The sequence below is a fragment of the Legionella sp. PC1000 genome (assembly GCF_014109805.1).
Taxonomy (GTDB): Bacteria; Pseudomonadota; Gammaproteobacteria; order Legionellales; family Legionellaceae; genus Legionella; species Legionella resiliens.
Window position 1 is genome coordinate 57,672 of sequence record NZ_CP059400.1, and the last position, 56,815, is coordinate 114,486.

Consider the following 56,815-nt stretch of genomic DNA (forward strand, 5'->3'; position numbering starts at 1 on the left):
TTGTCTTGTTTGTAGAAATGACGATTGGAATTTATCACTAATCGATTAACCAAATCGATACCTAAGGCATAGTCAGTTTTTAGTAGTTGCGAACTTGCTTTAAGCCCAAGACCATTGCCACTACCTATCTCAAGCAATCGCTTATTAAAAAATTGAATTTTTATTAATGGTCTTATCAATGAATAAAGCAGTAATTGCGAATAAATATCCTGCACCTCAGAGACTGCAGAAAAATCAAAATTTAATTGTTTATATTCCTCATAGATTTGTTTATTCCATAATCCTGCATTCAAAAATATTTTATTATGATGCCATTGGCTTAAAGTATTATAACTATCTTGAATCAGTTTTTTAATTAATTTGATTTCTGAATGGTCTAGATGGCAACGTTTCATTACAAAATCAATTTGTTTGGCAGCATGACTGTAACTTTTGGGTTCTTCATCCATTTGGCGAACAAGCACTTATGCAATTTATATAATTAAGTATAAACAATTTTATTAAAGAGCGTGTTAAATATTTAACGCACAGAAATTATGGATCATTTAGAGTAATATCAATACAATCTTTCGTTTGCCTGACTTTTATGGTAGAACACTCATTTTGAAGACTTCATGAGGTTTTTATTGTGTCGATTAAATCAGATAGATGGATAGAAAAAATGGCGCTTGAACATGGAATGATATCTCCATTTCAACCCGGACAAGTGCGTGAAAATGACAATGGAAGGATTATTTCATACGGTGTATCCAGCTATGGGTATGATGTTCGGTGTGCTAATGAGTTTAAAATTTTCACTAATATTAATTCTGCTATTGTGGATCCTAAAGCTTTTGATGAAAACAGCTTTGTTGATGTGCAATCTGATGTGTGCATTATTCCTCCCAATTCTTTTGCATTAGCAAGAACAGTAGAATATTTTCGTATTCCACGGAATATCCTGACTATTTGTCTTGGCAAATCGACTTATGCGCGTTGTGGCATTATTGTTAATGTGACCCCTTTGGAACCCGAGTGGGAAGGTCATGTAACTTTGGAGTTTTCGAATACGACTACATTGCCCGCCAAAATTTATGCGCATGAAGGTGTTGCACAAATGCTATTTTTAGAAGCTACGGAAGTTTGTGCCGTTTCATATCGAGATCGCAATGGAAAATATCAGGGACAAACAGGCGTTACTTTACCTCGTACTTGATTGGATAATAAAAAATAAACCTAGCCCTGGGTGAGTGCAGCGAACCCAGGGCTGATAATAAAAACCAGCTTACGCCAAGAATAAAAAATAAACTTATCTTATTCTTCATCAGGTAATTTATATTTATCACGTGATGCATCGACACGTTCGCGTAATTCTTTTCCTGGTTTAAAATGCGGGCTGTATTTAGCCTTTGTCACAACTTTTTCGCCAGTTTTGGGATTATGCGCGTTGCGGGGAGGTCTATAATGAAGAGAAAAGCTGCCAAATCCCCGAATTTCTATCCTTTGATTTTTAATGAGTGCCTCACTCATTAATTCCAATATTCTATTTATGCCATCAGCCACTTGCTTTTCAGTAAGATGCGTCATTCGAGCAGCGATGTGTTCAATGAGTTCCGATTTGATCATACCCACCTCGTGTTGTCGCGTGTTTCAAAGTCTGCTACCAATACAGATTAGGCGCTGACAATTGTCCTTGTTTTATAAGTATAGACTGGGAAAAAAATTATTCAATCTTTTCAAGACAGTTAGTCAAAAGTTGTTTTTTCGCGTGTGGATGTAAGCGAACACGACACCCCAACTCATCTCAACTTTAGTGCGGGTTGTCACAGTAAAATGAGTACTGGATAATGCTTTGCTGGTTGTAATTACTGTATTGAGATGTGGTAAATGATTCAGCTTAGCACATAGCTTTTCCCATGTTGGGCCAAAAAAGGCAGTGGAATTGATAAAAACAAGCGTTGCGTCATCAAAATTCACCTTGAGGAAATCTCCTAAAATGAACTGAATTTTTTTTGCTTGTTCCGCGTAATTTTTCATCGCGGCCAATTGCTCAAGTCGTTTGCATGCATCGAGGTAGAGTTCGGGAAATAATTCAATGCCAATACTTTTGGCTATAGGGAACACCATGCTGCAGGCTAATACCGCTTTCCCTGTTCCTGAACCCAAGTCATAAAAAACGGTGTTTTCATTGGGATTCGTTAGAGATAAAAGTGCAATAAATGATAAAAAATCAATTTCTCCATAAGCATATTCCATTGCATCATGTTTGTGACGTGCATTTTGCGATAACATAAAGCCATTAGCTCCGCTGTAAATTTGGCGGAAAACTTGAGAGTGCTCTTGCAAATTTAATGATTTTTGCCACCGGGTCACGTTGATTTGTTTTCTTTTGTATTTTAAATGAAGAAATACAGTTAAGAGCACAAGGAATAAACAAATAAGATAATAGGTTAAGTGGCTCAAAGGGAAGTCCTCAATTTATGTAAAACCAGACACTAACTTTTGAAGTTGCTTTTAAACCATCATGTTACCTTCTTGGCATATTCAGAAGCTACTGATTTAACCCATTAAGAGCTGTTGGAAGTAACTTTTTAATGCGAACTCAATCATTTTATTGATAATGCTCCATAAACATTTCCCTAAGTTGAAAGTTCGCTATAAACTTCCGGTAATCATTAAGTATAAAAAGTATAAGCATTGTTTTATTAGAGCGTAATCGAGTAAAATTATTTCATGTAGTATAGAATTATAATGTTAAGTACTATTTTATTACTATAATTTGTTTGAAAAATGAGGTTAACTGTAAATTTATATCTCATAATGTTGCAAGTTAATATTTCCTTAATTTTGATTCATTAGAATGAAGTTATATTGAGGTTGGGAGAGCATCATGGCGGGTTTTTTTAGTAATAGAGCTTATGTACAGCATGAACCTAGACCACGTGCAGAATATAGTTTTATCAATGTCGGAAATGAACAATTTCATGCTGTTGCTGTGGCTTTGATTGATTCTTTGCAAAGTAGCCATCAACGAGGCAATGATGCAACTTTGAAAAAAATTTTGGAACGCTTTTATCAACACTTTCCCAAATATATAAGCAACCAACCGTATTTAACACTTCCTGAGCGTATGGGAATACTACTCAATAGTTCTCGTAAGTCAGAGTTAGTGGAGTGTATGGCTTATGTATTACGCCAGCTGGCGGTGGATGAGTTATATACCCATCCTTTAAAGTATATTGAGGTATTTGATGGGTTGAGTGTGGAAACACCCAAAAGTTATTTACGCGATCCTGATGTCAAGCTACCGCCAAGTGCTTTAAACGCCTTGGCTCAGACGCTAGGAATTACTGTTACTCTATCTTTTAAAGAACTTGGCAAGGAGCTGAGAAAAAGAGAAGTATATGATGGAGAAGAATAATGGCTAATAAACTTAATTTAATGATTCAGATTCAAGGTGACGAATATTTTCCTGCGGTAACTGAAAAAAATAAAACAAGTTTTGCTTATGTTGGTCAATTAGCCATTGCTGCACCTAAGCCTGTCGTAGATTCAAGTGAACAAGAACAAACCCTAAAGGGTATTATCAATATGATTGCGGAACATAAGAAACATCGTGCGCAATCTCATGACCAATGGTGTAAGACCATGCTTAAAATGGTCGATGCTGGTGAGTTAACTCGCGAGCAACTTACGGCGCTCTACATTAAATTTTTACCTGTTCAATTGAAGAATGCCATAACTGTATCTGACTTAACCCAAACACGACAAAAATCTGCTATTGTGGGAGAACCACAAGACCAAGAAAAATACACGATTGATCTTTTGGCAGACTCTATAGCGGCTTGGATTGTCACCGGGCAAGTTGAACCTGATGATTTGTTCGATCAGTTAGAAAATCAATCGACTTTGGCGTTGAGATAAAACGTGTAGCCTTCCAATGAAGCAGAATTAATCTGGGTGATGCAATTCTGCTCCGAATCGTTCGCTTACATAAACCCGTGTTTTTTCATCCATTCATCATTAGCAAATTTAGACATGTAATTGCGGATTGAGTCCGGTAAAATAACCAGACATTTTTGGTCCTTACCCAAGGATTTTGCGGCCTGCAGCGCAGCCCACATGGCAGCTCCTGAAGAGCCTCCTACTAACAAGCCTTCTTCACGAATCAAATCTCTTGCCGCTCGAAATGAATCCAGATCATTCGTTTTAATGTACTGATCAATTAAACTATTATCTAAAACTTCTGGAAAGAAATCATAGCCTATTCCCTCTACTGCATACGGCTTAATTTCGGTTCCACCACCAAGAATCGAGCCCTCAGGGTCAACGCCAATAATTTTAATTTGCGGATTATGTTCCTTAAGCCGTTTGGCAATCCCTGTAATTGTTCCTCCAGTTCCTACTCCGGCAACAACCATATGCAAGTCTTTGCCAAAGTCATCAATAATTTCTTGAGCAGTGCCGCGATAATGGGCATTTGGGTTATTGGGGTTGGCATATTGATCAAGAATATAGGAATTAGGAATTTCCGCATTCAGCCTTTTAGCCAAAGAAATGTGGCTTTCCGGATCATTATACGCTGCTTCTGTTGGGGTACGATAAATCTTTGCTCCCAATCGCTCAAGCACAGATTGTTTTTCTTGGCTCATTTTTTCGGGCATGGTAATGATTACTTTGTAGCCTAATACAGCACCTGCCAGCGCAATACCTATTCCTGTATTTCCAGAGGTAGGCTCAATCAATGTATAGCCAGGCCTGATATGACCCTCGCGTTCTGCATTTACCACCATTTCATACCCAATGCGATCTTTAACAGAGCCGCCTGGATTAAAAAACTCACATTTTGCATACAGCTCACAATCAAGATCATGACCGAGGCGATTAATTTTTACTACAGGAGTTTGTCCTATGGTGGCAAGGATATTGGGATAAATCATAATAAGTCCTTTATTTGACAAGAGTTGATTCGATTATATGGGTTTTTGGTAGAAAAAAAAATTCTTGTTGAATTTAGGTGGTGATTTTAAATTTTTTAATTTATATTTATCTTTCAAATTAACGAAGCAGGGAGCTAGATATGATAAAATTAAAGTCACTTAAGTTAGGTTTTGGTATTGCTTTATCTTTAGGATTGTGTGCATGCATGGACATGCAACGTTCAGAACAAACGAACACCCAGGGTTATGGGAAGATGAACACAGAGGCCCAACAGCAAACAGTAAATAAACCTAAAGCGCAAAAGAGTTATGCTTCAAAAGATCCTACTCAAAGATCAACTCCAGGTCCTAAACGCAATGCTGCGCCACAAATTCCTGTAATACAATAAGTATCTAAGTTGGCTTTTCTGTTTGCAAAGGCTGGAAGCGAAGGTATTGAGGCTGCAGAAGTTTATTAGTGCTTAGAGGTAGGGGTTGGGCAGTGCTCAACCCCTATATGTTAAAATTACCAGGGTGTAAAATTTTTTGTTTCATCTTCCTTGGCTTTGCGCGCTTCTTCCATTTCTATTTTTATGTGCATTGAATCCAGCCCGTCTTTAATCATTTCATCTTTCACAAATTGTCTGGAAGCACGATCCCCAAAAAAACTCATTTTTTTCTTACCTGTTTTTTCGATATTTTGATGGGATGTCCTTGCGTTTTTATGATCCATTGGCTCAGATTTTTGTGCCAAATGAATAATTCTTTTTTGCTTCATACTTGAACCCTATTTTTCTATAAACTTGTTAAAGAAGTTCGTCCTTGCATTACTTTATTAAAAGCAAAAATCCATTTTTGCTCCCGAATGAGTTAAATTGATTCAATTTGGTAAACTCTCCTTATAGAGAGAGCATACTTTCAAATTAACAGGCCAACTATGCAATAGAACAGCATAATTTTTCAAGAGATTTGCATCACTCTGGTCCAATCATCTTTTCTGGTCTTACCAATTCAGCAAAGCGTTCCGCTGTTAAAATACCAAGCTTGACTGCTGCCTCTTGTAAGGAAGAATTGTCTTGGTGAGCCGTTTTAGCAATTTTAGCTGCTTTGTCATAACCTATATGTTGATTAAGGGCGGTGACGAGCATTAAGGAGTGATGCAGGTAGTAGTCAATAACCTTATGATTGGCTTCGATTCCTTCTGCACAAAACTCTTGGAATGAACGGCAGGTGTCAGTTAATAAATTAAGCGAATGAAGTACGTTAAAGATGATGACGGGTTTAAATACATTCAGCTCAAAATTACCTTGACTGTCGGCTATTCCCACAGTTGCATCATTCCCCAGAACCTGAGCACAAACCATAGTCATGGCTTCACATTGGGTTGGATTGACTTTTCCAGGCATAATAGACGATCCGGGTTCATTTTCTGGAATGATTAATTCACCAATGCCGCAACGGGGGCCAGAAGCTAGCCATCGGATGTCATTCGCAATTTTCATTAAAGCACATGCCAGTGCTTTCATGGCACTGTGGGCATTAACTAAAGCCTCATGGGAGGCCAGGGCAGCAAATTTATTATTTGCAGTAACAAACGGCAATTGAGTTATATGAGCAATGTGCTCTGCTACTTTGGTTGCAAATTGGGGATGGGTATTTAACCCGGTTCCTACTGCAGTTCCTCCTGCTGCCAATTCGTATAATTCGGGTAATGCGTCCTCAAGTCGACGGATACAGGCATCAAGCTGGGCGACATAGCCAGAAAATTCCTGACCTAAGGTAAGTGGCACTGCATCTTGTAAATGAGTTCGACCTATTTTAACTATATCTTTGAATGCCGTCATTTTAACAGCCAAGGCAGCGCGCAAGTTTTTTACTGCCGGGATTAGTTTATTCTTGAAGGCGATAGCTGCTGCAATATGCATAGCGGTTGGAAATGTATCATTCGAAGACTGAGACATATTCACATGATCATTAGGGTGAACCGGCGATTTACTACCCATTGCTCCACCTGCTATCTCAATAGCACGATTTGAAATGACTTCATTGGCATTCATATTGGATTGAGTGCCGCTTCCGGTTTGCCATACATGTAAAGGAAAATGAGCGTCCAACATGCCTTTGCTGACCTCATCAGCGGCTTGGATAATTAAATCAGCCTTATCCTTCGGTAATTTACCTAAGTCCAGGTTGGTTAAGGCTGCAGCTTTTTTTAAGATACCAAAAGCGTGGGTGACTTCTCGTGGCATAATGTCTTTGCCTATATTAAAGTGATGTAGCGACCGCTCAGTCTGTGCACCCCAATACCTATCGGCAGGAACAGCAATTTCACCCATGCTGTCAGATTCAATACGTGTTTTGCTCATTATTTTTAATTTCCTTACAGGGTTTAGTGAAATAAAAAATTCTACCACATAGGGTAAAAATAAGTAATTTTTGTTATAGTATTGGGCAGTACAAAGAAGTAGTTGAATGCAGTTTCGCTGCCCTCAGTGAGGGTTATACCCCCATTAGTTAAAGAAATGCACTTTACGTCCCGCGGCTTGTCCGCGGGATCCAAGATAGGTATCATTTCTGGATTCTGCGGACAAGCCGCAGAACGTGGGGAGTGAGTCAAGAATTGTTCTTCATATAGCGAGACTAAGTTACAGAGTCAATAAACACATGAGAGCGGTACGCATTTATCAACCTGGAAACTACCATACAGGTCAACTTTTAGAATTATCTCCAGAAGCGAGTCAGCATGTCGGCGTCGTTTTACGCATGCAGGTTGGTGAGCATATTACTTTATTTTGTGGTGATGATCGTGAGTTTGATGCAACAATAGAAGCTGTGAAGAAAAAACAAGTTACTGTGGTCATAGGCTCAATAAACGACGTGAGCCGTGAGTCGCCATTAGCTATCCACTTGGCACAAGCTATTTCCAAGGGAGAGCGTATGGAGTTTGTAATGCAAAAAGCCGTTGAGCTCGGTGTAGCTAGCATTACTCCCATCATTACAGAGCGGTGTGTGGTCAAGTTAGATAAGGAACGAATGACCAAAAAACTTCTTCAATGGCAGGCAATTGTTATTGCTGCGTGTGAACAATCGGGTCGAAATACAGTTCCCATAGTATATCCTACTGTTACACTTGAGCATTACATCGGTGAGACTCAAGCTCAATTAAAATTGATTTTACATCCGGGCGAGGATAAAAACTGGAAAGATTACACGATCGGACCCTATGCTATTGCTTTGCTTATTGGTCCTGAAGGGGGACTTAGTGATAATGAAGTTCAATTAGCTCACAAGCATGGATTTCAGTCTTTATCCTTAGGTCCAAGAATTTTACGCACAGAAACCGCTGCGATTACTGCATTGAGTATGTTGCAAGCAGTGGGTGGTGATCTATAATAGAAGTTGCAGCCGGTTTCTCTTAATGTAAAAATTGAGGATATAGCCGATTTGTGTAGATTGAATAAACAGTCTTTTGACTCGAGCAAGATGGTGTGAGTTTTCAGAGGATTTTTTATTCAAGCTATGTCAAATATGCGTATTTCTTCATGCAAAGAGAGTGTTTGGCAATTAACGAATTTTAAACAACCGAGGTTGACACATGAGTGATCTTATTAAAACGATAACAGATGCAAGCTTTGAACAGGATGTAATCAATGCAAATAAGCCTGTATTAGTTGACTTTTGGGCTGAATGGTGTGGCCCATGTCGCGCATTGACGCCTATATTGGAAGAAGTAGCTGCTACTCATGGTGAGCAAGTAACTTTTGCCAAAATTAATATCGATGAGCATCCACAAACTCCTGCAAAGTTTGGTGTGATGAGTATTCCTACATTGATTTTATTTAAAAACGGCCAAGTTGAAGCAGTTAAAATGGGCTTGCTTTCAAAATCTCAATTAAGTGCTTTTGTTGAGAGTCACGTTTAATTTTTTATTTTATATATAAAAAATGTTGTACCTTTTACTAAAGCTGTGATAGCCTGTCTGCAATATGTGATATAATATAAATATGTCACATAGGCAGCAGAATCCTTAGCTGCATTCTTAAATAATATTTTCCCGGATACCCAATTCAATTAATCAACAAATCAAGTGAGAAGTATGAATCTTAGTGAACTTAAGCAATTGCCTATTGCCGATCTTTTTAACATCGCACAAGAGATTGGTGTCGAAAACCCTTCCCGTATGCGCAAACAAGAAATTATTTTTGCCATTCTTAAGGCGCACGCCTTAAAAGGCGAAGACATCCACGGTGACGGTGTTTTAGAAGTCCTGACTGATGGTTTTGGTTTCTTGCGTTCTGCCGATGGTTCTTATTTGGCAGGCCCCGATGACATTTATGTCTCACCCAGCCAAATCAGACGTTTCGGTTTGCGTTCTGGTGATACTATTTCAGGTAAAATTCGTCCTCCTAAAGACAGTGAACGTTATTTTGCTTTGTTGAAAGTTGATGAAATCAATTATGATTCACCTGATAGTGCCAAACGAAAAATTTTATTTGAAAACCTTACTCCTTTATTTGCTACAGAGCGCTTAGTAATGGAGCAAGGAAATGGCAGTACTGAAGATTTGACCGCGCGGGTAGTCGATTTATGTGCTCCTTTTGGTCGCGGACAACGTGGTTTGATTGTTTCCCCTCCCAAAGCGGGTAAAACATTAATGCTGCAAAACATCGCACGCTCTATAGAAAAAAATTATCCTGAATGTTATCTCATTGTATTATTAATTGACGAGCGTCCTGAAGAAGTAACTGAAATGCAACGTTCTGTAAAAGGTGAGGTGGTTGCCAGTACTTTTGATGAACCTGCAAACCGCCATGTTCAAGTTGCGGAAATGGTGATCGAAAAAGCCAAGCGTTTGGTTGAACACAAGCGTGATGTGGTGATTTTACTTGATTCGATTACTCGCCTGGCCCGAGCTTATAACACAGTAATTCCTTCATCGGGTAAAGTATTAACTGGTGGTGTTGATGCCAATGCGTTACAAAGACCTAAGCGTCTGTATGGTGCTGCACGAAATATCGAAGAAGGCGGCAGCCTGACGATCATTGCTACAGCTCTGGTAGACACCGGTTCTAAAATGGATGAAGTGATTTACGAAGAATTCAAGGGAACGGGTAATATGGAAATTCACTTGAGTCGTAATATTTCTGAACGTCGTGTCTTCCCTGCAATTAATATCAACCGTTCGGGTACACGTCGTGAAGATCTGTTATTATCTCCAGAAGATCTACAACGTACTTGGATATTGCGCAAAATCCTGCAATCTATGGATGAGTGTGATGCGATTGAGTTCTTGATTGAGCGCATGAAGAATCACAAAACCAATGCCGAATTCTTTGATGCGATGAAGCGTCAAGAATAATTTAAGTATCTAAGCGTCTTAAATGCAGCCCGGGTCCATCGATGAGATCCTGGGTTAGGCTGTGCTCACTGCCATTTAATTAAGAAATTTGTCATTCCCGCGTAAGCGGGAATATCCATTCCTGAGTTGGCTTGGGTTCGATTAGAGTTGGATCTCTGCCTACATAAGGATGACGATTTTACTCAACATGGGTTTAACTTAATGGCAGTGAAGTTTCTCTAGGGGATTATTAATGAAATACTCTGATCTAAGAGATTTTATTGCGCAATTGGAATCACGTGATTTATTAAAACGCATATCCTATCCCGTATCGCCTTATCTTGAAATGACCGCAGTCAGTGATCGGGTGTTGCGTTCAGGCGGCCCAGCCCTTCTCTTTACCAATACTCCAAACCATCAAATGCCCGTTCTGACCAATTTATTTGGTACCGTTGAGCGTGTGGCTATGGGAATGGGCGAAGAAAACATCAGTGCATTGAGAGAGGTAGGCAAATTATTGGCTGCTTTAAAAGAACCTGATCCACCCAAAGGATTTAAGGATGCTTTTAATAAGCTCCCTTTGTTAAAACAGGCATTCAATATGGCACCAAAATATGTAAGCGGTGCAGAATGCCAAACTCATGTTTGGGAAAAAGATGAGGTAGATCTTAATTCGTTACCGATTCAAACCTGCTGGCCTAAAGATGCGGCGCCATTAATAACCTGGGGGCTTGTAACCACTAAAGGGCCTCATCAAACACGTGAAAACATGGGAATTTACCGGCAGCAAGTATTAAACAAAAATCAATTAATCATGCGTTGGTTATCCCATCGTGGTGGTGCATTGGACTATCAGGCATGGCAAAAAGCTTATCCCGGGGAACGTTTTCCCGTTGCAGTGACCTTAGGCGCGGATCCTGCAACCATACTTGCTGCAGTGACCCCTGTACCTGATACTTTGTCTGAATATGCTTTCGCCGGATTATTACGAGGTCAACGCACGCGTCTCACACGATGTATTGGGAATGAGCTGCATGTTCCAGCGAGTGCGGAAATTATTTTAGAGGGCTATTTAGAGCCTGGAGTAGAGGCGCCAGAAGGGCCTTATGGAGATCATACGGGCTATTATAATGAAGTACAAACTTTCCCAGTGTTTACTGTAGAACGCATCACCCATCGAAATGAGCCGATTTATCATAGTACCTACACTGGCCGGCCGCCTGATGAGCCTGCTATTTTAGGTGTTGCGCTAAATGAGGTGTTTATCCCTTTATTGCAAAAACAATTCCCGGAAATTGTTGATTTCTATTTGCCCCCAGAAGGATGTTCTTATCGTTTGGCTGTAGTCACAATGAAGAAACAGTATCCTGGGCATGCGAAGCGAATCATGATGGCAGTATGGTCTTTTTTAAGACAGTTTATGTACACCAAATTTGTCATTGTTTGTGATGATGATATTGATGCGCGAAATTGGCAGGATGTGATTTGGGCAATGACTACACGTATGGATCCTGCACGAGATACAGTCATGATGGAAAATACACCGATTGATTATCTGGATTTTGCTTCACCTGTATCAGGTTTGGGTTCAAAAATAGGAATGGACGCAACCAACAAATGGCCAGGTGAGACACAAAGAGAATGGGGGGAGCCCATTGTTATGGATGAAGAAATATTAAAAAAAGTCAATGGTTATTGGTCTTCTCTGGGGTTAGATGAATGAAGGAAAAAACAATTAAAGCTCTGGTAGAGGATATTTCACCCTTGACAGACAGCATCATGCGCTTGATTTTAACTCCTGAAAAATACATTGATTATCAAGCGGGACAATATCTACAAATTCTTTTCGGTAAAGAAGCATTTAGCTATTCTATTGCTAATGCTCCATTAGGCTCCCATAAATATGAGCTTCACATACGCCATAGCTTGGAAAATCCCTACAATCAGCGATTATTTGCCCATATCAAGGAATATGGTTTTGTAAACATCCGCCTGCCTTTTGGTGAGTGCTCCATAAAACATTTGGATCCGCAACTCCCTATATTATTTATTGCAGGCGGTACTGGCTTTGCCCCTGTAAAAGCGATGATCGAGCAGTTATTATCTGCTTCAGATACTCGAGCTTTTGAATTGTTTTGGGGTGCACGGTTGCAAAATGATTTATACATGGATGAAAAGGTAACAAGTTGGCAGACTCATGTAAGCCATTTTAAATATTTTTCTTCGGTTTCTGAGGATAATACTGTACCTCTCGCTTCTATTGTACTGAGCAAGCATCCACAAGATCTTGGTGAATGGCAAATCGTTATCAGTGGACCTTTTGATATGGTATACAGTACTCGTGATGTATTGGTAAGTAATGGTGTTTCCTCAGCTCGTTTATTTTCGGATGCATTTAGTTTTGAAGCAAAATAAGGAAGAGTTTTATGGAGACTTTATATCAAATTCTGGGTCTTATGGGCGCCGGGCTGATCATGTTCATTTTGTACCGCGCAATCAAAGGCCGTCCTGAGCAATTTAGCAAGGAAAATTTAAACAAAAGTTTTTATACTATGGGTGTATTGGCTCTTGTTTTGATTGGCTTTGTTGCGCTTTTAGTCTTAATTTTAAGGAATACATAAAAAAATGACCTGGGTGCAGCGAAGCGGAGCCGGGATTTTGATCATAGAATAAAACTCTCAATCCCGGGTTCCCCTTCGCTGCACCCAGGTTACAAATCAGCGTTTAGTGTGTAGGACTTGCACTCCTGTAATGCCCTTCATTTTCTTTCAAATAAAAGTGGATATGTGGGTTGTTAATTGGCCTTTGGCTTGTGTCGGCAATGAGCATACATTCTTCAACATAGGTGATTTGACTGCTGTCATCAACCAATAAGCGATACCACGGATTTCGAGTAGCAAATTCACGCTTATGTGCTTGTGGATTATAACGTCCAGAAGCCTGAAATAAAGGATCAACATCCACTACGATTGCTCTGTAGCGGCTGCTTTTGTGAATCACTAAATCCCCAATATTAAATTGCGCGATTTTATTCATATAAGCCTCTTTGTTGAGCATCTTGATTGATATATCGGTAGAAGTGAATTTAGCTTGAAGTTTCGAGAACATGTAAAAGAGAAAAATAAGGGCGGGTAATTAATAAATATTAGTTTAATTGGATTGTGAAAAACTCCGTGATAGAATTTTCATTAGGTTAAATTTCAATTTATCTTTATGAATTTTATTAAATTTTCTTTAATAGTCTGTATGGTTGGGGTGGGCTCTTGTCCTACAGCAGCACCTGTTCCAGTTGCAGGTTGGACTGGGTTTTATGCTGGAATTAATGGGGGTTATGCAAATACACATAACGAGGCGCATGCTCGTCTTTCTACGGTTCGTACTTTACCCTCTGCTGCCAGCACTTCGGCATTGGCAGCAGCTACCTCAGTAACTGCCGGCACCTCTTCTTTCTCATCAAATAAAGACAGTTTTATCGGAGGAGGACAAATTGGCTATTTATACTCTTTCAATCAATTTGTTTTGGGGGTGGAGGCTGATATTCAAGGTATAACGCCTGGAACGGAGGCAGTTGCTGCGCAACAAGTCGTGGCAATTCCTACTTTTAGGACTTCAAGAATAGCGTCTAATCTATCCCTGACTCAGAGTATTGATTATTTAGGGACAGTACGAGCGCGTATAGGGGTTCTGGCTACTCCTTCACTACTCTTTGCCGCAACAGGTGGTTATGCTTATGGAGGAATTCGTTCAGATACGGATCTAACTCAGAGCTATCTTGGAACTGCAAACAATTTGGTGAGGACATTTACAAGCAATGGAAGCTCTTCCTCTATACAGAATGGGTGGACAGTAGGGGGCACTTTAGAATGGAGATTTCAAGGACAGTGGAGCACAAAATTGGAATATTTGTATTATGATTTAGACTCTCTTAAGTATCGGTCTACTCCCCTGACAAGTCTAATTAATGGTGGTCCTGATGCAGGAAACCCATTATTTGTTAACGCAGTAAGTACGACCTCACGTTTCAATGGTCAAATTGCTCGTTTAGGTATTAATTATTTATTTGCTTAAATTGTGAGGCTGGGTGCCCCTGTATGTTCACCCAGCTAGAAGAACTACATAGTTAAGGTGAGTTCATTATTAAGTAACCGGTGTTTTCTTTGATTGGGCCCATTCAGGATTTGATTGAAAATCAGCAAGTTCAATCGAATTTATTCCTTTTACAGCATAAGATTTTTGAACGGTTGACCATACGTCGTCATAAGAACTCAAGTTTGGGATAACCAGGTAATGCACGCAGGGATCAACTACACTTACCTTTTCTCCTGCTTCTGCCAGCCCTTCGGCTGCTTGTTGCACACAAATATTTCCGCAAATCCCGGTAATGAATAGTTCGTTATAAGATTTATTTCGGAAAAATTGGAGGAAAGGCAGAGCATCCTTGTCATAAATATGATCCATCTCTTTTAAAAAACCTGGATCACTTAAATCAATTCCTTCCTTAAGTTTCATTCCTGCTTCAGGTGCAGAGAAATTAATTTTAGCAAAACGGTAAAGCGAAATTTCTTTTTCCAGAATGTTTAGCCGCTCCTCAATTGGCTGTGAAATCGCGGCACCTATTGTTCCGCATAGGCAATGTAATCCATATTGTCCATTTTCCGGATTAAGCTGTTGTAATTCATGGCGTTCAATTTTTAGGATTCTATGAGTATGTATTTGCCCATAACCTTGAGCCATTATTTGTGCATCAACATGGTCTTGGGTTCGTCCAAAAACATGTGCATCCTGAGTGGTAATGATTTCGATTTGCTGACACAGCTCAGGGTAATGTGCAACAAGCTCAATAAGTGCATCAAGTAAGGCCATATTGCGTATTAATGTATTTTCGCCAGCGGGAACATATAAAGCGAACTCTTGCAGTACGAAGTCATTTTGTATGTCAATTAAAACGAGGGCTAATTTATGAATTCTGCATAATTTTTTGAGGATAATCTTTTTTAATTGTTCTATTAATATAGAACCCGATTCAGTATATTTTTTATTGATTTCATTAAAACGGTGAGTTGCACTTTGGCGTAGTTGTTCTTGAATTTGCAGATGTGCAGCCAGCCTTAATTCATTGGAAGTATTCATTGGTGTAATAAAAAACATTTTACAATGGATGATACAATATAACAGGCTTATTACCCATGAAAAATTGAATTGAAATAAAACATAATATGTAGCCTGAGTGCTGTATTCAGGCTACATAATTTGTTATCCACATTAAGCGCTTAAAAAATTACCTATATCTTTTAAGGCTTCATCAACAGGAAGTTCGGCTTCCTTTTGGTCTTCGATTTTATCGAACCAGAAAGATGCTCTTCCAGTTGTCACTTTCGAATAAATCAATTTACCTATGGTTGCAAGACTCAACAAAATATTGAATACAACTTCTGGCCAAGACGAATATTCACTCATAACATCATCTTGACTGTGCAATTTTGCTTTAAATTTCATTTCAAATTTTTGATAGGTCTCTTTTCCTGGAATCTTTTCCTGATTTTGATAGGTAAATAGATCCAAATCCTTTTTAAGATCCTCAGAAAGCTGATTCATGATTTCTTTTTCATGTTCGGATAAGTCTTTTGCATAAGTTTTTATGCCGTCAATTGTTCCATATAGACTTCGTATTTTCAGGGCATACTCCCGATGCCGGCCATCCTTGGTTTCGAACGCTAGAAGTACCTGTTCCGCTTTTTGAGAAAGATTTTCTACAACCTCAGGTTTTGCATCGGCTTCGATTAACGTAACTACAATTTTACTCAGAGTCGCTTGCATTTTGGCGCCAGGAAATTTATCCACTTCTGCAGTAATTTTTTTAAGCACTACCTCACTGTTTCCTGATTCCACATATGCTTTTAATAGGCCATTTTCTGCATTACCGATTTCTTTAATAAATTGGTCGCGAATATCTCTATCTTCAGAAATAAATAAATCCTTAGTATGATAATGTTTGTTACGATCATCGATGTATAATTCAAGCATTCCGGCAAGCTTCTCAGCAAGAATTGCACGTTGTTCTGCTTTTTCCCTTTCTTCACTTTCCCGTTGTTGTTTTGTTTCCTCTTCTTGCTTTTCTATAATTTTAATTTGTCGATCGAGCTCTTCTTCTTCGTCTGCAAGTTCTTTAATCGTAACGGTTTCTTTCTGGATTATCTGTTGAGTAAGTAGAACAACTGCTTCAGCAGAGCTGTTTCTTTCATCAAAGTTACGCACCAGTTTTAATTTAAGTTGTTCTAATTCTTCTAGAGCAGATGAAATTTCCCTTTGGGTCTGTTCATCTACACCAAGAATAAACTGGATGCTTTCCTCTTTGTGAGAGACAGCACTTAATAAGTTGCGTTTATCGGTTGAGTCTAAGGTCCAAGTATATTTGCTTTTCTCTTCTTCAAGGAGTTCCAATAATAAATCAAATCCGATGTTTTTAGGATTCTTAGTACTCGTAATACCTGAATGATTAACCAATTCAGCAAGTTTATTTCGGTCATAACCGACTGCCAGGTGTTCTCCAACATTTTGCAGCAATGCACTTAATTTTTTTGTTTTCTCAAAAAGCTCTTTATTATGCTCTTCTACTTTGCGCAAAGCAGTTTCTTGCTCTTGGAGGTAGCGCAAAACAGCTTGTTTATCTTCTTTATTTAAGTCGACTGATGGACTGGCATTTATTTGAGCCAGTTTTAAAGCTGCAGGGACTTCATTTTCGATGATGGCTTTATTCTTTTTATTAAGTAGTGCTATAGCACTTTCTTTTTCGCTTTTTTGTTGTTTTAAGTACAGCAACTGTTCTTTATGTGTCGTGATTTGTTGCTGTTTTTCCCGATATTGACGGATTAACTCTTCTTTACTTATCATTTTTGTACATCTCACATCTAAATGGTTAAAGCAGGGGGCATTATAAAACACATTAACTGATTATTAAATGATCATATTTTTTATTTAAAAATCAAAAAGTTAAATAAGATAAATCGCCAAAATAACCCCTATTTCATAAAGAAAACAAAGTGGAGTTGCGAGCATGACTTGTGAGAAAACGTCTGGTGGTGTAAGTAACATCCCTACAATAAAAGCTCCAACGATGACATAAGGCCTGATTTTTTTTAGCGTCATGACCTCAATGATTTTTAAACGCACCAGCACAAAGCAAATCAAGGGTACCTGAAAACAAAAGCCAAAAATCATAAGCATTCTGGTGATAAAATCCAAAGCATAAGCCATGTCAGGCATATAGCGCACCCCTTTAGGCAAGGCGTGTGCAAAAAAGTGAAACATAAACGGCAAAACCAAATAAAAGCAAAATAAAACTCCGGCGAGAAAAAGTACAAGGCTGAAGATTAGAGCAATACGCAGCGTAGTTTGTTCTCTTTGATAAAGGCCGGGGCTAATAAAGCGCCAAAATTGAAATAAAGCAAAAGGAGCGCTGAGTAACATAGCCGCATCAGCGGCGAGTTTTAAGGGAGTAAATACTGGGGATGTTACTTGAGTCGCAATTAAACCTTCTTGAGCTGAAAGCGTATGCAGCAGTGGGCTAACCAAAGCTCGATATAAATCGTTAGCCAAAAAAAAGAAAATAAGAAATAAGCTGCCAAACCATATTAAGGTTTGCAATCCACGGCGGCGTAATTCTAGAAGGTGATTTAACATGGTTCTTGACCTTCCCCTTACGTACTGCGCTTTATGCGCAGTACGTAGAGAAATTTTTAAGCTTCAGCAAGCACTTTGCTTTTAAATCCAACTTTTTCAGGCCGAATTTCCCTTAAGCGGTTGAATTGATCAACAAAGACTACAGTAGGAACTATAGTTGCACATTCTTCTTCCAATACTTGAGTAAAGGAAGCGATAATGATTAAATCTCCTGGGGTCACCAAATGCGCTGCTGCTCCATTCACGCAAATCTCCGTAGAGCCTGGTCTGCCCGTGATGGCATAAGTCTCAAATCGAGTGCCGGCAGTGATGTTCCAGACATTGACTGCTTCATAAGGCAATATGTTTGCTGCCTTAAGCAGTTCCGGAGAAATAGTAATGCTTCCTTCATAATCTAAATCCGCCTCAGTGACACAAGCGCGATGAATTTTGGATTTTAACATTTTTCTATAAGCCATAATGATCCCAGCCTTGTTCATAGTGGCCGAATTTTACACCAAATCAAGAAGTTTATGCTATATAAATTTGTTCACTTGAGCTACAGGTACATATCGCAACCAGTAATGGAAAACCAGAATCCGCCTTCGCCACTCCTAGGCTACTTTTTATTGATGATGCGCGTTATAATTAGCTTTTATTTTATGGGATGAATTAAGGTGAGGCACAGCCCACGCAAGCGTTTTGGCCAAAATTTTCTACAAAACCGACATATTATTGATGACATTGTCCGAGCAATTAATCCGCAAGCAGAAGATAACATGCTGGAAATTGGTCCGGGTTTGGGGGCTTTAACTGAGTTCTTGTTGCGGCGCCTAAATCATCTCTCAGCGGTTGAAATCGATACTGATTTACACCATTATCTATCAGAACGCCCTATTGCCCAGAATAAATTGCATTTAATTGCGGCGGATGCATTAACCCTTGATTACAGCCAATTTGGCCCCCAATTACGTGTGGTAGGGAATTTACCTTATAATATTTCCACACCTTTGCTCATTCATTTATTGCACTTTACGCCATACATAGAAGACATGCATTTTATGTTGCAAAAGGAAGTAGTAGAGCGTTTGGCAGCGCAACCAGGTAGTAAAGCCTACGGCCGGTTAACGGTGATGCTGCAATACCATTGTGCTGTGGAGCATTTGTTTAATGTTCCTCCAGAAGCGTTTGATCCACAGCCTAAAGTAGATTCAGCGATGGTTCGTCTTATTCCCCATCGCGATTCGCCCTTTGAAAAAGTTTCTATAGCGCAGTTAGAGCGTCTGGTAGCCAGTGCATTTGCCATGCGTCGTAAAACACTTAATAACAATTTAAAGGGAATAGTAACGGTTGAACAATTGAGCACATTCGGTATTGATGGAAGTAAACGACCAGAACAAATTTCTATTTCGGAATATGTTCAACTAGCGAAATTTATTTCCAATTAGTGTAAAATTAATCATCATGGACATAATTTATCAATTTTGGAGTTATTAATTATTATGGAGATGGCCTTGTTTCATCGTCAACGTCAACGTAAAGGTTCCTTGTCTACACATGGTAAATCTTTAAAAGATTTAACACGCATTGTTAATGCGAATCTCTTTTTGTCGGAAGACAAGAGACAAGTATTACTGAAAAAGATGAGAATGTTATCCGGCTTGGAAACTGCGCGATATGATAGCTTATGTGCCACGCTTATCAATAACCTGGTTAACTATTGCCAAAATTTACCTGAGACAGCAAACAGTTATTATTCCCAGCAAGGTGGATTGGTGGATCATGCACTAAACCGTACGGAAGCCGCACTGAGCCTTTTCCAGGAATTTATGGTACAGGACCAGCCTGATTCATTATCTGAAGAGCAAAAGCTTTGGCAATATGCACTTTTTTCAGCTGCAATTCTCCAAGGGATAGGTAAGTTGTTTGTAGATTACCGTGTTAGTTTTTATGACACCAACGGTCAATTTTTAAAAGAATGGAATCCTTTACTTGAAAATATAACCAGCACTGGAATTTATTACTTTTACGAGTTTGAAAAAGAACCGGAAATTGAATTTCGACGTCGCCTCAATATATTGATGGCAAAAACATTAATGCCGACCAGTGGGTTTGCCTGGATAGCCTCTAATCCAGAAGTTCTTTCAGTATGGCTTGCGTTATTGAATGAAGATGAGCGTTCTGCGGGTACTTTGGGAGCCATATTAATTCGAGCTGAAGCCATTGCAATTCAACGTTATTTACTTGAGTTTATGGTGAGAGGGACTCCTGCTCATGGCGGGGGGCGTTATCGTGCAGGGACTTTTTCTGGTGGCCAGCCAGAGACCTTATTAGAGAAGGAACAGGCTGTAGGCATGGAGTTTATCCAATGGATGATTAAAGCGTTAGATGGTGGCAAGATTATGATTAATAAAGCCCCCTTATTTATGGTTCCTGGGGGTATGCTGATGTGTGCTGAAATGTTTCAATTATTTGTACGCGAACATCCTGAGTATAAAAATTGGCAAGCTGCACAAAATGGATTTTTATCTTTAGGTTTACACAGTCTTGCTGCTGATGGCGGTGTGTTAAGTCGATTTGAGACAAGAAAACAAATGGAGAGCGGGATTGTATTTTCCAAGTACACGCTTGCTTTACCTGAGTCTGTAAAAGTAGTTCACCCAAGCACTGGAAAAGTAGAGTCGATGTCCGCCACGGAATTGATTCATAAAGCACAATTTAACAGTCAGTTTATCCAGCAGCAAAACATGAGCTTGGCAAGTTCGTTACAAAAATTGGATGCAGCAGGGAAATGGCAAGAGGTTGAAAACGAAGGGAATGCGCTAAGGCCAGGAGCAAAAAACGGTGCCTGATTATGCAATTGGTGATGTACAAGGTTGTTATGAGCCTTTGCAACGACTGTTGGAATTAATCGATTTTGATGACAAAAGAGATCGTTTGTGGTTTGTTGGCGATTTGGTGAATCGTGGGCCTGAATCTTTAGCTGTCTTACGTTTTATTAGTTCCTTACCCATTACGCCAAGAGTGACTTTAGGTAATCATGATTTACATTTACTAGGCTCATTATTTGGTGGTAGGCCGTGGAAGGGGCATGATGATACTTTGCACGAAGTAATCGACGCAGTTGATGGTGAGTCTTTAGGTCATTGGCTAAGAAAGCAATCCATTTTGTATTACTCACCAGAACTGAAGGTGGCGATGTGTCATGCAGGAATTTGTCCTTTATGGGATTTATCACAGGCAATGCAATATGCTAAAGAGCTTGAAGAGGTGCTTTCAGGTGACACTTATCGTGATTTTTTATCGCATTTATATGGTAATCAACCCGAAATATGGTCTGATAATTTAAGAGGGATGGACCGGCTTCGGGTTATTACCAATTACTATACGCGCATGCGTTTTTGTGATGCACAAGGACGGCTCGAGTTGGGTTATAAAGGAACTATTGCTCAAGCGCCAGCAAGTCTTTATCCTTGGTTTGAAGTACCGCATCGTAAAGAAATTGATGTGGATATGGTTTTTGGACATTGGGCTGCTTTAATGGGGGAATGTCCCCATCCCAAAATTCATGCAATAGATACAGGATGTCTTTGGGGTGGCCAACTCACTGCATTACGTTTGCAGGATATGCAACGATTTGCAGTCTGGAACAAAAAATGATGTTAGTTAAAAACTTTAACTCCATATTTTCATCTGGAAAACAGAAAGACATACAAATTTTATTTTTTTGTAACTACGTATCCCCACACTCCGTCCTGGGGAAGGGACGGAGGCAAGGAAGCGTACTTATATTTTTCTTAGTCTTTTACCTATTTGGTTTTAATGTTTGGGCACTCCCTGCTACTGAAGATTTACAGGTAAAACAAGCAGAAAAACGATTGCAAAAAGCGATAGAGAATCCTGAGTTTATGCTGCATAACTGGATAGAATTGCCAACTTCTCCTGCAGCACGTAATAAAACCGTACATCACTTGAGCCTAAGAGAAGCAATTTTGTTGGCCTTACGCTATAACCCAAACATCCAAAATGCCGAACTGGATCGAATCGTACAACGTTATCAATTGCGTTTGGCCCACAATCAGTTTGAACTGCAATACGCTTTGGGTGCGTCTGGGGTAATCCAAAAAAGCAGGTTTAATGGGGTAGGTACCGATACAACTCATACGCTATTAGGCAGTCCTGAGTTTAATTTGAAAACAAAACTAGGTACAACAGCAAATTTATCGATAAACAATAACGTCAATGATAATAATAATTACAATCCTGTATTGAATTTTTCCTTAACCCAGCCTTTATTACGTGGCTTTGGAAAAGCAGTAAACGAAACAGCGCTTTTAAATGCTGAAGACAATGAATGGTTAAACAAATTAAATTTACAGCAATCGGTCGCGGACCAAGTCACCCAAGTTCTTATGGCTTATCGAATGCTTATTTTAAGCGGAAATAATTTACAGAATCAGCGCTTGCAGTTAAAAGAGGCAAAAAAATCGTATGAAATTAATGAAAAAAAGATAAAGGCAGGTCAATTAGAGCCAACAGGCAACATCCAGCAATCCTACCAAATTGAATCGTTAAGTTTGATGGTGGAGCAGGCGGGAAATGAATTTCAAACCGCATCGCAGGATCTCTTGCAGATCATTGGCCTTGATCCAGAAATGCATATATCAGTCCCTAGTGATGTTGCTTTAGATAAGCTTGCAGTTCCAGATTTGCAGAAGTCCATTGAACAGGCTTTAAATCATAATACCGTTTATTTGGCACAAAAAATGACATTACGCGCAGATGAGCGAGCTTATAAAGTGGCCAAGAATCAACAGTTGTGGCAATTGGATGTGTCAGGGAATGTGCAAAGTGGTGTTTTAAACGATGTGACAGGCGTTAATGGAGGGGTGAGAGGCATTTACAATGGAAATAACATAACCGAGGCAGCGCGTTTGACATTAACCGTGCCTTTGAATGATATCAGTCGCCGCAGTCAATTAATTAATGCTAAAGTGCGCTTGGAAAAAGACCGTTTAAATTTACTGGCAACGAAACGTGCATTAATAACGAATATCACTAATACCATAAACAATATTAGAAGTTTGGCAAAACGTTATCAATTGGCCTTAAAACAAGTGAAACTTGCAGAGCAATCTTATGCTTTGGAAAAGAAAAAACAACAAGCAGGTATATCCAGTGCGTTGGATGTAAACAACACGCAGAACCAGCTGATTCAGGCCCAGTCCGGATTAATTAATGCAAAAATTGCGTATCTTAATCAGATATCAAACTTACAAAGGACTCTGGGAACAACGCTTGATCATTGGCAAATTAAATTAAGGTATGGTGGATGAATAGTTATTTAAACACATTAAAAGTCGTTATTTTATTATTAGTCGGGTTTCTTTTATCCTCATGCGGTCATCATGAAAAGAAAAAAACGGTTGCGTTACACCAATATAAAGTCGAGGAACAGACAATCCATAAAACCTTGCATTTTACAGGAACGGTTCAGCCTTTACATGAAAATACCATAACCAGTCCAATGGAAGCAGTGGTTGAAACAATGAATTTTCATTATGGACAAATGGTCAAAAAAGGTGAGGTGATTTTAACTCTAAACTCAACGGAGTTACAAAGGCAGTTTAATGACACATTAACGGAATACTTAAAAGCCAAAGACAGTTACACCATAGCAAAAGCCAAATTTGTGGGAACTCAGGATTTATGGGACTCGGGTTTATTATCCAAAAACAACTACATGAGTGAAAAATCTAATGTGGATACAGCTCGGGTTACTTTAATGCAGTCTACACGTAAACTGACTGAAATGTTAGAAAAGCTTGATGAAAATAGTCCAAAAAATTTGTCTGCATTAAGTTTGGCTGATTTTGATAAGATAAAAAAAATTTTGGCATCCAAGCATAATGTGATTCATTTAAAATCACCTAGAGAGGGAGTACTACTGTATCCTCCTAAAGCGGGTGAGGATAAAAGTGTACGTGTTAACGTGGGCTCTACAGTGAAGTCGAGCCAAGTCATTGGATTGATTGGTGATTTATCTGGAATCAGTATCGAAATTGATGTTCCAGAAATCGATATAACCCAAATTCAAGCAGGCATGAATGCAGTAGTGAGTGGAGTCGCTTTTGGTAAATATCCATTAAAAGGGCAATTGGTCGCAGTAAATGCACAAGCATCAAATAACAATGGGCTCCCCTTTTTTACAGCAGTAGTAGAAGTTAAGAAATTGACTCCAGAGCAGCAACAATGGATCAAAGTAGGCATGAGTGCCTCTATTGAATTAAGTGTGGATAATGGCAAGCAACTCATCATACCTATTGCTGCGATAAAGCGGGAAAAAGGACAAAGTATCGTTAATTTACTGAATAATTCAGACGCTATTGAAAAGCGAGTGATTACAACAGGTGCGGCACAAGCAGATTCAGTTGTTGTTGAGAGCGGTTTAAAGGCCGGCGATGTGGTGGTGTATGAGTGATCTCGTAATCAATTCAAATGCCTTGTCTGAGGATTTGGCAGAGGACTCAAGTATTCTTGAAAAACTTTTGAATCCTGCAATAAATCCACGGCATTTAGGTGATGTTAGGAAGACTCAGCAATCATTAATGGTGCTTACTGATATTGTAAAAACGTATCATCTCGAAGGTGTGAGCAGTACTATTTTAAAAGAAGTATCGCTTACAGTATATGAAGGCGATTTGCTTGCTATTGTAGGAGCTTCTGGTTCAGGTAAATCTACATTGATGAATATTATGGGGCTCCTGGATAAGGCAGATGCAGGAACCTATCTCTTGAAGAATCGGAATGTTGCTGCGTTAACAGATGATGAAGCAGCCGAGCTGCGCAATCAAAATATCGGTTTTGTTTTTCAGCAATTCAATTTATTACCAAGGTTTACTGCCATGCAAAATGTGGCATTGCCTTTAATATATCGAAGCGTCGGACCTGCCGAAACTAAGGAGAGGGTGCTTGCTGCCCTAGAGCGAGTAGGAATGCATCAATATGCACACCACCGACCTACACAATTATCCGGTGGACAGCAACAACGGGTTGCCATTGCCCGTGCTTTGGTTACAGAGCCACAAGTGATTCTGGCAGATGAACCTACCGGGGCGCTTGATTCACGTACTGGTAATGAAGTAATGAATTTATTTTTAAGTTTGCACGCCCAAGGACGCAGTATCATTATGATTACTCATGACGAGCAGGTCGCTGCATTGTGCCAGCGAAAAATTACTCTGGTGGATGGTATGGTTATGGCGGAGACTGAGTCATGAATCTTGCCGGACATTGTCAGCAAGCGTTAGTTAATTTAACCGCTGCCAAGTTGCGCTCTTTTTTGGCCGTTCTAGGAATTTTAGTAGGTACTGCCGCGGTTGTTGCTTTAATTAGTTGTGGTCAATTAGCTACAGAAAAGGCATTAGCTCAATTCAAGGCGTTAGGTACGGATTTATTGGCAATTTCTGTTTACCCAAAAACGACGGATAAAACTTCAGGGAGTATGGAGTCAATCTCTGCAGAACAATGGGAACAGTTGCCTGAACGCATACCTTATATTGTCGATATGGCACCTTATAGCACCGCATACCAACCTTTGAGCTTTCAGGGAAAATTAATGCAGGGAGCAGTTATAGGAGCCAATGAGCATTTGCCAAAAATTGTTCATATTAAATTAGCTGCCGGACATTTTGTTTCTTTTGTTGAGTCTTATGAGCATTATTGTGTGATTGGCGCAGGTTTAGCGCGGCAAATCAAAGAGATTAGCTTTGACGATCCAATAGGAAAACAATTACGTATAGGACAATCTTTATATACGATTATTGGTGTGGCGGAACCCTGGAAGGAAAATGGCTTTTTCAATGAAGACATCAATCAGGCGGCAATTATTCCATTGGCTGGGATTAGTATGATTAGCAAAGATGCCAAGATAAATAACGTGGTTCTGGAGTTGAAACCTGATAGTCCCATAGATGAAGTGATTGAAGAAATAAAACAAATTATTGGTTCAATGACCCCCAAATTGAGTGTTTTTTCTCGTAGTGCAAAACAAATTATTGCCAGTATGGAAAATCAAGGGCAAATTTTTACTCTATTACTTGCTGTAATCGGCGGTATTTCGCTTTTGGTTGGTGGAATTGGCGTGATGAATGTTATGTTGGTTTCCGTAAGCGAGCGAAAAAAAGAAATTGGTATTCGTAAAGCGGTGGGTGCCAAAAATAGCGAAATTCAAGCTTTATTTTTAGTCGAATCGGTTATGCTTTCTTTGTTAGGAGGCGTACTTGGGGTAATTTTAGGATTAATTTTTACGCGTATTCTGGCATATTTTAGTGATTGGAATTTTTCAATCTATCTTCTTCCTCCTATAGCAGGTTTTTTGGTTTCAGCCGCCACTGGAATTTTCTTTGGTTTTTACCCTGCACGACGTGCTGCAAAATTGGAGCCGGTAGTCTCTTTACGCAGCGAGTAAGTTGAGTCTTTTCTCTTACCGTATTTATTAATGTGCTAAAATTAACATTAAAACGTAATTTCAGATTCACGCTTTTTTTTGCTTCTTAATTTGAATTTTAATTTTAAAATTTAAATGACGGAGAATAAAATGACGAGGAAGTCGATTTTTCAATTACAGGATGAATGTTTTTTATTGCTTCTCGAGAGTTCCCTTAAAGCAATTCCTTTCAATGTTTTAGTTTCTACCGTGATAGCGGGATATTTATTGTACCGTCATGCATCCATAATGCCTGTGGCTATATGGTATCTTGCTATGATCATGTTATGCTTTACTCGTTGGATTAATAGTAAAAAAAGTATTGCCAGTAGCGATTACATTGTCAAAAAGGAAGCTACAAAAAACCGTTTTTTATTTCTGACATTTTTAACAGGTGCTTTGTGGGGATCCTGTTATATTCTTTTTTATCCTCATTTCTCTGAAATGCATCAAAATGTTATTACTCTGGCTTTAGGAGGCATGGCATCAGGGGCTCTGGCGTCACTTTCCGTATATCTACCCGCTTATTATGCTTATTTATTACCCATGTTTTTGCCTTTAATCGTTTATAATTTTTGGCTGGGTGAGCTGGATCGAATCATTTTAGCAATTATGTTTATCCTTTTTGTAACGATGCTAATAATTACAGCCAAATTCCCGTCGAAGTTATTACAAGAAACCCTTCAACTGAGCAAAGAAAAAGACAATGCTTTACAAAAGGTCCACAGAGTTTCAATTACTGATGGATTAACAGGCCTTTATAATCGCCGCTATTTTGATAAACGGCTTCATGACGAATTCCGGCACGCAAAAAGAAACAAACATCCTCTTAATTTAGTACTAATCGATGTAGATGATTTCAAGAATATTAATGATAATTATGGTCATCCTTCCGGCGACTTATTTTTGAAACAATTAGCGTCTGCCATCAAAAATTCTGCAAAAACCGATGATAATGCATTTCGTATTGGCGGCGATGAATTTGCAGCGATTTTGACGAATACTTCGCTTGATGATGCCATTTTAGTGTGTAATAAGTTGCAAAATAAATTTAAAAAACAAACAAAAAAGGGTGAAACTACAATTAGTATAGGAATAGTCAGCGTTTCTCCATTTTATGATAATGATGTGGATGAAGTGATTTCAGCAGCTGATAAAACATTATATGAAGCGAAAAAAGCTGGAAAAAACCAAGTACGCTCTCAACATATAAATTAAATTGATTCAGAGTATCTGAGAGAAATTTTTTTCATAATTTCTTCAATGGGCAAACCCATAACATTGTAATAGGAGCCTTTTATTTCTTTTATAAATGCATCGTATACATTTTGGATGCCATATCCTCCAGCCTTATCAAAAGGATCTCCTGTATCAATATAATTTTGTATTTGTTGCTCTGAAAGCGTGTGAAACGTAATGCTGCTGGCCACACAATCAACCCACCATTGTTGTTCTGGCAGAAAAATTAAAGCATAGCCTGTATAAACCTCATGAGAATTGCCACTTAGCATGCTTAACATCCTATATGCATCTTGGTGGTCGCGGGGCTTTTCTAAAATATGTTCCAGGTAGGCCACAGTAGTATCTGCTGCCAGAATGATGTCCGCTGTACCCATTTCAACCTGCGCCAAAATAGTTTGAGCTTTTTCTTTGGCAAGTCGAGTGACATATATTTTAGCTTCTTCGTCTTTTTGTTGTATTTCTTCAATGTTGGCAGGCATAACTACAGCAGACAAACCGTGCTCTTGCAAGATGTGCAAGCGTCTTGGAGAGGCGCTGGCTAGAATAATTTTTAACAGATGATTTGGTTTCATAAATAGGATTTGGGGTTTTAAAGCATATTATAAATTCTAAAATCACAGCATTTTGGCTTAATCTAGCGAATTGTCAACAGACACTAAGCAGACTTAAAAATTTATTTTACTGCGTTGCCTCTAGGTTATAAATATATGGAGTTTTGATTCTATTGCACTGAATTTATAAGTATTTTATGATGAAAAAATTCTTTTCATTTAAATGGATTTGAGTATGTTAAAAAAATCTTTGGGAGTGATGGCCTTAACATCAGGCATTTGTTCTTTTGCTTTTGCTGCTGATTCGGTTCCGCCACAAGCTAATTCTACTAATACTTCTTCTAGTGCTTCAGTCCCTTCAAGTTATTTACCCGTAGTGATTCATGAGACTTTTGCGAGTATTTTGCAGCGTATGAGCAGCGAGAAACAAGCAATCAATGAAAGGCAGCAAGAACTCTTAAAACAACGTTATGATTTAAGTAATAAACCCTCTCAAACGGCAAAGATGTCGAATGGCAAACCTGTGCAAGAAGGGGTTCGAGTGAAGTTGCCTGAGGGCGCAACATGGGACCAGCTTGCCAAAATGAGTCCTGAGGAGATTAAGAACAAAGGCCTTTTTCCTCAGGGCTTCTTACCGTTACCCCATCCTAATCATCCTGAAGGAGGAATGTTATTTCCCAAGTTTTCTATAAATGAAATTAAAAAACAAGAAGACAGGGATCTGACACGATTTGATTTGGATTTTGATATTCCTGATCATTTTTTACCACCTCATCCAGCACCGATCTATTTAGTTACCCGACCTGATCTTGGAGACGTTTCCCAAGGTAAACTGGTAACCATTGAAAATTATTATGAATTGTTTAACGGTCTATTGAATCCCAAACAACTGGAAGGTTTGCGTCTGTTAGTCACTCCATTTCCACAACAACAATTTAACCAAACTGAAGACCGGCGTACGATAAGACCCAGTCGTGGAGTTGCTTGTTTTGATTGTCACGCGAACGGCCACACGAATAAAGCAACACATTTGGTGGGTGATATTAGGCCCCAGGAGTTTCGCCATCGTATCAATACCCCAACATTGCGCGGTTTAAATATCCAAAGATTATTTGGATCTCAGCGTGCATTAAAAACAGTGGAGGATTTTACTGAATTTGAACAAAGAGCAGCCTATTTTGATGGTGATCCTGTGATTGCGACCAAAAAAGGGGTCAATATTTTGGAGCGTGGCAGCCAAGTTCACTTCATGTCTGAGTTTCAGTCTATTCTTGATTTTCCTCCAGCGCCTAAATTAACCTGGGAAGGAAAATTGGATCCAGCTAAAGCGAGTCCAGCGGAGTTACGTGGACAGGAGCTGTTTTTTGGCAAGGCAAAATGCTCTGGTTGTCATACTCCTCCTTACTATACTGACAACTCCATGCATAATTTACAAACCGAACGATTCTATCAACCACAAATGATCAATGGCATGAAAGCAGTTGGTGATGGATCTATAAAAACATTTCCTTTGAGAGGAATTAAAGATTCTCCACCTTACCTACATGATGGCCGTTTATTAACTCTGGCAGATACTGTAGAGTTTTTTAACTTGGTATTGCAATTACAGTTAACTCAAGAAGAGAAGGCAGATTTAACAACATTTATGGAAGCGCTTTAATACTCACTGTATAATCCTAGCCATGGGCTACAACCCCCATGGCTGTCAAGTTAAGCAGAAAAGTGGATGTTGTCATTCCTACGTATGCGGGCTCCATCCTGGACTGAGCGCCCTTGCCAATGTAAAAATGGCTCCCCGCCTGCGGGGGAAGATGGCAATGGCGTCAACTTAAGGAAATCCAGGCATGCAGCAATTGTCTTGAATTTTATTTCAAGAAACTGGGCGGGGCTGAAAAGCAAAGCATAAAGTGGATGTGGTCTTCCTGCGAAGGCACAGGAATTCATCCGTGATTGAGCACATTGCCAGTATTAAAATGGATCCAGCTTTATGGGAATGACAGGTTTACTTGCGAATTGAGTAAAATGAAATACTAAATACCGGCCATGGGGTTGTAGCCGGCTACTTGTTTTATGATAAATGGTCTATCTTTAAATATTGAGATGGCAATCAGGTAATAAAAATCAGGGGGAAAGGCTATGAAAAAATGGGGACTTGCGATAATCGCATACGTTCTGGTACATCATGTTGCCTTCGCACAACAAAATTGGAATGCTTGGGTTTCTGGAATTAGGGCAGAAGCATTACAACAAGGAATATCACCAGAAATTTTTGATGAGGCATTTGCAGGAATCCATGAGCCAAGTCGTCAAATTAAAGGATTTTTACGTTCGCAACCAGAACATCGGCTCACGTTTATTAAATACCGCAATACGCGTGTGGATAATTATAGGATTGCCATAGGACGCAAGGAATTCAAAAAAAACCAGGCTGTATTAGAGGCGGTAGCCAAGCAATACGGAGTAAATCCTTGCTTTATCGTTTCATTTTGGGGAATGGAAACGAGTTATGGCACGTATATGGGTAATTTCCCTGTAGTGAAAGCTTTAGCTACGTTGGCATATGACTCTAATCGTAAGGATTTTTTCCGTAAAGAATTATTCATTGCTTTGCATATCCTGAATGAAGGACATGTGAGTCTCGCTGATTTCAAAGGAGAGTGGGCAGGCGCTTCAGGCCAACCACAATTTTTACCTTCAAGCTGGGTGAAATACGCTGTTGATTATGATGGGGATGGGCGAAAAGATATTTGGAGAAGTAAACCGGATGTCTTTGCTTCAATTGCAAATTATATGAAGCAAAATGGATGGCAAACAGGTGAACCATGGGCAATCCAGGTCAAATTACCTCATAAATTTGATATGGCTATGGAAGGAAAAAAAATTGTAAAACCTGTAAGTGAATGGAGTGCTATGGGCGTGCGTACTGAAGGAGGCGAGCTGCTACCTTTCCAAAATCTGCAAGCGAGTATTGTTCAACCATTAGGCGGACCAACCTTCCTAACCTTCCCAAATTATAAGATGATTTTACATTATAATAATTCCATCTATTATGCAGGAGCGATAGGTTATTTAGCAGATAAAATCTGCCAAGGACAACATAGGTAGAAATTATGGATGATTATCTTGATAAAACTGCCAGTTTAACTCCTCTAACAAAAAGGATAATCTGTGATAAAGCCACAGAATATCCTCATACTGGGGCATACAATTTTGTCATAACGCAAGGGACTTATTTATGCAGACGTTGTGGTTTGGCCTTATTTCGCGGGTCAAGCCAATTCAGCTCTGGGTGCGGCTGGCCAAGCTTTGATGATAACATCGTTCATGCAGTGAAACAGCTCCCAGATAGTGATGGCCAACGTACGGAAATCCTGTGTTCGCGTTGTGATGCTCATTTAGGTCATGTCTTTACTGGAGAGTATTTTACACAAAAGAATTTACGTCATTGCGTCAATTCCGCTTCCATTGATTTTGTTGCAGACAGCCAGGTATTGGATGCTGAAGAAGCAATAATGGCTGGCGGATGTTTTTGGGGGGTTGATCATTTTTTAAAGCAAATCTCCGGAGTTCTTCGGGTTGAAGTGGGTTACACAGGTGGTGTTACCTCAGAGCCCAGTTATGACCAGGTGTGTCAGGGCAATACAGGCCATTATGAAGCAGTTCGGGTTATTTATGATAAAGCTAAGACGGATTACCACCAAGTACTAAAACGTTTTTTTGAAATCCATGATCCCACACAAAAGTCGGGCCAAGGTCCAGATATAGGTCAGCAATATCAGAGTGCTGTATTTTACTATAATCAGGAACAACTAGAAGAAGCAGAAACCTTAGTCCAAATGCTGCAAAAAAGAGGGTATCTGGTTGCGACTCGTCTTCTGCCAGTACAAACATTTTGGCCAGCAGAAGAATACCATCAGGATTATTATGCCAAACATCATAAAGCACCTTATTGTCATCAACCAGTAAATCGCTTTGATTAAGATTTTTGGATTGCAGGGGGTAATATGGAGTTTACTTTTCGAATTGCTAAGAAAAACGATAAAGAGGAAATCCTGGATTTAATAAAGAAGCTGGCTGAAGCTGAAAGAAAAAAACCTGAAGAGATAAATTTAACTTTGGAAAAAATTGAATCCCATGGCTTTGGTCGAAATAAATATTTTCATATTTTATTAGCTGAATCTAAGAAAAAACCAGCGGGTTACGCCTTGTACTTTTTCTCGTACTCTGCCTCGGCAGGAGCACCTATTTTGTATATTGAAGATCTCTTTGTCGATGAACCCTATCGTAATTTTGGTTTGGGCACTAGCTTATTAGCTCATCTTGCACGCCTGGCGATTGAAAAGGAGTGTTGTCGAATGGAAGGACATGCATTTACCTGGAATAAAAAAGCCATTGAATTTTTTGAATGTATAGGGGCATATCCGCGTACCGATTTGCTGCAATTTCGCTTATCGGACGAGCATTTAAGGAAATTAGCGGAACAAGAATAGAGTAAACTTATACCCCATTTTTCCGGAGTTTCTCTCAGCCTCAATTTATTTCTATTTGTGCATGACGATACCCAAGAGAGGATCCGGCAATTGTATTTTAATCGAAAAAATCCGGCAATGATTGCACGCATCAGCGAATATGCAATACGCCAACACTCCATAAAAATAACACTGATATAGCCCCAGACAGGCATGCTAAAAAAGACTAAGTGAGTAAAAAAGAGCCACGCCATTAAGGACTCTCGCCTTTCTCCCCTGCTTCCACGACTTGCTCGCGGGATCCAGTGATGTTGCGGGATTTAGAGGCCGAGGATAAGGTGGGAAGTAAGGCAACTTAATGCTACAGGACTATTAGCAATGAGTATCTTCTTAAGTTAATTCTTGTAAGAGAAAAATACCGCTATTTTTCCCAAAATTAATTTTTCTGTTAGATTAAAATAATAAGCCCGTACCTATATACACGTAGTTCTACGTATTGATGCATCTTAAGCTCTATTTGTATAATTATTGTGTAATTTGGATTGAGGAGATAGCTAGAATGAATCAACCGCAAAGAATTTTTATTGTTGGGCATCATGGTGCTGGTAAAGGATTATTAGCAAAGTCTGTGGCTCAATCATTAGGGTGGCGATTTGTCGATGCGGATTTGGGGTTAGAGTTCCATGTTGGACGACATGTGTCGGAAATACTTGGAGACCCTGGGAGTGCAGCTTTTTATGAATGTCAGTTTGATATATTAACTTCCCTTTGTACCCAAGAGCATATCGTTGTGACAACTGATTCTAGCGTTGTTTTGTCATTAAAAAATCGTCAATTATTACGAGATGAAATGACTATATTTTTGGATGTGAGTACTCCGGTCCAAATCGATCGTACTGCTCGAAATACTACAAGTTTATTGCCTATATCAAGTTTGAGCGATTTTTTTGATCAACTACATGATGAGCGAGATAATTTATATAAAGAGGTTGCTACACTAATTATTCAGGGTGATGATGGAAAATTAGAGGAGCATACGCGTGGTATTGTGAAGGCTGTGGTGGGGAATGAAGAAATGCTACCCCAAAAAAACCTAAAATCAATTTTGGAGAAAAAAGATTTCACCTTATACCATAAAGAATCCCATACAAAGGTTGAGTTATCTGAACAACAAGCCATATACCTCAAGTTGTTGGCACAAGGCAAAACAGCTAAAGAAATTGCGCGTGAAACTCATGTTTCTTACAGGACAGTCGAAGGGATGATTGCTAAATTAATGGAGTCGTTAGGATGTTCTTCCAGTAAAGAATTAATTGCTTTATTTCATGAACAGCCATGAGTCTAAACCTACTTCAAAAATATTCTAAAATGTATAAGATGAGCTAATGATAACCATGAGGGATCATCAGTTTTTGCTTATCGTTTATCCTGCGTCCGCGGCTTGTGCGAGATCTGGAGAGTAGGCAATTAACAGGATCCCGTCGCGGGACGTAGTAGTGGCGATATTTATGTGATCTAAACTCCAGTAAAACTATGGAGTCTGTTCTTCTTTTTTATATTGTTCATCCGCTTCTTTTGCCTTACGCTGATTTTCTTGCAACTGTAAAGCATTAAGTTGCTGTTGCCAGAGTATCCCAGCCTGGGCTCTGAGTTGGTTCAGTTTTCTTATTAATAACCCTAAATGTGTGGCCAGCATGGGGAGTTTCTTAGGTCCAAATACAATGAGGGCAACAATAAAAATAATAAGAAGTTCACCACCGCTCATGAGGATTTATTATCCTCTTTTGGCGGCTCATTTGTTTGTTCTTCATTTAAGGCCTTGCGGAAATTTCTAATCGCTTCGCCAAGATCCGTGCCTATAGTTTTTAATTTGGAAGTACCAAAAAGAGCAATAATAATAACCAGAATTAATAATAATGAAAGAGGGCTGATGCCGCTTAGTCCCATGTTAGTTCCTCGCACTACGGTTAAAAAGAACAAACAGACCCGTCAAAATAGCTCCTGTAAGAGCAAGTGGAGCGAGCTGTTTATTGTGAATAAAATGCAAATAGTCGAGCAGGCTTACTAAAAGAAAAGAAAGTCCTGCGCCCGTTGCAACGCTATTCCAGTGTACTGCTAATTTTTCATTTTCTGGCTGCGCATTAGCACGCTCTTTATTTATTATTAATTCTTCTTTCTTAAGCTCTAGAAAATCAAAGAGCAGTTTAGGCATATGCGGTAATTGTTCAGCAAAAAAAGGTAGATTCTTTTTTAATTGAGTAATGAATGCCTTGGGGCCGATTTGATCCCTTACCCACTTTTCAAGAAAAGGTTTGGCAGTGGCCCATAAATCCAAATCGGGGTAGAGTTGGCGTCCTAAGCCTTCTACAGCAAGCAGTGTTTTTTGCAATAAAATCAATTGTGGTTGAACTTCCATATGAAAGCGTCGCGCAACCTGAAAAAGACGCAATACCACTTGGGCAAATGAAATATCTTTTAAAGGTCGTTCAAAAATAGGCTCACATACTGTACGGATACTGCTTTCAAATTCATCAACACGGGTATCGCGGGCAACCCAACCTGACTCAACATGTAATTCGGCTACACGTCGGTAATCACGATTAAAAAAAGCCAAGAGATTTTCAGCTAAATATCGTTTGTCATTATCGTTTAGTGTACCCATAATCCCAAAGTCAATGCAGATATATTGCGGTTCTTTGGGATTTTTATAAGAAACAAAAATATTTCCTGGATGCATGTCTGCATGAAAAAAACAATCACGAAATACTTGTGTAAAGAAAATTTCTACGCCGCGCTCAGCAAGTTTTTTTATATCAATCCCATGAGCTTGCAAACTCGATAGGTCAGATACTGGTATGCCATGGATTCGTTCGAGTACCATGACGTTGGAATGTGAATAGTCCCAATATACTTCTGGAATATACAGTATGGGGGAATGCTCAAAGTTACGCCTTAACTGAGCAGCATTGGCTGCCTCTCTCAACAAGTCGAGTTCATCAATTAGGGTATGTTCAAATTCGGTTACAATTTCCCTGGGTTTTAAACGCCTAATCTCAGGCCAATATCGATCCGCCCATTTTGCAATAGTATGCATAATACTTAAATCTTGCTCAATGATGCGTCGCATCTTGGGCCTAAGTACTTTGACAATCACTTCCTCGCCTGTCTTCAAGGTTGCCGCATGCACTTGAGCCATAGAGGCCGATGCCAATGGGATTGAATCAAATTCAGCAAAAACTTCATAAGGAGATAAACCATAGGCTTGTTCAATAATAGCCATTGCGAGTTCACTGGAGAATGGAGGAACTTTGTCTTGTAATTTGCTCAGTTCAATCGCAATATCCAAGGGTAAAATATCGGGACGTGTAGAAAGGGCCTGACCGAATTTAATAAAAATAGGACCAAGCTTTTCCAATGATTTACGAAGTGCTTCACCATGGGTTAACTGTTCTTTACGAAACCAGTTCCAGGGATTTAAATAAACAATAAAACGCAGAGGCGCAAATAACCTTAATGAAACAACTACATTATCTAGCCCGTTTTTAGCCAGAACATGATTGATATGGATAAGGCGAATGAGTTTTTTAATGGATTTCATAGCGGCTTATTAGTTGATTTATATGGGCTTGCAAGCGCTCAACAGTTAAGGATAACTCATCGACTTCAACAAAAAAATCTTCCAGCTCATATTTTGTAGGAAACAGACGCAATTCTTCTTGCAAGTATTCAGACATATTCTGGCGCATGGAATCATCCAATCTCTTTTTGAATGCCAATCCTTTACGTACAAAAGAACCTATCTGATGAGCAACTACATCACCGGTAAAATGAGCCAGATGTCCTTCCCAATCGATATCCATTTCATCAAACAGTTTTTTTACGTGTTGCCCTAATTCTGTATCGCCAGTCATGCGGATTTTATCATTAAATAAAGAGCGTGCCTTGGATGCAGGTAATAAACTAAGCCGAATTAAACCTAAAGGATTGCTATGGATGATTGTGTCTGCTTTTCTCTCGTAGCTATCCAGCAAGATGATTTCACCGTCTTTAAAAAGGATGAAAAAATTAACATTTAAAGGACTTATAATCATTTCAAGAGCTTTATTATCAAGCGCTTTCAGTTTGGCTGGCATCTGTTCATCCAGTCTGGCGGCTTTGTTAATGGCTATTTGGAGGGCCTTTAGAGAATATTTTTTTAACATAATGAACTCAATATTTATAGGCAATGTGCAAGGCAACTATGCCGCCGCTAAGATTATCATAATGGCAATCTTCAAATCCCGCATGCTCGATCATTTCTTTTAGTTTGGTTTGATTCGGGTGCATGCGTATGGATTCAGCAAGGTATTGATAACTGGCTTTGTCTTGCGCAATAAACCCACCTATTTTAGGTAAAATATTAAACGAATACCAGTCATAAATAGGCTTTAAGCCAGGAAATGTGGGGGTTGAGAATTCAAGAATCATTAATTTCCCACCGGGCTTGCATACACGATACATCGAACGAAGCGCCTCTTCCTTATCCGTCACATTCCTTAAGCCAAATCCCATAGTAATGCAATGAAAACTATTATCAGCAAAAGGAAGACATTGGGCATTCCCTTGTACATAATCAATATTTTTATATAAGCCTTCATCCAATAGGCGATTACGTCCTACATTCAGCATGGCTGAATTAATATCCGCTAGAACAACACGGCCTAAATCTCCGACTTTTTTGCATAACAAACGGGTTAAATCCCCACTGCCTCCTGCTAAATCTAAAACAAACTGACCGGGACGCACTTGGCTAAGCTCTACGGTATAGCGTTTCCACAAATGGTGAATACCTAAAGACATTAAATCATTCATCACATCATAACTTTTTGCGACGGAATGAAAAACTTCCGCTACTTTCTTTTCTTTCTCATCCCAGGCAACAGTGGAGTAACCAAAATGAGTTTCTTTTTCTTGATCAGCCATAGAGGAACACGAATTTGTTATTTAATGCTCCATATTAACTGATTTTAGTCAAGATACCCAGCCCTATATGTCTTAGCTTATTGGGTAAAATCCCAATGGACTTTGATTTTGCATTATTATTTCGCATGAAAAGATTCATCCAGATATCATCCAGTACTGTTCTGATTTTTTGTAAATGAAATTATTTCCCAACTTGAGTTTTCTTTTTTCTTGCTCCTGACAAAGAACACGAATTTGTTATTTTATTTTCCATATTAACTAATTTTGAGTAAGATACCTGGTCTTATATGTTTTACTTATTCATTAGATGATTGGAACGAACACAGGAATATATTTTATTTAATTGCTTTATTGCTGATCAATTTTAATTTTTTAAAAAACAAGAGGTAAAAAATTTATGAAATCAATTCTCGAACTTATTTCTATGATTGGCGAAGACTATACTTCGGCGATAACTGAAGTTAAAAGCAGAATCAATCAGGTAATGGAATTAACTGAGGGTGGATTTAGCATAGGCGAATCAACCAGCCGCGATAGTGAGGATGGGGCGTTAACTGATTTAAGGACCTCACAACCTTTAATAACTTCGGACCCTAAGACAACAGAAATAAGAAGACGTTTGACCTTATTACAAAATAAATACAATTTCATTAAATTTGAAGAAAAAATTAATGCAGAAACGAATCAATCTACATTTATTATTACCGACGTTGCTTACCCTGAATTTCTTAATAATACTAAAACTAATTTTCAATTCCCAACAGAAGAGGGTATACATTCCCCTGAAGTTAATTCCGTCATTATCAGGAATGGATTACATGATATCCGGTGTAGATATATTAAAGTCCAAGTGGGTAATCAAATGACCTATCCTATTCAGGATTTACAAACATTAGAAAAACCCTTTCCACAAGAAGAACACAATGATGTAATCACCTGTACGAAAAGTAATTCCGGTGATAATTTTTCTATCATTGACTTCATTGCATCTCAAGATCAAACAGATTTTTATGAGATTAAGAGTATGCTAAATCAATTCTGCGATTTGACGAATAATGAGTTTTCACTTTATTTTCAATCCAGTAGTCCCGGATTTCCAATTGATCTTAGAGTTTTTTTCGATAAAGAGGATGTAAAAGGAAAAAATGCTCAATTAAAGCTTTCAGGTTTTGTCCAATTTGGAGGCAGTTTAATTTATGAAGTAAAGTCTTCAGAAGATTCTAATCAAATAGCGATTATTATAAAAGCAGTTAATAAAGCTCATTTAGAGAATTATTTTACCAATAAAGAAAAAATGCATTTAGAAGGAAAGCAACTTGAAAGAGCCCTTGCTTTAATTAAAGAGCATTTTCCAGATGATAAACACATTCAAGATTTGGTTATTGTTACTGGGGAAGGAAGTTATACGAGACCTTTTCCGCATATTCGCACCCAAAAATTTTGGTCTGTTAGCCAAGTTGATCCAAAAACAATTGCAAGGCTGACGCTCCTTGAAAAGCTTGGTTGTATTGATTTCGATCAGAGACCGGAAAATAGATTTACAGTGGAGAAACGCAATAATGCACGTTACATTAGAGGAGGCGTCGCGCCTGTTAACTTCCACAATGATAACTACCAATTTATCATTGTGCCTAAAAATTTAAGTCTTTTAGATGAAAAACTTAATTTAGTGTCAAATAGCTCATTTATGTTCAATTGAAATACTATTTAGACCTATTATTGGCTCTCCTCAGTTATCAGCGGTTATATCACTTTGGAGAGCTGCTTATGAAATAATAATTAATATCTATAATTTAATATATTTTTATTGATAAACGATAAATTCTTGGTATAATTTCTACACGTATTTATTCATAGGTATTTATCATGCAAAAAATAAAAAAAACCAGTCATATTCTTTACCTGCTATTTTGTGCTCTTTGCTGGCTCATTCCCTTAATTACAACCTTTTTAATCTTATTTAAGTTCGATTGGATGTGTTATATAGGAGCCTGGTCTTCTTTAATTTCTACAGAACAGATCCGTGACCCATCCCATTTTTCTTGGCTGCATCGGTTTATCGTATTGGTGATTGAATGGATGCCGCTGACCATCACCATTTTAATTTGCCATAAATTAGCCAAGCTATTCCATCTTTTTGAGAGCGGTTATCTGTTTGAAGAGGAAAATATCAAATTAATTAAACAGGTAAGTATTTACATGATTTTGGGTGAGTTGGTGCAGTTATTTTATCAACCGCTTATGACTGCAGCCCTTACTTTTGCTAACCCTAAAGGCGAACGTCTTGCCAGTCTTACCTTGAATTCAGCGAATTTATCTACTTTAATTACGGCTTTTATTATTTTAGTTGCATCCTGGATTGTTCAGGAAGCACATCAACTAAAATCAGAAACGCAATTAACAATTTAAGGAATATTCTCGTGTCTATTATTGTTAATTTGGATGTGATGATGGCGAAACGCAAATGCAGGCTTAAAGAATTGGCAGAAGCAATAGGGATTACTGAAGCGAATTTGTCTATTTTAAAAAATGGTAAAGCTAAGGCAATACGCTTTGCGACATTGGAAGCAATTTGTGCCTATCTCCAGTGTCAGCCTGGAGATATTCTTGAATACCAAACGGAACCGCAGGATGATGTAGCGGGGCATAACGAAAACTCATCTTTTCTGTTGATGAAGGGGGGTTAACATTACTTCCATTCGCGCGATATCCAAAAAAATGCTTTGATGCACTTTTATGTTTCTGTTTGAAAGACAGGTTCCGTGGATGCGGACAGCATTGAGAGATCCTCGTAAATTCCTTTTTTGCTACGTACTGCGCTTTATGCGTGGTATCCAGAAAAATGTTTTGATGAACTTTTGAATTTATGTTTAAAGACAAGATCTCCTGAATACCACGCATAAAGCGCGGTGCGTAGGGGGAGGGGTCAAGAACTATAAGTTAATAAAATAATTCAAAGGCTGGCTAATGTTTGCAGATATTTTTGTTCATCAGGGGGGAGGTTATTTTTTTGTGAGAGCCATAAGCATTCGGCTAATTGCTCCATCATTAAATGCTCTACGGATAATGGATCTTTGTATTTTTTGATTAAATTTTTATAAATTTCATGAATCCCAACAGGACGGTCAGTAGCGATTTGCTCTCTAATCGCAAGATGAAGACCCATATGCAGAAATGGATTTGCTTCCCCTGACTCGGGAAAATAAGATTGCTGCTGAAATTTATTCTGATTCTCAAGTATCTTATGATATTCAGGATGAGCCAATATCACTTGAACAATTTCATTTTCTAGGGATGACAGCAGTTTTTGATGTTGATATTTTTCCCAGCTGGAAAAAAACATGTGTCGTGTTTCTTGAATAGTGTCACCGTAAAACATGTATTGCTCAATATTTATAAAAGCTTTGAGTTTAACTGAAGTAAGTAAGAACAACAATGGAAAATGTTTTTGGGCGAGCACTCCTGATTGACATGAATAAATGATTATGAGATATTCGCGTTGCGAGGTTGGACTTGCTATGTGTCATTCCACTGGGTCAATTGGCGACACACTGATTGGCCCTTTCTATTAAATTGATTTCCCAATTATCTCTGAAATTAAGCTTAAACAATCCGTACCGAGTTTAATACCTATGAAAGCCATTAGCATGCCGCTAATTAGCTCAATTCCTTTCCATACATTTGCTTTGGTCAAAACGTCAGAAAAATATAGTGCTGTAAAGGTTAATGAACTAAACCAGACAAAGCTTGATGTGAGCACACCCAGTAAAAAAATAGGTTCCTGATTTGGATATCCGCTGCTGCCACCACCTATAATGACCAGCGAATCAATAATTGCGTGCGGGTTAAGGATACTAAACCCCAAAGCTAAGAGAATGATTTGGGCTCTGTTGCGTGGTTGGTGTATATTTTCTGCATCTTCCGATGATTTGGAAAATGCGTTGGCTAAGGTTTTGGCGGAATAAAAAAGTAAAAAAAGTGTGCCTAACAGCATCATCCATATTTGCAGAACAGGACGAAGCTGAAGCAATTTGTGCAAGCCTGCAATACTGGAGCAAATTAAAATAAAATCACAGATAAAACATATGACAGCAGAAAGAATCGCATGATTTTTTTGTGCGCCTTGTTTAATCAAAAAGACGTTTTGCGGCCCTAGAGCAATGATCAAAGATAAGCCTAAAAACAAACCATTGAGATAAACAAACATAATTGCAATATTAAAAAAAATCAAAGATAGCGATTATAACATTGCAACTTATGCATTGTGGAGTATAAAATGCGTCGATTATTCTGTCTCCGCAAGAGAAGCGTACAAAATAAGAACAAATAGGAGGGAGCGTGGGCTCTTTGTTACTAAGAAAGCTAATCGTCACTGCAACTCTGACGGTGCTTGGTCTAGCAGGTCAATTACTACATGCAGAAAATGCTGCGCCTGCCCAACAGAAATTACAAATTCATGACGGATATTATCCTGTCTATCCACCTACTGCTCCAGCCACAGGTGAACAACAGACTTTAATTGAGCGTGGAGAATATTTGGCAAAGATGGGCGACTGTATTTCCTGCCATACGAATGTCAAAGCAGGCACGCCCGCTTATGCAGGTGGGTTACCTATCGCAACTCCTTTCGGAACATTTTATAGTCCTAACATTACTCCCGATAAAGAAACAGGAATCGGTAATTGGACTGAAAAAGATTTTATCCGTGCACTTAAAGAAGGTCGCGATCCCAAAGGAAGAAATTATTTTCCCGTATTCCCTTATGTGTATTTTTCTAAAACCACCGAGGAAGATGCGCGTGCTCTATATGCTTATTTTATGAGCTTACCGCCCGTTAATTTACCTAACAAATCGTTACCCTTCCCCTTTAATGTTCCTGGTGCTCGCTTTACCCTTTGGGGATGGAACTTATTATTTTTCTTTCCTGAAGGACATGAGTTTCAATATGAAAAAGGAAGATCTCCTGAGTGGAACCGTGGAAAATATATCGTAGATGGCTTAGGCCATTGCAGTATGTGCCATACTCCATTAAATCCATTCGGAGCGCCAAAGAACAGATATTACCTGACTGGTGGATTTATTGATGGCTACTGGGCGCCAAACATTACTAAGTATGGTTTGGAAAGTGCAACTCATGAACAGGTCGCCGATGTATTCAAATATGATAAGCTCATTAACAATGCAGGGCGAGTAGCGGGTCCTATGGCTGAAGTTAATCGTAACAGTCTGATGTACTTAACTGACGAAGATAGAATGGCTGTCGCGACCTACCTTAAAACAGTTGTCAGCGAAGAACCTTTAGGGCTACCGCCTTCAAATGATCCTCCCTCCCTCGATCGTGGAAAGCAAGTTTATTTCACTGCGTGTGTGATTTGTCACCAAGATGGCGCGATGAGTGCTCCATTGTTGGGGAGTTCGGCAAGTTGGTATGAACGCTTAAAAAGCAGCGGATTAACTGGACTATATCGTCATGCAATCGATGGATTTAACTTTATGCCAGTTAAAGGTGCCTGCGTGACGTGTTCCGATAACGATATTATTTCAGCTGTGGATTTCATACTCAATGAATCATTGACTCGCACACAATTATTGGATCTCAAGTCTGGTGGTGCAAAAAAATACCCTGAAAGTGGTCAAGCCGTTTATAACGCGCATTGTGCTGCGTGTCATAATGATGGAAAAGACGGGGCACCTAAAATTGGCGATAAAGAAGCATGGAAATCCCTGATTGCAAAAAATGTAGATGTATTGATTGAAAATACTGTTCATGGAAAAGATCATCCGAAAAATGGAGGCTGTAATCAATGCACAACAAACGAAATTATCGAGGCAGTAAAATACATGGTCAGTCAATCTAAAACTGATGGGAACTACTCATTATGGTAGCCTAATTGATTGAATAGAGCCCTCACTTGATTGCGGGGGAAGATCAAAAGTTAAAAATGTATAAAAATAAATTGGAGCCAGGTCAGTCTGGCTTCTTGACAAGACGAGGAATGGGGATGTTAAACAGGTTAAAGATCTGTAGATTATTAACGATGCTAGGTATCTGGGCTGCGAGCCAACCAATATTCGCTGTGGATTTTTGGCAATTAAATATGTATCGAGGGGTTACTCCCATCAGTAAAGATGCATATTACCTACATATGGTGTGTATGGCAGTTTGCGCCATTATTGGGGTCGTGGTATTCGGCGTTATGATCTATTCCATGATCCATCATAGGAAATCCAAAGGATATAAGGCTGCATCATTTCATGATAATCCTCGCTTGGAAGTTGTCTGGTCGATTATACCTTTCTTGATTCTCGTTGGACTTGCAATACCTGCTACACGTGTTTTAATTCGCATGGATGATACAAAACAGTCAGAACTAACTATAAAAGTAGTGGGCTACCAGTGGCGATGGCAGTATGAGTATCTTGATCAGGGAATTAGCTTTTTTAGCACCTTATCCACGCCTTTTGCACAAATTCAAAATAAACAGAAAAAAAATGAGTGGTATTTATTGGAAGTAGATAAACCATTGGTTGTGCCTGTTAATAAGAAAATTCGCTTTTTAGTGACTTCAAATGATGTGGTTCATTCTTGGTGGGTTCCCGAATTAGGTATTAAACGTGATGCGATACCCGGCTTTATGTATGAGGCATGGGCTACAATAGATAAACCAGGAACTTATCGAGGTCAATGTGCCGAGCTTTGTGGGGTGAATCACGGATTCATGCCTATAGTTGTTGAAGCAGTAAATCAGCAAGATTTTGATAAGTGGGTAGCTGCGCAAACAAAAACCGGTGATCAGTATACTCAAGGGGAAGCTGTTGCCGCTCCACAGAAAACGATGACACGTGATGAGTTTCTTGCTTTTGGCAAGCAAAAATATGAACAATTTTGTTCCCCATGTCATCAACCTGACGGTAGGGGTATCCCGCCTATGTACCCAGCTCTTAGGGCCAGTTCAGTAGCGACCGGTCATCCTGTTTCACGGCATCTAGATATAATACTTAATGGTGTTGCCGGCTCAGCAATGCAGCCTTATAAAGATCAACTTACAGATGAAGAAATTGCTGCAATTGCTACATATGAGCGCAATGCCTGGGACAACAACACTAATGATGTAGTTCAAGCCGCAGAGGTTGCTACACAACGTCAGAAAGCTAATCAACAACCAACCATGGTTAATAAAGTTCAAGCTGGAGGTTTGCAATGAGTAGTTATACATTAGCGCACGATGAGAAACATGACGATCATGGTCCTGAACAGGGTAAGGGCGTCTTAGGATTTATAAAACGCTGGCTGTTTACTACAAACCACAAAGACATAGGCACACTTTATTTGTGGCTTGCAATGTTCAGCTTCTTTTTAGCGGGTGGCATGGCCTTAATTATTCGGGCAGAATTATTTCAGCCAGGACATCGTTTCGTTGATCCTAATTTCTTTAACCAAATGACTACCCTGCATGGCTTAATCATGTTGTTTGGGGTGGTAATGCCGGCATTTACTGGAATGGCAAACTGGCAAATTCCAATGATGATAGGCGCTCCCGATATGGCGTTGCCACGTTTAAATAACTGGAGTTTTTGGATTTTACCTTTTGCTTTTACATTATTACTTTCAACTACATTCCATGCTGGAGGCGGTCCTAACTTTGGCTGGACCATGTATGCACCTCTCTCGACTACTTATGCACCTCCAAGCACCGACTTTATGATTTTCTCGATACATATGATGGGTCTTTCATCCATTATGGGTTCAATTAATATTATTGCTACTATATTAAATTTACGTGCCCCCGGCATGACCCTGATGAAAATGCCAATGTTCGTATGGACCTGGTTAATTACTGCCTTTTTATTGATTGCAATTATGCCTGTATTGGCTGGAGCGGTAACCATGATGCTGGCTGATCGTCATTTTGGTACCAGCTTCTTTAGCGCGGCCGGTGGTGGTGATCCCATATTGTTCCAACATGTATTCTGGTTTTTTGGACATCCTGAAGTGTATGTTCTCGTATTGCCTGCTTTCGGGGTTATCTCTGAAGTTATCCCTACCTTTAGCCGTAAACCTTTATTTGGCTATTACTTTATGGTTTATGCTACAGTCAGTATTGCTATCTTGTCATTTATTGTCTGGGCGCACCATATGTTTACAACAGGTATCCCTCTGGGCGCAGAATTATTTTTCATGTATACCACGATGCTTATTGCGGTTCCCACCGGCATTAAAGTATTTAACTGGGTAAGCACTATGTTCCGTGGCTCTATGACTTTTGAAACACCCATGTTATTTGCATTGGCATTTGTATTTTTGTTTACTATAGGAGGATTCACAGGACTGATGCTTGCGTTGGTTCCTGCAGATTTCCAATATCAAGATAGTTATTTTGTCGTGGCTCATTTCCATTACGTTCTGGTTCCAGGTGTAATTTTTGCCCTATTTTCCGCTACATATTACTGGCTTCCTAAGTGGACCGGGCATATGTATAACGAACTGTTAGGTAAATGGCACTTTTGGCTGTCTGTTATTTCGGTAAATGTAGCCTTCTTTCCAATGCACTTTTTAGGATTAGCAGGCATGCCAAGAAGAATCCCGGATTATGCATTGCAATTTGCTAATTTCAATATGGTTTCTTCAATTGGTGCCTTTATTTTTGGATTCACACAGCTCTTATTTTTATATAATGTAATTGCTACCATAAGGAAAAAGGGTACTAAAAAAGATATTGCTGCTGCAAGATCATGGGAAGGTGCATATGGCTTAGAATGGACATTACCTTCGCCACCTCCCTACCATACTTTTACCACTCCGCCCAAGTTAGATTTATAGGTTAGCTGTATGAAAAAACAAAATGGGCATCACCGACTACTCGTTATATTATCCGGCCTCGTGCTGGGGATGTTTGCCTTTGGATTTGCATTAGTGCCCATTTACAACAGTTTGTGTAAATCATTGGGCATTAATGGTAAAACAAATCCTGAAGCGGTAGCATATGATGTAAGCAAAGCTAAAGTAGATAAAAGTAGAGAAATAACCGTTGAATTTGTTGCTACAAATAATAGTGGTGTTCCTTGGGCATTCTATCCAAAAATGCGAAAAATCAAGGTACATCCTGGCGAAATAGCCAAGCTGTCATTTTATGCAGAGAATAAGACGGATCATCAGATGACTGTACAGGCGATACCCAGCGTTACACCGGGTATCGCTGCTAAATATCTGAAAAAGACAGAGTGTTTTTGCTTTGCGCGGCAAACATTGAATGGACATGAAGCAATGAATATGCCTTTGTTATTTCATCTGGATGCGGATTTACCCAAAAAAGTACAGACGGTTACGCTGTCTTATACTTTATTTGATGTAACAGACAAAGGTTGATATGCGGCTCCATATTTTGAATGTATAGAACTTTATGTTAAACACACAAAATAACTGTATGCTGCAAATCAAAATTGGCAGGTCGAACAATTTATAGATTACGCTCTTCCACTAAAGAGTGCTTTGAAAAACAGATTATTGGAACAGGAGATTGAAATATAATGGGAGGACATGGTACTTATTATATCCCTAAACCGAGTCATTGGCCTTTGGTTGCATCAATTGGGTTAACTACTACTCTCGTGGGTGCTGCATCTTGGCTTCATAATGACTGGTATGGTCCCTACATATTCACCATTGGTTTTGCAATCATGGTTTTTATGCTATTTGGTTGGTTTGGCCAAGTAATTTATGAGAACTCGAAAGGAGTCTATGACGAGCAAGTTGATAGATCATTTCGTTGGGGGATGTGCTGGTTCATTTTCTCTGAAGTCTGCTTTTTTGGAGCATTTTTCGGTGCCTTGTTCTACACCCGACTCTGGTCAGTTCCACTTTTAGGTGGCGAAGTACATCCAATTACCCACTTTACTCTCTGGCCTAATTTCGAGGCAACCTGGCCTGTGCTTGTTAATCCGGACAATCAAATTTTTGCTGGAGCACATGAAGCAATGGGAGCTTGGGGGTTAGCAGCAATAAATACACTTATTTTATTAACCTCAGGGGTAACCATTACCTGGGCACATTGGGCTTTAAAATTACAGAAGCAAAAGCAGTTAATTCTCGGGATGATTTTAACTATTGCATTGGGGGTGACGTTCCTAGCATTACAAAGTTATGAGTATCATGAAGCATATACCGAGATGAATTTAACTTTAGCTTCAGGTATTTATGGAACGACGTTTTTTATGCTCACAGGATTTCACGGGTTGCACGTAACCATTGGTACAATTATGTTGATTGTAATCACCATTCGCTGCAAACGGGGTCATTTTACGCCAGAACGTCACTTTGCATTTGAAGGGGTAGCATGGTATTGGCACTTTGTGGACGTGGTCTGGTTGTTCCTGTTTGTTTTTGTTTACTGGTTATAAATAAATCGATATCCAACATAGGCTGGGCTGTTTGAAAGCCCAGCATGTTAACACATCTAACTCATTTTTCCTGCAAGAGACTCCCGGTCCCTTAACCACATCCCTGCCTACGCCCGAGTCTTGTCTGCGGTATGTCGGAGTAGCCGGACTGTTTTTTCAGCGATGTATCGAAGATTCAGAAAGACTTAGGGGTAAATGGGCAGCCCTCGTTGCTATCGTACATTGAGAGTCCTATAAGCGCGTATTGATCAATAAACCAGGCTGGAATTGGATTTCACGAATTGTTAACTGATAAGTAAAGAACGAATGCTCAAATTTAATTTCCTGAATGATTGCTTGACCCCGGAAATGCTTTGCTAAAAAAGAGACCTCGATATATTTTTCAATATACGCATCACATTTAAACTCAATGTTTTCTTCAGATAAACTGAGAAGTTGGCCTGAATATTCTTCGTCGCCAATTTTTATTAGAATGTATACGGGTTGAACAGGCTGAATTAACATTGCAGTCTCCAAGCAATATAACCAGCTTATATAATAAATTGTAGCCTAATTATTTATTTTTTCAGAAGTTCAAGAAACCTCTTCCAAACTTTACTGGGGAGGATTGAGGGCGAATCTGATTCATAGAAAATGAAAAGCCGAAGCAAATACTGCCAATCAACACCGTAAGTGCTCAATCCAACTGTCGAGCCTGGGCTATTACTCAACATCAACCAAATCCGGTTTCGTTGCGCTAAACCAAGGCTACAAATACAGTTAAGCAGTTAGTATGCACTAATAAGCTGATCAATAATGTTTTGCAAACTGTGTTCGTTATCATAATGGATGACTAAGGAGCCTTTACCTGATTTGCCAGGTTTAAGCTTAATGGGTGTTTGCAAATGTTGTGAGAGATTTTTCAATTGATCTTGATAGTGAGCAAGATCTATAGGCTGTTGTTCTTCTTTTGTTTTACCCGATTTAATCCGCTCAACGAGCTTTTCAGTTTCACGCACGGATAAGTTCTTAGCAACGATAAGTTGAGCCACTTGATTTTGTTGTTCTTCGTCTAGCATTAGCAGAGCACGTGCGTGCCCCATATCCAGATCACCATGTTCTAAAAGCTTTTTGACACCGAGTGATAATGCCAGTAGTCGTAAATAATTGCTTACCGCAGTTCTGGACTTACACAAGAGATCTGCAACTTGTTGATGGGTTAAAGAAAATTCATGCGTGAGTCTATGCATGGCTCGCGCTTGATCCATCGCATTCAAATCTTCACGTTGCAAATTTTCCACTAAGGCCATAGCCATCGCTGTTTCATCATCAACTTGCTTCAAAATAACTGGAACTTCTGTGAGTCCAGCTAACTGACTTGCACGCCAACGCCGCTCGCCGGCAATAATTTCATAGCGGCCAGTATTCAGTTCACGAACCAAAAGAGGTTGTAGCAAACCCTGTTTTTTGATTGACTGGGCAAGTTCCATTAGGGGAGCTTCTTCCATTTCACCACGGGGTTGATATTTTCCAGGTTGCAAACACTCAACCGCAAGTTTAAGAATTTCAGTTTGCGGTTTTTCATTTAAAAGAATACTATTTGATTGACTTAATAAAGCGGATAAGTTACGCCCTAAACTACTACGTTTTACTGTCATAAATTACCCCAATTATCCTGCAACAGTCTGTTTATTAATCAACTCAGAGGCGAGTACCATATAGGCTGCTGCGCCTGGAGATGTTTTATCGTAATGTAAGGCTGGCAATCCATGACTTGGTGCTTCAGCAAGTCTGACATTACGCGGTACTACGGTTCTATAGACTTTAGTTGGAAAATGTTCTATGAGTTGCTTTGACACCTCAGAACACAATCGATTACGCGCATCGTACATGGTTCTCAACACTCCCTCAAGATGCAATCGAGGATTTACCGAAGCTTTAACTTGCTCAATAGTTGAAAGCAGAGCAGCCAACCCCTCCAGAGCATAGTATTCGCATTGCATGGGGATAAGAACAGAATCCGCAGCAACAAAAGCATTAATTGTCAGCGTATTCAACGCGGGTGGACAATCAATCAGCACAAAGTCATAATTATTTTGAATGGGTTGCAATGCCTTATAGAGGAAAGTTTCACGATGATTGCGTTCCATCAGACTCACTTCCGCAACAGTTAAATCATCGTTGCCGGGTATTAAATCATAACCACTTGTTGTGGAAAGACATGCATGATTCGCAAGACAATCATGAAGTAAGACATCATTAGTCGTATGCACCAATTGGCTTTTATCGACGCCACTACCCATGGTGGCATTGCCTTGGGGATCCAAGTCGATCAGTAAAACTTGTTGTCGATTTGCTGCCAAAGAAGCCGCTAAATTAATCGCAGTAGTGGTCTTGCCTACTCCGCCTTTTTGATTGGCAATGGCTATAACTTTTGCCATGATTTATTCCTTGGTTAAACCCGGGTAAGTAAGAAACTGTAAAGGCCCATTGCTACTTTCCAGGTTGATTTTCAATTATGACGCAACAACGCTCGCCTTCAACACCTGCCACAGTATAACGCTCTATCTTGCAACTTTGGTTGATCTCATGCAATTCTGTATCAGGATAACGTCCCTTCATTGCCAACCAAATTCCATTATCAGCAATAAGATGTTGCGTCCACTGAATCATTTGTTCAAGGCTACTAAAAGCTCGACTTAATACTGTATCAAAACCTTGAGTCGGGTGGTAGTTTTCGACTCTAAATTGAACAATTTCAACATTTGTTAAATTTAGCTGTCGTTTCACTTCTGCCAGAAAACGAGTTTTTTTACCATTAGAATCTAATAAAACAAAGCTTAAGTCGGGTCTTGCCAGTGCAAGAGGAATACCCGGTAAGCCTGCTCCTGTTCCTACATCAATGATGTGATTGCCTTTAAGCCAAGGTAAAATAGCCAGGCTATCCAATATATGTTTACCGACCATAGACTCAAGATCACGGATTGCAGTGAGATTATAAGCTAAATTCCACTTGTTAAGTAAGAATAAATAATCAGATAAAGAAGCGCTAAGTTCTTCCATATCAAATTGATGTAAACCCTCTCTAAGTAGTGGTTGTATCTGCGTTATTTGTTCTTTCATACCTCAATTCGCTGTTTTTTCAAATGCACTAAAAGTAGCGACAAGGCAGCAGGAGTGACTCCTGAAATACGACCGGCCTGGGCTAAAGTAGATGGTCTTATCTTGGTTAGCTTTTGAATCACTTCATTAGATAATCCAGTCACTTCACTATAATCTAACGATTCTGGTAATAAAGTATTTTCATGTTTACGCATTTTTTCTATATCTTGTTGTTGTCGCTCGATATAGCCTGCATATTTATTTTGAATTTCTATTTGTTCACTGACTTCAGTTGCTAGTTTAGGCAAGTTTAAATCATCGAGCATTAATAAATGCTGATAATTAATTTCAGGGCGTTTGAGAAACTCTGAGGCCCTATTATCATGTTGCATGGGATTAAGCAGGATATCTTTAAAGCATTCGTTATGGCCTACTCGTACCCAAGTATTATGTAGTAAAGCCTGAGTCGATTCTATTGCCTCGCGTTTTGCGGAGAAATGTTGCCAACGTTCCTCGCCTACTATGCCTAATTCTCTGCCTTTAGCGGTTAAACGTAAATCTGCATTATCCTCCCGCAGAAGTAAGCGATATTCAGCACGGGAAGTGAACATTCTATAGGGTTCTTGGGTACCGCAAGTGATCAGGTCATCAATCAACACACCTATATAAGCTTCATCTCGTCGCGGACACCAAAGTTCCTTTTCCTGTATCAGCAAGGCAGCATTCATGCCTGCAATAATTCCTTGTGCCGCAGCTTCTTCATAGCCTGTTGTTCCGTTGATCTGCCCTGCAAAAAACAAGTTGGGGATGGGTTTGGTTTGCAAGAATGAAGTTAACCCACGAGGGTCAAAATAATCATATTCTATGGCATAACCAGGTCGAGTGATATGGGCATTTTCAAACCCTTTAATTGTCCGTACAAACTGGACTTGTACTTCAAAAGGAAGACTCGTAGAAATGCCGTTAGGATAGATTTCTTCAGTAGTTAATCCCTCAGGCTCGACAAATATTTGATGGGATAATTTATCCGCAAAACGAACAATTTTATCTTCTATAGAGGGGCAATAACGAGGTCCAACCCCTTCAATAACTCCCGCATACATAGGAGACTGGTGCAGGTTATTACGAATAATTTCGTGGGTTGCTTCGGTTGTATGGGTAATATGGCACGCTACTTGTTGAGGGTGATCACTAACATGACCCAGATAAGAAAAAACGGGTATGGGCGTATCCCCAGGCTGTACAGTCATCTGGCTGTAATCTAATGAACGACGATCGATCCGGGGCGGTGTTCCAGTCTTTAAACGACCAACGGGCAAATCAAGATCACGCAAACTTTTTGCCAATGCAATCGAAGGGGGATCACCTGCACGCCCCCCTGCATATTGATTCATACCCACATGAATTTTGCCTCCCAAAAAAGTACCAACGGTTAGTACTACAGCACGCGCTCGTAAGATAAGGCCCATCTGGGTAACAACAGCAGTAACACGCTCTCCTTCGATCAATAAATCATCAACAGCTTGTTGAAACAGAGTCAGATTTTCTTGAGTTTGTAGTTGTTCTCTAATAGCTTGTCGATAAAGCACGCGATCAGCTTGTGCGCGAGTAGCACGAACGGCTGGCCCCTTAGAAGCATTAAGGGTACGAAATTGAATTCCTGCCTTATCTGTGGCTTTTGCCATAGCCCCATCCAGGGCATCAATTTCTTTCACTAAATGTCCTTTCCCAATTCCTCCTATGGCAGGATTACATGACATCTGACCAAGCAAATCCATGTTATGAGTAAGTAATAAAGTTTGTGCTCCCATTCGTGCAGATGCTAAAGCGGCTTCGGTGCCCGCATGTCCACCACCCACGACAATAACATCATATAATTTTTCAAGATTCATGACTGATCAATATTTGTGAAACAAAAAGAGGAATTATACACTTTTTTGCCCATTGTCCCAATATTAAAGAAATAGGGAGACATTATTTTTGTTCATCTTTATATCATAATTGCTTGTTATACTATGAGTTAACAAGAAAACAATTTTTGAGATAAGCGATGTTTTTTAATAAGACTGAAGATGAAATTGAACTCGAAGAGTTTTCGGCTGCGTATTTAAGAAAAAAAATAAAATCAATGAAGGGTATTAAAACTTCCCCTAAGTCCATTGCATCATCTATATTACGGATGCTCCCTTTTTTTAACAAGTTTATGGACTCTGTAGATGGATCCGGAAGTGCAATTACTCATATGGTGCAAGTAGCAGGGCACGTAAGTGATTCTACCGCATCAGCAAGCACAGGGTTTCACGTTATCAAATTAGTTACGAGCATATTGGATTTTATTTATATTCCCTGCATTTATTTAGGGGCCTATATAACCAAGCAAGAATCACCGATTACGTTATCTCGTAATGCCCGTTTTTTGTATTCAGCAGTGATTCTAGGGCTTACAATAACTGCTATTGCATACCCCCCCGCAGCACCTATTATTGCCTTGGTTACCTCCATAGCTGCATTAGCTCTGAGTGTGATCACCCTGGCCAAGCTCTATTACAAACGTTATGAACTAAAAGACCAGCTGGCAGAAATAGAAAAAAAGATTGAAAGCAAAAAAAATGTCATCAATTATTTAATTGATGACTTGGAAAACCTGGAGACAAAAGCAAAAAAAGCGAAAAAAGAAGGGAAAGTTGAGGAGTATACTTCCTTAGAAGAGGATATCAGAAATGCAAGAAAAGAAATTAAAGCTGACTTAAATACCTTGCAAAAATTATATAATGAGCAGGAAGAATGTAAGCAAAAAATTGAAAAGTTGGGGACAATGGCTGTTGTAGATAGAGCCGTGGGTATTACTTTTGCTTCAATTGCATTTATTGGGGCAGCTTTCTGCTTATTCCTCCCACCAGTAGGCTTTGGGATACTTGCAGCAACGGCTTCTTTGGCACTTGCTTATGTTATTGGACGGGTTACTTATCCTCTGCTTAAGTCACTTGGAAAGAAAATAATAAATGCGGTTACAAAAAAAACTGAATCCGACGAAGGAGATAATGATACGGAAGGGGAAAAAGATGATTTGACCGAATCAGAATTTGAGACTTCAGATAGGAAGGTCAAACAGGATATGCCTGGAATAAAAAAAATTGCCGAACGATTAAAAGAAACCGTAGCAGATGAGCCGATTATTCGTCCAACACTCCAACCTAAAGACTCCGATCAGGTTTCTCCATCAAAGAGTACAGGACTTGAAAAGAAGAAAGAAGAGGATGAATTATTAAAAGAGACTGAACGCCCACCCATGTAATGAGACGCTCATCATTTACGCTCTATAAGGGGAAAGCCCTATTTGAGCTTTACGCCAAGATTCAAACTACCCCTGAATGATCGCGGCGTCAACTTGGAATTTAAAAAAGAATCCAATCTGGGAATGTTCCTTTCAAGAAGGATTAATAGGCGGTAGAGCGCTTCCATTCTCTTTTTTGTTCGTATTATTTTTTTTCATTTGCTCAACACTGCGCCATAATTCATCACCCCGCCACAAGGTTTTTTCTTTATTTTTATACAAAACTTGCGAAAGAGTTTGTACTTGTTTTTTGAAAGAAGCATCCGTCGTAAGACGCGTTAGATCAGTGAGATTTAATATAGGGGCGTCTGGCCAATGTAGTTTGGCCCACTTTAATAATGCATCGCGCGCGCGACGAGGATTTCCCTGCATACATGCTTTATGAAGGGTGTTTAATGCAGTTTTATATTGGCCTTTTCCTGGATTTCTATTGCGTCTTTGCCATCCCCACAAGACTAAAGTGACTAACCAAGCACAGGCAAAAAGTGCGGCAATTGTCCAGGCCCAAATGAATTGTGTTGGTGAAGAGGGTTCACTTTTTTCTTTTGTTGTGGGTTGGGTTGTTACATTCGGATCTTTATTTACTTCAGTTTGGCTTGGGGTTACTGTGGGTGTGGGGTTCACTGAAGGAGTTACTTCAAATGTTTTTGCAGGCAATGTAGCTATTTCTTCTTTTCCTGTTTCCGTATTGAACCAAGGAAGCTTAAGTTCAGGAATCGTTATTTTTCCTGCTTTATTGAATAAATAAGTCACTTTGATCTCAGCGCGGCCAATCAATTCTCCATAAGTAACTCGATTCTTATCTTTTCCTTTCTCGGGATAAACATTAACACCATCTATTTCGCCAAAATTGAGGGTAGGTAAAAGCTGAGCTGGAATCCCTACACCTTCAAGAGTTACAGTACGGATTAACGTGTTGCCTTGTGCAATAGTTTGTTTAGAATTCTCGTATTGCTCCATTAATTTGACTTGTTTTGCCGGCAACCATACTTTTCCTGAATATTCTTTAGGTACGGGTTGCACCTCTATATTTATAGCCTTGTCTGTGGCCTTAATCCGCTCAGGATTGAAATCATAAATCAAGGCAGTAAACACTGGCGGTTTTATTTTTAAGGGGCCACTTTTTTGTGGAAAAATGGCATAGTTTTGCTCTTCAACAAGAAAATTCACGCCATTTTTTTGAGTCTGATAACGCTTTTCCTCCCCTAAAGGAATGAGCAAAGCATTTTCTACTTGAGGTCCTTGATAACTTGCATCTAAAAGGTGCTTGGAATTGTATAAGGTTACTTTATAAATAACTTGTTGATTAACATAAGGATTCTTTTTACTAACTTCGGTGGCCAAATAAATACTCTGATTCTTCTGTGAACTCATAGAATTACTGCTGGGAGAATTTTGTGGTGTGCCAGTAGTTACATCAATTGTTGTAGTTTTGGTATATTCTCTGCCAATTTTGATGGGAGGAATTGTTAATTTACCCTCTTTTTGCGGCTTTAACGTGATAGTCCATTCACTGGATGATTGGGTTTGTCCATTAATAATCGAGTAATTCATGCGACGTTCGGTGCCGAGAATCATAAAATCTTTTTGTAATGGAGTCAGATCGGGAATACCCCCGTTTTGTAAATTATCTTGGATTAAAATCAAACTGAATGAATCATCAATACTAACTTGAGAAGGATCGACCTGCACTTGTACTTCAGCATGGATTAGTCCACTGAATAAACAAAAAAAAGCAATAATTAATATTTTTTTCATTGATACCACCCGCGTTCCCTTCGTAAATGGTCACGTAAGAATTTTTCTCGCATTAATCCACCCGGATCATCTGGAATCAAACGCAACCATTGTTCTTTTGCCTGTTGTTTTTCTCGCTCTGCCTCAGATTGAGCTTCATTATTATTCTGATTATTTTTTTTATTTTGATCTTTGTTTTGCTGATCTTTATTTTGCTGATCTTTGTTTTGCTGATCTTTATTTTGCTGATCTTTATTTTGCTGATCTTTATTTTGCTGATCTTTGTTTTGCTGATCTTTGTTTTGCTGATCTTTATTTTGCTGATCTTTGTTTTGTTGATCTTTGTTTTGTTGATCTTTGTTTTGTTGATCTTTGTTTTGTTGATCTTTGTTTTGCTGATCTTTGTTTTGTTGATCTTTGTTTTGCTGATCTTTGTTTTGCTGATCTTTGTTTTGCTGATCTTTGTTTTGCTGATCTTTGTTTTGCTGATCTTTGCTTTGCTGATCTTTGTTTTGCTGATCTTTGTTTTGCTGATCTTTGTTTTGCTGATCTTTGTTTTGCTGATCTTTATTTTGCTGATCTTTGTTTTGCTTTTTCTCTTTATCTTTTTTTAAAAGTTCTTCAACTAACTTGCGATTATAAAGAGCATCCTGATTGT

59 protein-coding genes (2 of these 59 only partly in view) are annotated in these 56,815 nt (G+C 39.2%); 34 read left to right on the plus strand and 25 right to left on the minus strand.

Annotated elements, in window-relative coordinates:
- Window positions 1-449 carry the 5' end (the start) of a class I SAM-dependent methyltransferase gene (locus FOLKNPGA_RS00240; RefSeq protein ID WP_182351208.1) on the minus strand. It extends 514 nt beyond the left edge of the window, so 449 of the gene's 963 nt are visible here — the first part of the coding sequence; it begins with the start codon at window positions 447-449; the stop codon falls past the left edge of the window.
- A gap of 179 nt (window positions 450-628) precedes the next feature.
- Here FOLKNPGA_RS00240 and dcd point away from each other — a divergent pair, with 179 nt between their 5' ends.
- Window positions 629-1,195, plus strand: a complete 567-nt coding sequence (gene dcd / locus FOLKNPGA_RS00245) for a dCTP deaminase (RefSeq protein WP_182351209.1) — start codon at window positions 629-631, stop codon at window positions 1,193-1,195.
- 98 nt (window positions 1,196-1,293) lie between these two features.
- Here the strand turns inward: dcd and FOLKNPGA_RS00250 are convergent, their stop codons facing one another.
- Window positions 1,294-1,605, minus strand: a complete 312-nt coding sequence (locus tag FOLKNPGA_RS00250) for an integration host factor subunit beta (protein WP_058459016.1) — start codon at window positions 1,603-1,605, stop codon at window positions 1,294-1,296.
- Between the two features lie 123 nt (window positions 1,606-1,728).
- Window positions 1,729-2,457 (minus strand): hypothetical protein, encoded by a 729-nt coding sequence (locus tag FOLKNPGA_RS00255; RefSeq protein ID WP_182352707.1) that lies wholly within the window; start codon window positions 2,455-2,457, stop codon window positions 1,729-1,731.
- 412 nt (window positions 2,458-2,869) lie between these two features.
- Here FOLKNPGA_RS00255 and FOLKNPGA_RS00260 point away from each other — a divergent pair, with 412 nt between their 5' ends.
- Window positions 2,870-3,400, plus strand: coding sequence for a transposase (locus tag FOLKNPGA_RS00260; RefSeq protein WP_182351210.1), 531 nt, complete (start codon window positions 2,870-2,872; stop codon window positions 3,398-3,400).
- On the plus strand, window positions 3,400-3,903 hold the full coding sequence (locus FOLKNPGA_RS00265; RefSeq protein ID WP_182351211.1) for a hypothetical protein: 504 nt from the start codon (window positions 3,400-3,402) through the stop codon (window positions 3,901-3,903). Before FOLKNPGA_RS00260 ends, FOLKNPGA_RS00265 begins: the two co-directional genes overlap by 1 nt.
- 65 nt (window positions 3,904-3,968) lie before the next feature.
- On the opposite strand, the gene FOLKNPGA_RS00270 is transcribed toward FOLKNPGA_RS00265, so the two are convergent.
- Window positions 3,969-4,919, minus strand: coding sequence for a pyridoxal-phosphate dependent enzyme (locus FOLKNPGA_RS00270; RefSeq protein ID WP_182351212.1), 951 nt, complete (start codon window positions 4,917-4,919; stop codon window positions 3,969-3,971).
- Between the two features lie 140 nt (window positions 4,920-5,059).
- Between FOLKNPGA_RS00270 and FOLKNPGA_RS00275 the strand changes: the two genes are divergently transcribed.
- The gene (locus FOLKNPGA_RS00275) at window positions 5,060-5,308 is read left to right on the plus strand and encodes a hypothetical protein (protein ID WP_182351213.1); all 249 of its coding nucleotides are present in this window, start codon (window positions 5,060-5,062) and stop codon (window positions 5,306-5,308) included.
- Window positions 5,309-5,424: 116 nt separating this feature from the next.
- Here FOLKNPGA_RS00275 and FOLKNPGA_RS00280 read toward each other — a convergent pair whose 3' ends face one another.
- A complete protein-coding gene (locus tag FOLKNPGA_RS00280) occupies window positions 5,425-5,676 on the minus strand; it encodes a hypothetical protein (RefSeq protein WP_182351214.1) in 252 nt (83 codons plus the stop codon).
- A 196-nt stretch (window positions 5,677-5,872) separates the two neighbouring features.
- Window positions 5,873-7,264 (minus strand): class II fumarate hydratase, encoded by a 1,392-nt coding sequence (gene fumC / locus FOLKNPGA_RS00285; RefSeq protein WP_182351215.1) that lies wholly within the window; start codon window positions 7,262-7,264, stop codon window positions 5,873-5,875.
- A 298-nt stretch (window positions 7,265-7,562) separates the two neighbouring features.
- Here fumC and FOLKNPGA_RS00290 point away from each other — a divergent pair, with 298 nt between their 5' ends.
- From FOLKNPGA_RS00290 to FOLKNPGA_RS00315, 6 genes are all read left to right on the plus strand, one after another.
- Window positions 7,563-8,291, plus strand: coding sequence for a 16S rRNA (uracil(1498)-N(3))-methyltransferase (locus FOLKNPGA_RS00290; protein WP_182351216.1), 729 nt, complete (start codon window positions 7,563-7,565; stop codon window positions 8,289-8,291).
- Window positions 8,292-8,493: 202 nt separating this feature from the next.
- The gene (gene trxA / locus FOLKNPGA_RS00295; RefSeq protein ID WP_019232745.1) at window positions 8,494-8,820 is read left to right on the plus strand and encodes a thioredoxin; all 327 of its coding nucleotides are present in this window, start codon (window positions 8,494-8,496) and stop codon (window positions 8,818-8,820) included.
- Window positions 8,821-8,994: 174 nt separating this feature from the next.
- The gene (gene rho / locus FOLKNPGA_RS00300; RefSeq protein WP_182351217.1) at window positions 8,995-10,257 is read left to right on the plus strand and encodes a transcription termination factor Rho; all 1,263 of its coding nucleotides are present in this window, start codon (window positions 8,995-8,997) and stop codon (window positions 10,255-10,257) included.
- Window positions 10,258-10,489: 232 nt separating this feature from the next.
- Window positions 10,490-11,959, plus strand: coding sequence for a 4-hydroxy-3-polyprenylbenzoate decarboxylase (gene ubiD / locus FOLKNPGA_RS00305; protein ID WP_182351218.1), 1,470 nt, complete (start codon window positions 10,490-10,492; stop codon window positions 11,957-11,959).
- Window positions 11,956-12,651 carry an NAD(P)H-flavin reductase gene (locus tag FOLKNPGA_RS00310; RefSeq protein WP_182351219.1) on the plus strand — a complete coding sequence of 232 codons (696 nt, stop codon included), beginning with the start codon at window positions 11,956-11,958 and terminating at the stop codon, window positions 12,649-12,651. Before ubiD ends, FOLKNPGA_RS00310 begins: the two co-directional genes overlap by 4 nt.
- Window positions 12,652-12,662: 11 nt before the next feature.
- The gene (locus FOLKNPGA_RS00315; protein WP_182351220.1) at window positions 12,663-12,857 is read left to right on the plus strand and encodes a hypothetical protein; all 195 of its coding nucleotides are present in this window, start codon (window positions 12,663-12,665) and stop codon (window positions 12,855-12,857) included.
- 103 nt (window positions 12,858-12,960) lie between these two features.
- On the opposite strand, the gene hspQ is transcribed toward FOLKNPGA_RS00315, so the two are convergent.
- On the minus strand, window positions 12,961-13,272 hold the full coding sequence (gene hspQ / locus FOLKNPGA_RS00320; protein WP_182351221.1) for a heat shock protein HspQ: 312 nt from the start codon (window positions 13,270-13,272) through the stop codon (window positions 12,961-12,963).
- A gap of 177 nt (window positions 13,273-13,449) precedes the next feature.
- Between hspQ and FOLKNPGA_RS00325 the strand changes: the two genes are divergently transcribed.
- A complete protein-coding gene (locus FOLKNPGA_RS00325) occupies window positions 13,450-14,304 on the plus strand; it encodes an outer membrane protein (RefSeq protein ID WP_182351222.1) in 855 nt (284 codons plus the stop codon).
- A 69-nt stretch (window positions 14,305-14,373) separates the two neighbouring features.
- Here FOLKNPGA_RS00325 and FOLKNPGA_RS00330 read toward each other — a convergent pair whose 3' ends face one another.
- The 4 genes from FOLKNPGA_RS00330 to panD form a co-directional block, all read right to left on the minus strand.
- Entirely contained in the window at window positions 14,374-15,384 is a 1,011-nt protein-coding gene (locus FOLKNPGA_RS00330; protein WP_255466021.1) for a cysteine hydrolase family protein, read from the minus strand.
- 114 nt (window positions 15,385-15,498) lie between these two features.
- Window positions 15,499-17,127, minus strand: coding sequence for a hypothetical protein (locus tag FOLKNPGA_RS00335; RefSeq protein ID WP_182351223.1), 1,629 nt, complete (start codon window positions 17,125-17,127; stop codon window positions 15,499-15,501).
- Between the two features lie 99 nt (window positions 17,128-17,226).
- On the minus strand, window positions 17,227-17,916 hold the full coding sequence (tatC, locus tag FOLKNPGA_RS00340) for a twin-arginine translocase subunit TatC (RefSeq protein ID WP_182351224.1): 690 nt from the start codon (window positions 17,914-17,916) through the stop codon (window positions 17,227-17,229).
- A gap of 56 nt (window positions 17,917-17,972) precedes the next feature.
- Window positions 17,973-18,374, minus strand: coding sequence for an aspartate 1-decarboxylase (gene panD / locus FOLKNPGA_RS00345; RefSeq protein WP_182351225.1), 402 nt, complete (start codon window positions 18,372-18,374; stop codon window positions 17,973-17,975).
- 198 nt (window positions 18,375-18,572) lie between these two features.
- Between panD and rsmA the strand changes: the two genes are divergently transcribed.
- From rsmA to FOLKNPGA_RS00385, 8 genes are all read left to right on the plus strand, one after another.
- Complete coding sequence (gene rsmA / locus FOLKNPGA_RS00350) at window positions 18,573-19,343, plus strand: 16S rRNA (adenine(1518)-N(6)/adenine(1519)-N(6))-dimethyltransferase RsmA (RefSeq protein ID WP_182351226.1); 771 nt, start codon at window positions 18,573-18,575, stop codon at window positions 19,341-19,343.
- Window positions 19,344-19,397: 54 nt separating this feature from the next.
- Window positions 19,398-20,747, plus strand: coding sequence for a TraI domain-containing protein (locus FOLKNPGA_RS00355; protein ID WP_182351227.1), 1,350 nt, complete (start codon window positions 19,398-19,400; stop codon window positions 20,745-20,747).
- The gene (locus FOLKNPGA_RS00360; RefSeq protein WP_182351228.1) at window positions 20,740-21,555 is read left to right on the plus strand and encodes a symmetrical bis(5'-nucleosyl)-tetraphosphatase; all 816 of its coding nucleotides are present in this window, start codon (window positions 20,740-20,742) and stop codon (window positions 21,553-21,555) included. The genes FOLKNPGA_RS00355 and FOLKNPGA_RS00360 overlap by 8 nt, the downstream gene beginning before the upstream one ends.
- Window positions 21,552-23,231 carry a TolC family protein gene (locus FOLKNPGA_RS00365; protein ID WP_182351229.1) on the plus strand — a complete coding sequence of 560 codons (1,680 nt, stop codon included), beginning with the start codon at window positions 21,552-21,554 and terminating at the stop codon, window positions 23,229-23,231. Before FOLKNPGA_RS00360 ends, FOLKNPGA_RS00365 begins: the two co-directional genes overlap by 4 nt.
- Window positions 23,228-24,376 (plus strand): efflux RND transporter periplasmic adaptor subunit, encoded by a 1,149-nt coding sequence (locus tag FOLKNPGA_RS00370; RefSeq protein ID WP_182351230.1) that lies wholly within the window; start codon window positions 23,228-23,230, stop codon window positions 24,374-24,376. The genes FOLKNPGA_RS00365 and FOLKNPGA_RS00370 overlap by 4 nt, the downstream gene beginning before the upstream one ends.
- Window positions 24,377-24,503: 127 nt before the next feature.
- Window positions 24,504-25,175, plus strand: coding sequence for an ABC transporter ATP-binding protein (locus tag FOLKNPGA_RS00375; RefSeq protein ID WP_182352709.1), 672 nt, complete (start codon window positions 24,504-24,506; stop codon window positions 25,173-25,175).
- Window positions 25,172-26,365 (plus strand): ABC transporter permease, encoded by a 1,194-nt coding sequence (locus tag FOLKNPGA_RS00380; RefSeq protein WP_182351231.1) that lies wholly within the window; start codon window positions 25,172-25,174, stop codon window positions 26,363-26,365. Before FOLKNPGA_RS00375 ends, FOLKNPGA_RS00380 begins: the two co-directional genes overlap by 4 nt.
- Before the next feature lie 129 nt (window positions 26,366-26,494).
- The gene (locus FOLKNPGA_RS00385; RefSeq protein ID WP_182351232.1) at window positions 26,495-27,601 is read left to right on the plus strand and encodes a GGDEF domain-containing protein; all 1,107 of its coding nucleotides are present in this window, start codon (window positions 26,495-26,497) and stop codon (window positions 27,599-27,601) included.
- On the opposite strand, the gene FOLKNPGA_RS00390 is transcribed toward FOLKNPGA_RS00385, so the two are convergent.
- Entirely contained in the window at window positions 27,598-28,197 is a 600-nt protein-coding gene (locus FOLKNPGA_RS00390) for a nucleoside triphosphate pyrophosphatase (protein ID WP_182351233.1), read from the minus strand. The genes FOLKNPGA_RS00385 and FOLKNPGA_RS00390 overlap by 4 nt on opposite strands.
- 214 nt (window positions 28,198-28,411) lie before the next feature.
- Between FOLKNPGA_RS00390 and FOLKNPGA_RS00395 the strand changes: the two genes are divergently transcribed.
- The 5 genes from FOLKNPGA_RS00395 to FOLKNPGA_RS00415 all read left to right on the plus strand — a co-directional run bounded on the left by FOLKNPGA_RS00395 (window position 28,412) and on the right by FOLKNPGA_RS00415 (window position 33,984).
- Window positions 28,412-29,836, plus strand: coding sequence for a cytochrome B6 (locus FOLKNPGA_RS00395; RefSeq protein WP_182351234.1), 1,425 nt, complete (start codon window positions 28,412-28,414; stop codon window positions 29,834-29,836).
- A 476-nt stretch (window positions 29,837-30,312) separates the two neighbouring features.
- Window positions 30,313-31,281 carry a lytic transglycosylase domain-containing protein gene (locus tag FOLKNPGA_RS00400; protein ID WP_182351235.1) on the plus strand — a complete coding sequence of 323 codons (969 nt, stop codon included), beginning with the start codon at window positions 30,313-30,315 and terminating at the stop codon, window positions 31,279-31,281.
- 5 nt (window positions 31,282-31,286) lie between these two features.
- Complete coding sequence (locus FOLKNPGA_RS00405) at window positions 31,287-32,156, plus strand: bifunctional methionine sulfoxide reductase B/A protein (RefSeq protein ID WP_182351236.1); 870 nt, start codon at window positions 31,287-31,289, stop codon at window positions 32,154-32,156.
- Window positions 32,157-32,180: 24 nt separating this feature from the next.
- On the plus strand, window positions 32,181-32,666 hold the full coding sequence (locus FOLKNPGA_RS00410) for a GNAT family N-acetyltransferase (RefSeq protein ID WP_182351237.1): 486 nt from the start codon (window positions 32,181-32,183) through the stop codon (window positions 32,664-32,666).
- Between the two features lie 538 nt (window positions 32,667-33,204).
- Window positions 33,205-33,984 carry a shikimate kinase gene (locus FOLKNPGA_RS00415; RefSeq protein WP_182351238.1) on the plus strand — a complete coding sequence of 260 codons (780 nt, stop codon included), beginning with the start codon at window positions 33,205-33,207 and terminating at the stop codon, window positions 33,982-33,984.
- A gap of 192 nt (window positions 33,985-34,176) precedes the next feature.
- On the opposite strand, the gene FOLKNPGA_RS00420 is transcribed toward FOLKNPGA_RS00415, so the two are convergent.
- From FOLKNPGA_RS00420 to ubiE, 5 genes are read right to left on the minus strand one after another with little or no spacing between them, the layout of a single operon-like run.
- A complete protein-coding gene (locus FOLKNPGA_RS00420; protein ID WP_182351239.1) occupies window positions 34,177-34,410 on the minus strand; it encodes a twin-arginine translocase TatA/TatE family subunit in 234 nt (77 codons plus the stop codon).
- Window positions 34,407-34,592 carry a twin-arginine translocase TatA/TatE family subunit gene (gene tatA, locus FOLKNPGA_RS00425; protein WP_182351240.1) on the minus strand — a complete coding sequence of 62 codons (186 nt, stop codon included), beginning with the start codon at window positions 34,590-34,592 and terminating at the stop codon, window positions 34,407-34,409. The genes FOLKNPGA_RS00420 and tatA overlap by 4 nt, the downstream gene beginning before the upstream one ends.
- Before the next feature lies 1 nt (window position 34,593).
- Entirely contained in the window at window positions 34,594-36,243 is a 1,650-nt protein-coding gene (gene ubiB / locus FOLKNPGA_RS00430; RefSeq protein ID WP_182351241.1) for a ubiquinone biosynthesis regulatory protein kinase UbiB, read from the minus strand.
- Window positions 36,230-36,847: an SCP2 domain-containing protein gene (locus FOLKNPGA_RS00435; protein WP_182351242.1), complete on the minus strand. Its 618-nt coding sequence runs from the start codon at window positions 36,845-36,847 to the stop codon at window positions 36,230-36,232. The genes ubiB and FOLKNPGA_RS00435 overlap by 14 nt, the downstream gene beginning before the upstream one ends.
- A gap of 7 nt (window positions 36,848-36,854) precedes the next feature.
- Window positions 36,855-37,607: a bifunctional demethylmenaquinone methyltransferase/2-methoxy-6-polyprenyl-1,4-benzoquinol methylase UbiE gene (gene ubiE / locus FOLKNPGA_RS00440; protein ID WP_182351243.1), complete on the minus strand. Its 753-nt coding sequence runs from the start codon at window positions 37,605-37,607 to the stop codon at window positions 36,855-36,857.
- A 484-nt stretch (window positions 37,608-38,091) separates the two neighbouring features.
- Here ubiE and FOLKNPGA_RS00445 point away from each other — a divergent pair, with 484 nt between their 5' ends.
- The 3 genes from FOLKNPGA_RS00445 (at window position 38,092) to FOLKNPGA_RS00455 (ending at window position 40,294) form a co-directional block, all read left to right on the plus strand.
- Complete coding sequence (locus FOLKNPGA_RS00445) at window positions 38,092-39,306, plus strand: hypothetical protein (protein ID WP_182351244.1); 1,215 nt, start codon at window positions 38,092-38,094, stop codon at window positions 39,304-39,306.
- A 167-nt stretch (window positions 39,307-39,473) separates the two neighbouring features.
- Entirely contained in the window at window positions 39,474-40,016 is a 543-nt protein-coding gene (locus tag FOLKNPGA_RS00450; RefSeq protein ID WP_182351245.1) for a DUF2975 domain-containing protein, read from the plus strand.
- An 11-nt stretch (window positions 40,017-40,027) separates the two neighbouring features.
- Complete coding sequence (locus tag FOLKNPGA_RS00455; RefSeq protein WP_182351246.1) at window positions 40,028-40,294, plus strand: helix-turn-helix transcriptional regulator; 267 nt, start codon at window positions 40,028-40,030, stop codon at window positions 40,292-40,294.
- Window positions 40,295-40,560: 266 nt separating this feature from the next.
- Here FOLKNPGA_RS00455 and FOLKNPGA_RS00460 read toward each other — a convergent pair whose 3' ends face one another.
- Complete coding sequence (locus tag FOLKNPGA_RS00460; RefSeq protein WP_182351247.1) at window positions 40,561-40,986, minus strand: DUF1841 family protein; 426 nt, start codon at window positions 40,984-40,986, stop codon at window positions 40,561-40,563.
- A gap of 189 nt (window positions 40,987-41,175) precedes the next feature.
- Window positions 41,176-41,814, minus strand: coding sequence for a LysE/ArgO family amino acid transporter (locus FOLKNPGA_RS00465; RefSeq protein ID WP_182351248.1), 639 nt, complete (start codon window positions 41,812-41,814; stop codon window positions 41,176-41,178).
- A 131-nt stretch (window positions 41,815-41,945) separates the two neighbouring features.
- Here FOLKNPGA_RS00465 and FOLKNPGA_RS00470 point away from each other — a divergent pair, with 131 nt between their 5' ends.
- From FOLKNPGA_RS00470 to FOLKNPGA_RS00490, 5 genes are all read left to right on the plus strand, one after another.
- On the plus strand, window positions 41,946-43,493 hold the full coding sequence (locus FOLKNPGA_RS00470; RefSeq protein ID WP_182351249.1) for a c-type cytochrome: 1,548 nt from the start codon (window positions 41,946-41,948) through the stop codon (window positions 43,491-43,493).
- A gap of 116 nt (window positions 43,494-43,609) precedes the next feature.
- Window positions 43,610-44,812, plus strand: a complete 1,203-nt coding sequence (gene coxB / locus FOLKNPGA_RS00475) for a cytochrome c oxidase subunit II (RefSeq protein ID WP_182351250.1) — start codon at window positions 43,610-43,612, stop codon at window positions 44,810-44,812.
- Window positions 44,809-46,428 (plus strand): cytochrome c oxidase subunit I, encoded by a 1,620-nt coding sequence (gene ctaD, locus FOLKNPGA_RS00480; protein ID WP_182351251.1) that lies wholly within the window; start codon window positions 44,809-44,811, stop codon window positions 46,426-46,428. The genes coxB and ctaD overlap by 4 nt, the downstream gene beginning before the upstream one ends.
- A 9-nt stretch (window positions 46,429-46,437) precedes the next feature.
- Window positions 46,438-46,974: a cytochrome c oxidase assembly protein gene (locus FOLKNPGA_RS00485; protein WP_182351252.1), complete on the plus strand. Its 537-nt coding sequence runs from the start codon at window positions 46,438-46,440 to the stop codon at window positions 46,972-46,974.
- Window positions 46,975-47,135: 161 nt separating this feature from the next.
- Window positions 47,136-48,005 carry a cytochrome c oxidase subunit 3 gene (locus FOLKNPGA_RS00490; protein ID WP_182351253.1) on the plus strand — a complete coding sequence of 290 codons (870 nt, stop codon included), beginning with the start codon at window positions 47,136-47,138 and terminating at the stop codon, window positions 48,003-48,005.
- Window positions 48,006-48,236: 231 nt separating this feature from the next.
- On the opposite strand, the gene FOLKNPGA_RS00495 is transcribed toward FOLKNPGA_RS00490, so the two are convergent.
- From FOLKNPGA_RS00495 to mnmG, 5 genes are all read right to left on the minus strand, one after another.
- Window positions 48,237-48,509, minus strand: coding sequence for a hypothetical protein (locus FOLKNPGA_RS00495; RefSeq protein WP_182351254.1), 273 nt, complete (start codon window positions 48,507-48,509; stop codon window positions 48,237-48,239).
- Between the two features lie 263 nt (window positions 48,510-48,772).
- On the minus strand, window positions 48,773-49,642 hold the full coding sequence (locus FOLKNPGA_RS00500) for a ParB/RepB/Spo0J family partition protein (RefSeq protein WP_182351255.1): 870 nt from the start codon (window positions 49,640-49,642) through the stop codon (window positions 48,773-48,775).
- Between the two features lie 12 nt (window positions 49,643-49,654).
- Entirely contained in the window at window positions 49,655-50,425 is a 771-nt protein-coding gene (locus FOLKNPGA_RS00505) for a ParA family protein (protein ID WP_182351256.1), read from the minus strand.
- A 52-nt stretch (window positions 50,426-50,477) separates the two neighbouring features.
- Window positions 50,478-51,107, minus strand: a complete 630-nt coding sequence (rsmG, locus tag FOLKNPGA_RS00510) for a 16S rRNA (guanine(527)-N(7))-methyltransferase RsmG (RefSeq protein ID WP_182351257.1) — start codon at window positions 51,105-51,107, stop codon at window positions 50,478-50,480.
- On the minus strand, window positions 51,104-52,978 hold the full coding sequence (gene mnmG / locus FOLKNPGA_RS00515) for a tRNA uridine-5-carboxymethylaminomethyl(34) synthesis enzyme MnmG (protein ID WP_182351258.1): 1,875 nt from the start codon (window positions 52,976-52,978) through the stop codon (window positions 51,104-51,106). The genes rsmG and mnmG overlap by 4 nt, the downstream gene beginning before the upstream one ends.
- A gap of 158 nt (window positions 52,979-53,136) precedes the next feature.
- Between mnmG and FOLKNPGA_RS00520 the strand changes: the two genes are divergently transcribed.
- A complete protein-coding gene (locus tag FOLKNPGA_RS00520) occupies window positions 53,137-54,381 on the plus strand; it encodes a hypothetical protein (protein WP_182351259.1) in 1,245 nt (414 codons plus the stop codon).
- Window positions 54,382-54,513: 132 nt separating this feature from the next.
- On the opposite strand, the gene FOLKNPGA_RS00525 is transcribed toward FOLKNPGA_RS00520, so the two are convergent.
- Window positions 54,514-56,178 (minus strand): protein BatD, encoded by a 1,665-nt coding sequence (locus FOLKNPGA_RS00525; protein WP_182351260.1) that lies wholly within the window; start codon window positions 56,176-56,178, stop codon window positions 54,514-54,516.
- A 97-nt stretch (window positions 56,179-56,275) separates the two neighbouring features.
- Here FOLKNPGA_RS00525 and FOLKNPGA_RS19145 point away from each other — a divergent pair, with 97 nt between their 5' ends.
- Window positions 56,276-56,815, plus strand: partial view of a pentapeptide repeat-containing protein gene (locus FOLKNPGA_RS19145; RefSeq protein ID WP_370529210.1) — the 5' portion only. 3 nt of this gene lie beyond the right edge of the window; the window shows 540 of its 543 coding nt (coding positions 1-540); its start codon is at window positions 56,276-56,278; the stop codon falls past the right edge of the window.

Bases quoted from the DNA above. Each gene is read 5' to 3' on its own strand.
- FOLKNPGA_RS00450 (WP_182351245.1), top strand. From the start codon at position 39,474: ATGCAAAAAATAAAAAAAACCAGTCATATTCTTTACCTGCTATTTTGT.
- FOLKNPGA_RS00265 (WP_182351211.1), top strand. From the start codon at position 3,400: ATGGCTAATAAACTTAATTTAATGATTCAGATTCAAGGTGACGAATAT.
- FOLKNPGA_RS00315 (WP_182351220.1), top strand. From the start codon at position 12,663: ATGGAGACTTTATATCAAATTCTGGGTCTTATGGGCGCCGGGCTGATC.
- ctaD (WP_182351251.1), top strand. From the start codon at position 44,809: ATGAGTAGTTATACATTAGCGCACGATGAGAAACATGACGATCATGGT.
- FOLKNPGA_RS00405 (WP_182351236.1), top strand. From the start codon at position 31,287: ATGGATGATTATCTTGATAAAACTGCCAGTTTAACTCCTCTAACAAAA.
- trxA (WP_019232745.1), top strand. From the start codon at position 8,494: ATGAGTGATCTTATTAAAACGATAACAGATGCAAGCTTTGAACAGGAT.
- FOLKNPGA_RS00260 (WP_182351210.1), top strand. From the start codon at position 2,870: ATGGCGGGTTTTTTTAGTAATAGAGCTTATGTACAGCATGAACCTAGA.
- FOLKNPGA_RS00415 (WP_182351238.1), top strand. From the start codon at position 33,205: ATGAATCAACCGCAAAGAATTTTTATTGTTGGGCATCATGGTGCTGGT.
- FOLKNPGA_RS00325 (WP_182351222.1), top strand. From the start codon at position 13,450: ATGAATTTTATTAAATTTTCTTTAATAGTCTGTATGGTTGGGGTGGGC.
- ubiB (WP_182351241.1), bottom strand. From the start codon at position 36,243: ATGAAATCCATTAAAAAACTCATTCGCCTTATCCATATCAATCATGTT.
- rsmG (WP_182351257.1), bottom strand. From the start codon at position 51,107: ATGAAAGAACAAATAACGCAGATACAACCACTACTTAGAGAGGGTTTA.
- FOLKNPGA_RS00310 (WP_182351219.1), top strand. From the start codon at position 11,956: ATGAAGGAAAAAACAATTAAAGCTCTGGTAGAGGATATTTCACCCTTG.
- FOLKNPGA_RS00250 (WP_058459016.1), bottom strand. From the start codon at position 1,605: ATGATCAAATCGGAACTCATTGAACACATCGCTGCTCGAATGACGCAT.
- FOLKNPGA_RS00390 (WP_182351233.1), bottom strand. From the start codon at position 28,197: ATGAAACCAAATCATCTGTTAAAAATTATTCTAGCCAGCGCCTCTCCA.
- hspQ (WP_182351221.1), bottom strand. From the start codon at position 13,272: ATGAATAAAATCGCGCAATTTAATATTGGGGATTTAGTGATTCACAAA.
- FOLKNPGA_RS00410 (WP_182351237.1), top strand. From the start codon at position 32,181: ATGGAGTTTACTTTTCGAATTGCTAAGAAAAACGATAAAGAGGAAATC.
- FOLKNPGA_RS00495 (WP_182351254.1), bottom strand. From the start codon at position 48,509: ATGTTAATTCAGCCTGTTCAACCCGTATACATTCTAATAAAAATTGGC.
- FOLKNPGA_RS00505 (WP_182351256.1), bottom strand. From the start codon at position 50,425: ATGGCAAAAGTTATAGCCATTGCCAATCAAAAAGGCGGAGTAGGCAAG.
- FOLKNPGA_RS00355 (WP_182351227.1), top strand. From the start codon at position 19,398: ATGGAGATGGCCTTGTTTCATCGTCAACGTCAACGTAAAGGTTCCTTG.
- mnmG (WP_182351258.1), bottom strand. From the start codon at position 52,978: ATGAATCTTGAAAAATTATATGATGTTATTGTCGTGGGTGGTGGACAT.
- FOLKNPGA_RS00380 (WP_182351231.1), top strand. From the start codon at position 25,172: ATGAATCTTGCCGGACATTGTCAGCAAGCGTTAGTTAATTTAACCGCT.
- FOLKNPGA_RS00275 (WP_182351213.1), top strand. From the start codon at position 5,060: ATGATAAAATTAAAGTCACTTAAGTTAGGTTTTGGTATTGCTTTATCT.
- FOLKNPGA_RS00420 (WP_182351239.1), bottom strand. From the start codon at position 34,410: ATGAGCGGTGGTGAACTTCTTATTATTTTTATTGTTGCCCTCATTGTA.
- FOLKNPGA_RS00370 (WP_182351230.1), top strand. From the start codon at position 23,228: ATGAATAGTTATTTAAACACATTAAAAGTCGTTATTTTATTATTAGTC.
- FOLKNPGA_RS00335 (WP_182351223.1), bottom strand. From the start codon at position 17,127: ATGATAAGTAAAGAAGAGTTAATCCGTCAATATCGGGAAAAACAGCAA.
- tatA (WP_182351240.1), bottom strand. From the start codon at position 34,592: ATGGGACTAAGCGGCATCAGCCCTCTTTCATTATTATTAATTCTGGTT.
- FOLKNPGA_RS00385 (WP_182351232.1), top strand. From the start codon at position 26,495: ATGACGAGGAAGTCGATTTTTCAATTACAGGATGAATGTTTTTTATTG.
- ubiE (WP_182351243.1), bottom strand. From the start codon at position 37,607: ATGGCTGATCAAGAAAAAGAAACTCATTTTGGTTACTCCACTGTTGCC.
- rho (WP_182351217.1), top strand. From the start codon at position 8,995: ATGAATCTTAGTGAACTTAAGCAATTGCCTATTGCCGATCTTTTTAAC.
- FOLKNPGA_RS00465 (WP_182351248.1), bottom strand. From the start codon at position 41,814: ATGTTTGTTTATCTCAATGGTTTGTTTTTAGGCTTATCTTTGATCATT.
- FOLKNPGA_RS00270 (WP_182351212.1), bottom strand. From the start codon at position 4,919: ATGATTTATCCCAATATCCTTGCCACCATAGGACAAACTCCTGTAGTA.
- FOLKNPGA_RS00400 (WP_182351235.1), top strand. From the start codon at position 30,313: ATGAAAAAATGGGGACTTGCGATAATCGCATACGTTCTGGTACATCAT.
- FOLKNPGA_RS00500 (WP_182351255.1), bottom strand. From the start codon at position 49,642: ATGACAGTAAAACGTAGTAGTTTAGGGCGTAACTTATCCGCTTTATTA.
- FOLKNPGA_RS00445 (WP_182351244.1), top strand. From the start codon at position 38,092: ATGGAATTAACTGAGGGTGGATTTAGCATAGGCGAATCAACCAGCCGC.
- ubiD (WP_182351218.1), top strand. From the start codon at position 10,490: ATGAAATACTCTGATCTAAGAGATTTTATTGCGCAATTGGAATCACGT.
- FOLKNPGA_RS00460 (WP_182351247.1), bottom strand. From the start codon at position 40,986: ATGTTTTACGGTGACACTATTCAAGAAACACGACACATGTTTTTTTCC.
- FOLKNPGA_RS00330 (WP_255466021.1), bottom strand. From the start codon at position 15,384: ATGTTTTTTATTACACCAATGAATACTTCCAATGAATTAAGGCTGGCT.
- FOLKNPGA_RS00280 (WP_182351214.1), bottom strand. From the start codon at position 5,676: ATGAAGCAAAAAAGAATTATTCATTTGGCACAAAAATCTGAGCCAATG.
- panD (WP_182351225.1), bottom strand. From the start codon at position 18,374: ATGGCTTATAGAAAAATGTTAAAATCCAAAATTCATCGCGCTTGTGTC.
- fumC (WP_182351215.1), bottom strand. From the start codon at position 7,264: ATGAGCAAAACACGTATTGAATCTGACAGCATGGGTGAAATTGCTGTT.
- FOLKNPGA_RS00395 (WP_182351234.1), top strand. From the start codon at position 28,412: ATGTTAAAAAAATCTTTGGGAGTGATGGCCTTAACATCAGGCATTTGT.
- FOLKNPGA_RS00490 (WP_182351253.1), top strand. From the start codon at position 47,136: ATGGGAGGACATGGTACTTATTATATCCCTAAACCGAGTCATTGGCCT.
- FOLKNPGA_RS00365 (WP_182351229.1), top strand. From the start codon at position 21,552: ATGATGTTAGTTAAAAACTTTAACTCCATATTTTCATCTGGAAAACAG.
- FOLKNPGA_RS00520 (WP_182351259.1), top strand. From the start codon at position 53,137: ATGTTTTTTAATAAGACTGAAGATGAAATTGAACTCGAAGAGTTTTCG.
- FOLKNPGA_RS00375 (WP_182352709.1), top strand. From the start codon at position 24,504: ATGGTGCTTACTGATATTGTAAAAACGTATCATCTCGAAGGTGTGAGC.
- FOLKNPGA_RS00290 (WP_182351216.1), top strand. From the start codon at position 7,563: ATGAGAGCGGTACGCATTTATCAACCTGGAAACTACCATACAGGTCAA.
- coxB (WP_182351250.1), top strand. From the start codon at position 43,610: ATGTTAAACAGGTTAAAGATCTGTAGATTATTAACGATGCTAGGTATC.
- FOLKNPGA_RS00435 (WP_182351242.1), bottom strand. From the start codon at position 36,847: ATGTTAAAAAAATATTCTCTAAAGGCCCTCCAAATAGCCATTAACAAA.
- FOLKNPGA_RS00525 (WP_182351260.1), bottom strand. From the start codon at position 56,178: ATGAAAAAAATATTAATTATTGCTTTTTTTTGTTTATTCAGTGGACTA.
- tatC (WP_182351224.1), bottom strand. From the start codon at position 17,916: ATGTTAAATCACCTTCTAGAATTACGCCGCCGTGGATTGCAAACCTTA.
- FOLKNPGA_RS00485 (WP_182351252.1), top strand. From the start codon at position 46,438: ATGAAAAAACAAAATGGGCATCACCGACTACTCGTTATATTATCCGGC.